At 64.2% G+C, this 55,477-nt stretch carries 53 protein-coding genes, 1 tRNA gene and 2 rRNA genes (2 of these 56 only partly in view); 30 read left to right on the forward strand and 26 right to left on the reverse strand.

Features of this window, described 5'->3' with window-relative positions; genetic code table 11:
• From ACOEQ1_RS02670 to ACOEQ1_RS02685, 4 genes are all read left to right on the forward strand, one after another.
• Positions 1-2,402: ribosomal RNA gene (locus ACOEQ1_RS02670) — 23S ribosomal RNA — on the forward strand; it begins 339 nt to the left of the window's first position.
• 211 nt (positions 2,403-2,613) lie between these two features.
• Positions 2,614-2,728 (forward strand): 5S ribosomal RNA (gene rrf, locus ACOEQ1_RS02675).
• 67 nt (positions 2,729-2,795) lie between these two features.
• A tRNA-Met gene (locus tag ACOEQ1_RS02680) sits at positions 2,796-2,872 on the forward strand.
• A 313-nt stretch (positions 2,873-3,185) separates the two neighbouring features.
• Positions 3,186-3,464 carry a hypothetical protein gene (locus ACOEQ1_RS02685; RefSeq protein ID WP_419757679.1) on the forward strand — a complete coding sequence of 93 codons (279 nt, stop codon included), beginning with the start codon at positions 3,186-3,188 and terminating at the stop codon, positions 3,462-3,464.
• A 105-nt stretch (positions 3,465-3,569) separates the two neighbouring features.
• Here ACOEQ1_RS02685 and ACOEQ1_RS02690 read toward each other — a convergent pair whose 3' ends face one another.
• Entirely contained in the window at positions 3,570-4,241 is a 672-nt protein-coding gene (locus tag ACOEQ1_RS02690) for a GntR family transcriptional regulator (protein WP_419757680.1), read from the reverse strand.
• Between the two features lie 270 nt (positions 4,242-4,511).
• Here ACOEQ1_RS02690 and ACOEQ1_RS02695 point away from each other — a divergent pair, with 270 nt between their 5' ends.
• The 10 genes from ACOEQ1_RS02695 to ACOEQ1_RS02740 all read left to right on the forward strand — a co-directional run bounded on the left by ACOEQ1_RS02695 (position 4,512) and on the right by ACOEQ1_RS02740 (position 13,639).
• Positions 4,512-5,516 carry an ABC transporter substrate-binding protein gene (locus ACOEQ1_RS02695; RefSeq protein ID WP_419757681.1) on the forward strand — a complete coding sequence of 335 codons (1,005 nt, stop codon included), beginning with the start codon at positions 4,512-4,514 and terminating at the stop codon, positions 5,514-5,516.
• Between the two features lie 2 nt (positions 5,517-5,518).
• Positions 5,519-6,310: an ABC transporter ATP-binding protein gene (locus ACOEQ1_RS02700; RefSeq protein ID WP_419757682.1), complete on the forward strand. Its 792-nt coding sequence runs from the start codon at positions 5,519-5,521 to the stop codon at positions 6,308-6,310.
• Positions 6,273-7,139, forward strand: coding sequence for an ABC transporter permease (locus tag ACOEQ1_RS02705; RefSeq protein WP_419757683.1), 867 nt, complete (start codon positions 6,273-6,275; stop codon positions 7,137-7,139). Before ACOEQ1_RS02700 ends, ACOEQ1_RS02705 begins: the two co-directional genes overlap by 38 nt.
• Before the next feature lie 21 nt (positions 7,140-7,160).
• Positions 7,161-8,072 carry an acetamidase/formamidase family protein gene (locus ACOEQ1_RS02710; RefSeq protein WP_419757684.1) on the forward strand — a complete coding sequence of 304 codons (912 nt, stop codon included), beginning with the start codon at positions 7,161-7,163 and terminating at the stop codon, positions 8,070-8,072.
• 193 nt (positions 8,073-8,265) lie between these two features.
• Complete coding sequence (locus tag ACOEQ1_RS02715) at positions 8,266-8,433, forward strand: hypothetical protein (RefSeq protein WP_419757685.1); 168 nt, start codon at positions 8,266-8,268, stop codon at positions 8,431-8,433.
• A gap of 114 nt (positions 8,434-8,547) precedes the next feature.
• The gene (locus tag ACOEQ1_RS02720) at positions 8,548-9,684 is read left to right on the forward strand and encodes a dATP pyrophosphohydrolase (RefSeq protein WP_419757686.1); all 1,137 of its coding nucleotides are present in this window, start codon (positions 8,548-8,550) and stop codon (positions 9,682-9,684) included.
• Between the two features lie 35 nt (positions 9,685-9,719).
• A complete protein-coding gene (locus ACOEQ1_RS02725; RefSeq protein WP_419757687.1) occupies positions 9,720-10,706 on the forward strand; it encodes a glycosyltransferase in 987 nt (328 codons plus the stop codon).
• 147 nt (positions 10,707-10,853) lie between these two features.
• On the forward strand, positions 10,854-11,999 hold the full coding sequence (locus ACOEQ1_RS02730) for an inositol-3-phosphate synthase (protein WP_419757688.1): 1,146 nt from the start codon (positions 10,854-10,856) through the stop codon (positions 11,997-11,999).
• Positions 11,996-12,712, forward strand: a complete 717-nt coding sequence (locus ACOEQ1_RS02735) for an NTP transferase domain-containing protein (RefSeq protein WP_419757689.1) — start codon at positions 11,996-11,998, stop codon at positions 12,710-12,712. The genes ACOEQ1_RS02730 and ACOEQ1_RS02735 overlap by 4 nt, the downstream gene beginning before the upstream one ends.
• A gap of 27 nt (positions 12,713-12,739) precedes the next feature.
• Positions 12,740-13,639 (forward strand): CDP-alcohol phosphatidyltransferase family protein, encoded by a 900-nt coding sequence (locus tag ACOEQ1_RS02740; RefSeq protein ID WP_419757690.1) that lies wholly within the window; start codon positions 12,740-12,742, stop codon positions 13,637-13,639.
• Between the two features lie 4 nt (positions 13,640-13,643).
• Here the strand turns inward: ACOEQ1_RS02740 and lptG are convergent, their stop codons facing one another.
• Complete coding sequence (gene lptG / locus ACOEQ1_RS02745) at positions 13,644-14,759, reverse strand: LPS export ABC transporter permease LptG (protein ID WP_419757691.1); 1,116 nt, start codon at positions 14,757-14,759, stop codon at positions 13,644-13,646.
• On the reverse strand, positions 14,756-15,844 hold the full coding sequence (gene lptF, locus ACOEQ1_RS02750) for an LPS export ABC transporter permease LptF (protein WP_419757692.1): 1,089 nt from the start codon (positions 15,842-15,844) through the stop codon (positions 14,756-14,758). Before lptF ends, lptG begins: the two co-directional genes overlap by 4 nt.
• 254 nt (positions 15,845-16,098) lie before the next feature.
• Between lptF and ACOEQ1_RS02755 the strand changes: the two genes are divergently transcribed.
• Together ACOEQ1_RS02755 and ACOEQ1_RS02760 are read left to right on the forward strand one after the other, a co-directional pair.
• Positions 16,099-17,364, forward strand: a complete 1,266-nt coding sequence (locus ACOEQ1_RS02755) for a glycosyltransferase family 4 protein (protein WP_419757693.1) — start codon at positions 16,099-16,101, stop codon at positions 17,362-17,364.
• Positions 17,357-18,793, forward strand: a complete 1,437-nt coding sequence (locus ACOEQ1_RS02760; protein WP_419757694.1) for an oligosaccharide flippase family protein — start codon at positions 17,357-17,359, stop codon at positions 18,791-18,793. The genes ACOEQ1_RS02755 and ACOEQ1_RS02760 overlap by 8 nt, the downstream gene beginning before the upstream one ends.
• A 3-nt stretch (positions 18,794-18,796) precedes the next feature.
• Here ACOEQ1_RS02760 and ACOEQ1_RS02765 read toward each other — a convergent pair whose 3' ends face one another.
• The 3 genes from ACOEQ1_RS02765 to ACOEQ1_RS02775 form a co-directional block, all read right to left on the reverse strand.
• The gene (locus tag ACOEQ1_RS02765; RefSeq protein ID WP_419758627.1) at positions 18,797-19,747 is read right to left on the reverse strand and encodes a radical SAM protein; all 951 of its coding nucleotides are present in this window, start codon (positions 19,745-19,747) and stop codon (positions 18,797-18,799) included.
• Positions 19,748-19,862: 115 nt separating this feature from the next.
• A complete protein-coding gene (locus tag ACOEQ1_RS02770; RefSeq protein WP_419757695.1) occupies positions 19,863-20,678 on the reverse strand; it encodes a hypothetical protein in 816 nt (271 codons plus the stop codon).
• On the reverse strand, positions 20,653-21,777 hold the full coding sequence (locus ACOEQ1_RS02775) for a glycosyltransferase (protein ID WP_419757696.1): 1,125 nt from the start codon (positions 21,775-21,777) through the stop codon (positions 20,653-20,655). The genes ACOEQ1_RS02770 and ACOEQ1_RS02775 overlap by 26 nt, the downstream gene beginning before the upstream one ends.
• A gap of 379 nt (positions 21,778-22,156) precedes the next feature.
• Here ACOEQ1_RS02775 and ACOEQ1_RS02780 point away from each other — a divergent pair, with 379 nt between their 5' ends.
• The 4 genes from ACOEQ1_RS02780 to spt all read left to right on the forward strand — a co-directional run bounded on the left by ACOEQ1_RS02780 (position 22,157) and on the right by spt (position 26,661).
• Positions 22,157-23,902 (forward strand): fatty acyl-AMP ligase, encoded by a 1,746-nt coding sequence (locus ACOEQ1_RS02780; RefSeq protein ID WP_419757697.1) that lies wholly within the window; start codon positions 22,157-22,159, stop codon positions 23,900-23,902.
• A gap of 97 nt (positions 23,903-23,999) precedes the next feature.
• Positions 24,000-24,938 carry an NAD-dependent epimerase/dehydratase family protein gene (locus ACOEQ1_RS02785; RefSeq protein ID WP_419757698.1) on the forward strand — a complete coding sequence of 313 codons (939 nt, stop codon included), beginning with the start codon at positions 24,000-24,002 and terminating at the stop codon, positions 24,936-24,938.
• A 66-nt stretch (positions 24,939-25,004) separates the two neighbouring features.
• Complete coding sequence (locus tag ACOEQ1_RS02790) at positions 25,005-25,256, forward strand: acyl carrier protein (protein WP_419757699.1); 252 nt, start codon at positions 25,005-25,007, stop codon at positions 25,254-25,256.
• A gap of 163 nt (positions 25,257-25,419) precedes the next feature.
• Entirely contained in the window at positions 25,420-26,661 is a 1,242-nt protein-coding gene (gene spt, locus ACOEQ1_RS02795) for a serine palmitoyltransferase (RefSeq protein ID WP_419757700.1), read from the forward strand.
• Between the two features lie 53 nt (positions 26,662-26,714).
• On the opposite strand, the gene ACOEQ1_RS02800 is transcribed toward spt, so the two are convergent.
• The 4 genes from ACOEQ1_RS02800 to ACOEQ1_RS02815 are packed head-to-tail and all read right to left on the reverse strand — an operon-like array spanning position 26,715 to position 30,163.
• Positions 26,715-27,980 carry an ABC transporter substrate-binding protein gene (locus tag ACOEQ1_RS02800; protein ID WP_419757701.1) on the reverse strand — a complete coding sequence of 422 codons (1,266 nt, stop codon included), beginning with the start codon at positions 27,978-27,980 and terminating at the stop codon, positions 26,715-26,717.
• Positions 27,981-28,007: 27 nt separating this feature from the next.
• Entirely contained in the window at positions 28,008-29,060 is a 1,053-nt protein-coding gene (locus ACOEQ1_RS02805; protein WP_419757702.1) for an aldo/keto reductase, read from the reverse strand.
• A 6-nt stretch (positions 29,061-29,066) separates the two neighbouring features.
• On the reverse strand, positions 29,067-29,417 hold the full coding sequence (locus tag ACOEQ1_RS02810) for a TIGR04076 family protein (RefSeq protein WP_419757703.1): 351 nt from the start codon (positions 29,415-29,417) through the stop codon (positions 29,067-29,069).
• Positions 29,414-30,163 carry a GntR family transcriptional regulator gene (locus ACOEQ1_RS02815; protein ID WP_419757704.1) on the reverse strand — a complete coding sequence of 250 codons (750 nt, stop codon included), beginning with the start codon at positions 30,161-30,163 and terminating at the stop codon, positions 29,414-29,416. The genes ACOEQ1_RS02810 and ACOEQ1_RS02815 overlap by 4 nt, the downstream gene beginning before the upstream one ends.
• A 184-nt stretch (positions 30,164-30,347) precedes the next feature.
• Here ACOEQ1_RS02815 and ACOEQ1_RS02820 point away from each other — a divergent pair, with 184 nt between their 5' ends.
• Genes ACOEQ1_RS02820 through ACOEQ1_RS02840 form a run of 5 tightly spaced genes read left to right on the forward strand, consistent with a single transcriptional unit; the run spans position 30,348 to position 35,234 of the window.
• Positions 30,348-31,139 carry an ABC transporter ATP-binding protein gene (locus ACOEQ1_RS02820; RefSeq protein ID WP_419757705.1) on the forward strand — a complete coding sequence of 264 codons (792 nt, stop codon included), beginning with the start codon at positions 30,348-30,350 and terminating at the stop codon, positions 31,137-31,139.
• Positions 31,136-31,882, forward strand: a complete 747-nt coding sequence (locus ACOEQ1_RS02825; protein WP_419757706.1) for an ABC transporter ATP-binding protein — start codon at positions 31,136-31,138, stop codon at positions 31,880-31,882. Before ACOEQ1_RS02820 ends, ACOEQ1_RS02825 begins: the two co-directional genes overlap by 4 nt.
• The gene (locus ACOEQ1_RS02830; protein ID WP_419757707.1) at positions 31,879-32,790 is read left to right on the forward strand and encodes a branched-chain amino acid ABC transporter permease; all 912 of its coding nucleotides are present in this window, start codon (positions 31,879-31,881) and stop codon (positions 32,788-32,790) included. Before ACOEQ1_RS02825 ends, ACOEQ1_RS02830 begins: the two co-directional genes overlap by 4 nt.
• Positions 32,787-33,764 (forward strand): branched-chain amino acid ABC transporter permease, encoded by a 978-nt coding sequence (locus ACOEQ1_RS02835; protein ID WP_419757708.1) that lies wholly within the window; start codon positions 32,787-32,789, stop codon positions 33,762-33,764. The genes ACOEQ1_RS02830 and ACOEQ1_RS02835 overlap by 4 nt, the downstream gene beginning before the upstream one ends.
• Before the next feature lie 3 nt (positions 33,765-33,767).
• Positions 33,768-35,234 carry an aldo/keto reductase gene (locus ACOEQ1_RS02840; protein WP_419757709.1) on the forward strand — a complete coding sequence of 489 codons (1,467 nt, stop codon included), beginning with the start codon at positions 33,768-33,770 and terminating at the stop codon, positions 35,232-35,234.
• Between the two features lie 25 nt (positions 35,235-35,259).
• On the opposite strand, the gene ACOEQ1_RS02845 is transcribed toward ACOEQ1_RS02840, so the two are convergent.
• Genes ACOEQ1_RS02845 through ACOEQ1_RS02855 form a run of 3 tightly spaced genes read right to left on the reverse strand, consistent with a single transcriptional unit; the run spans position 35,260 to position 38,284 of the window.
• Positions 35,260-35,907, reverse strand: coding sequence for a ThuA domain-containing protein (locus ACOEQ1_RS02845; RefSeq protein ID WP_419757710.1), 648 nt, complete (start codon positions 35,905-35,907; stop codon positions 35,260-35,262).
• A 20-nt stretch (positions 35,908-35,927) separates the two neighbouring features.
• Entirely contained in the window at positions 35,928-37,013 is a 1,086-nt protein-coding gene (locus ACOEQ1_RS02850) for a Gfo/Idh/MocA family protein (RefSeq protein WP_419757711.1), read from the reverse strand.
• 41 nt (positions 37,014-37,054) lie between these two features.
• Entirely contained in the window at positions 37,055-38,284 is a 1,230-nt protein-coding gene (locus ACOEQ1_RS02855) for an ROK family protein (RefSeq protein ID WP_419757712.1), read from the reverse strand.
• Between the two features lie 171 nt (positions 38,285-38,455).
• On the opposite strand from ACOEQ1_RS02855, the gene ACOEQ1_RS02860 reads away from it, so the two are divergent.
• From ACOEQ1_RS02860 to ACOEQ1_RS02870, 3 genes are read left to right on the forward strand one after another with little or no spacing between them, the layout of a single operon-like run.
• A complete protein-coding gene (locus ACOEQ1_RS02860) occupies positions 38,456-39,718 on the forward strand; it encodes an extracellular solute-binding protein (protein ID WP_419757713.1) in 1,263 nt (420 codons plus the stop codon).
• 30 nt (positions 39,719-39,748) lie between these two features.
• Complete coding sequence (locus tag ACOEQ1_RS02865) at positions 39,749-40,639, forward strand: carbohydrate ABC transporter permease (protein ID WP_419757714.1); 891 nt, start codon at positions 39,749-39,751, stop codon at positions 40,637-40,639.
• Complete coding sequence (locus ACOEQ1_RS02870; RefSeq protein ID WP_419757715.1) at positions 40,632-41,543, forward strand: carbohydrate ABC transporter permease; 912 nt, start codon at positions 40,632-40,634, stop codon at positions 41,541-41,543. The genes ACOEQ1_RS02865 and ACOEQ1_RS02870 overlap by 8 nt, the downstream gene beginning before the upstream one ends.
• Before the next feature lie 6 nt (positions 41,544-41,549).
• Here the strand turns inward: ACOEQ1_RS02870 and ACOEQ1_RS02875 are convergent, their stop codons facing one another.
• From ACOEQ1_RS02875 to ACOEQ1_RS02930, 12 genes are read right to left on the reverse strand one after another with little or no spacing between them, the layout of a single operon-like run.
• The gene (locus ACOEQ1_RS02875) at positions 41,550-41,897 is read right to left on the reverse strand and encodes a DUF4174 domain-containing protein (protein WP_419757716.1); all 348 of its coding nucleotides are present in this window, start codon (positions 41,895-41,897) and stop codon (positions 41,550-41,552) included.
• Positions 41,898-41,930: 33 nt separating this feature from the next.
• A complete protein-coding gene (locus tag ACOEQ1_RS02880; RefSeq protein ID WP_419757717.1) occupies positions 41,931-43,394 on the reverse strand; it encodes a protein adenylyltransferase SelO in 1,464 nt (487 codons plus the stop codon).
• Positions 43,395-43,426: 32 nt separating this feature from the next.
• Positions 43,427-44,275: a class I SAM-dependent methyltransferase gene (locus ACOEQ1_RS02885; RefSeq protein ID WP_419757718.1), complete on the reverse strand. Its 849-nt coding sequence runs from the start codon at positions 44,273-44,275 to the stop codon at positions 43,427-43,429.
• 45 nt (positions 44,276-44,320) lie between these two features.
• The gene (locus ACOEQ1_RS02890) at positions 44,321-44,740 is read right to left on the reverse strand and encodes a cupin domain-containing protein (protein WP_419757719.1); all 420 of its coding nucleotides are present in this window, start codon (positions 44,738-44,740) and stop codon (positions 44,321-44,323) included.
• Complete coding sequence (locus ACOEQ1_RS02895; RefSeq protein WP_419757720.1) at positions 44,737-46,410, reverse strand: CocE/NonD family hydrolase; 1,674 nt, start codon at positions 46,408-46,410, stop codon at positions 44,737-44,739. Before ACOEQ1_RS02895 ends, ACOEQ1_RS02890 begins: the two co-directional genes overlap by 4 nt.
• A complete protein-coding gene (locus tag ACOEQ1_RS02900; protein ID WP_419757721.1) occupies positions 46,411-47,421 on the reverse strand; it encodes an LLM class flavin-dependent oxidoreductase in 1,011 nt (336 codons plus the stop codon).
• On the reverse strand, positions 47,418-48,173 hold the full coding sequence (locus tag ACOEQ1_RS02905; RefSeq protein ID WP_419757722.1) for an ABC transporter permease: 756 nt from the start codon (positions 48,171-48,173) through the stop codon (positions 47,418-47,420). The genes ACOEQ1_RS02900 and ACOEQ1_RS02905 overlap by 4 nt, the downstream gene beginning before the upstream one ends.
• Positions 48,170-48,940 carry an ABC transporter permease gene (locus tag ACOEQ1_RS02910; RefSeq protein ID WP_419757723.1) on the reverse strand — a complete coding sequence of 257 codons (771 nt, stop codon included), beginning with the start codon at positions 48,938-48,940 and terminating at the stop codon, positions 48,170-48,172. Before ACOEQ1_RS02910 ends, ACOEQ1_RS02905 begins: the two co-directional genes overlap by 4 nt.
• Complete coding sequence (locus ACOEQ1_RS02915) at positions 48,937-50,328, reverse strand: amidohydrolase family protein (RefSeq protein WP_419757724.1); 1,392 nt, start codon at positions 50,326-50,328, stop codon at positions 48,937-48,939. The genes ACOEQ1_RS02910 and ACOEQ1_RS02915 overlap by 4 nt, the downstream gene beginning before the upstream one ends.
• 14 nt (positions 50,329-50,342) lie before the next feature.
• A complete protein-coding gene (locus tag ACOEQ1_RS02920; protein ID WP_419757725.1) occupies positions 50,343-51,356 on the reverse strand; it encodes an ABC transporter substrate-binding protein in 1,014 nt (337 codons plus the stop codon).
• A 27-nt stretch (positions 51,357-51,383) separates the two neighbouring features.
• Positions 51,384-52,214 carry an ABC transporter ATP-binding protein gene (locus tag ACOEQ1_RS02925; RefSeq protein ID WP_419757726.1) on the reverse strand — a complete coding sequence of 277 codons (831 nt, stop codon included), beginning with the start codon at positions 52,212-52,214 and terminating at the stop codon, positions 51,384-51,386.
• Positions 52,215-52,222: 8 nt separating this feature from the next.
• Positions 52,223-52,732 (reverse strand): ureidoglycolate lyase, encoded by a 510-nt coding sequence (locus ACOEQ1_RS02930; protein WP_419757727.1) that lies wholly within the window; start codon positions 52,730-52,732, stop codon positions 52,223-52,225.
• A 164-nt stretch (positions 52,733-52,896) separates the two neighbouring features.
• On the opposite strand from ACOEQ1_RS02930, the gene ACOEQ1_RS02935 reads away from it, so the two are divergent.
• Positions 52,897-53,736: a creatininase family protein gene (locus tag ACOEQ1_RS02935; RefSeq protein ID WP_419757728.1), complete on the forward strand. Its 840-nt coding sequence runs from the start codon at positions 52,897-52,899 to the stop codon at positions 53,734-53,736.
• Between the two features lie 222 nt (positions 53,737-53,958).
• On the opposite strand, the gene ACOEQ1_RS02940 is transcribed toward ACOEQ1_RS02935, so the two are convergent.
• Entirely contained in the window at positions 53,959-54,291 is a 333-nt protein-coding gene (locus tag ACOEQ1_RS02940) for a hypothetical protein (protein ID WP_419757729.1), read from the reverse strand.
• A 207-nt stretch (positions 54,292-54,498) separates the two neighbouring features.
• Here ACOEQ1_RS02940 and ACOEQ1_RS02945 point away from each other — a divergent pair, with 207 nt between their 5' ends.
• Positions 54,499-55,477 carry the 5' portion of a Rieske 2Fe-2S domain-containing protein gene (locus tag ACOEQ1_RS02945; RefSeq protein WP_419757730.1) on the forward strand. It continues 41 nt past the right edge of the window, so only the first 979 of its 1,020 coding nucleotides appear in the window; it begins with the start codon at positions 54,499-54,501; its stop codon lies off the right edge, out of view.

The following is a 55,477-nucleotide window of genomic DNA, read 5'->3' on the forward strand; positions in this document are numbered from 1 at the left end:
TTGGATGAGGTCCTTGAGTAAGGCGGGACACGTGAAATCCTGTCTGAACATGGGGGGACCACCCTCCAAGCCTAAATACTCCCTGGTGACCGATAGTGAACAAGTACCGTGAGGGAAAGGTGAAAAGCACCCCGATGAGGGGAGTGAAATAGACCTGAAACCGGACGCCTACAAGCAGTCGGAGCCGCAACTGCGGTGACGGCGTACCTTTTGTATAATGGGTCAGCGAGTTTCTGTTTGCAGCAAGCTTAAGCCGGTAGGTGTAGGCGTAGCGAAAGCGAGTCTGAATAGGGCGCAGAGTTGCAGGTAGAAGACCCGAAACCGAGTGATCTAGCCATGGCCAGGCTGAAGGTGCGGTAACACGCACTGGAGGGCCGAACCCACGCCTGTTGAAAAAGTCGGGGATGAGCTGTGGCTAGGGGTGAAAGGCCAATCAAACTCGGAGATAGCTGGTTCTCCGCGAAATCTATTGAGGTAGATCGTCGGGTGTTTACCCTGGGGGGTAGAGCACTGGATGGGCTAGGGGGGCCCAAAGCCTTACCAAACCTAACCAAACTCCGAATACCCAGAAGTATAGCCCGGCAGACAGACCATGGGTGCTAAGGTCCGTGGTCGAGAGGGAAACAGCCCAGACCGCCAGCTAAGGTCCCCAAGTTGTGGCTAAGTGGGAAAGGATGTGGGAATTCCAAAACAACCAGGAGGTTGGCTTAGAAGCAGCCATCCTTTAAAGAAAGCGTAATAGCTCACTGGTCTATTAGAAATCCTGCGCCGAAAATGTAACGGGGCTCAAGCCACACACCGAAGCTGCGGGTGTAGAGTGATCTACGCGGTAGCGGAGCGTTCCGTAGGCCTGCGAAGGGAGATGGGGTGACCCCTCCTGGAGGTATCGGAAGTGCGAATGCTGACATGAGTAGCGACAAACAGAGCGAGAAACTCTGTCGCCGAAAGTCCAAGGGTTCCTGCGCAAGGTTAATCCGCGCAGGGTGAGCCGGCCCCTAAGGCGAGGGCGAAAGCCGTAGTCGATGGAAACCAGGTGAATATTCCTGGGCCTGCTAGAAGTGACGAATGCGAAGTGTTGTCGGGGCTTAACGGATTGTCCCGGCTTTCTGATCATTCCAGGAAATAGCTCTAGCATATAGACCGTACCCGAAACCGACACAGGTGGACTGGTAGAGAATACCAAGGCGCTTGAGAGAACCATATCGAAGGAACTAGGCAAATTGCTCGCGTAACTTCGGGATAAGCGAGACCCGTTTGTGGGCAACCATGGGCGGGTGGCACAGAGCAGGGGGTAGCGACTGTTTAGTAAAAACACAGGGCTCTGCGAAATCGAGAGATGACGTATAGGGTCTGACGCCTGCCCGGTGCCGGAAGGTTAAGAGGAGGTGTGCAAGCACTGAATTGAAGCCCCGGTAAACGGCGGCCGTAACTATAACGGTCCTAAGGTAGCGAAATTCCTTGTCGGGTAAGTTCCGACCTGCACGAATGGCGTAACGACTTCCCCACTGTCTCCGGTATGGGCTCAGCGAAATTGAATTCCCCGTGAAGATGCGGGGTACCCGCGGTCAGACGGAAAGACCCTATGAACCTTTACTGCAGCTTTGCAGTGGCATCAGGGGAGCACTGTGTAGGATAGGTGGGAGGCTTTGAAGCCTGGGCGCTAGCTCGGGTGGAGCCATCCTTGAAATACCACCCTGGGCGCTTCTGATGTCTAACTGAGACCGGTCATCCCGGTCCAGGACCCTGCATGGTGGGCAGTTTGACTGGGGCGGTCGCCTCCCAAAGTGTAACGGAGGCGCGCGATGGTGGGCTCAGGCCGGTCGGACATCGGCTGCTGAGTGCAATGGCATAAGCCCGCCTGACTGCGAGAGCGACAGCTCGAGCAGAGACGAAAGTCGGCCATAGTGATCCGGTGGTCCCGCGTGGAAGGGCCATCGCTCAACGGATAAAAGGTACTCTAGGGATAACAGGCTGATCTCCCCCAAGAGTCCACATCGACGGGGAGGTTTGGCACCTCGATGTCGGCTCATCACATCCTGGGGCTGGAGCAGGTCCCAAGGGTTCGGCTGTTCGCCGATTAAAGTGGTACGTGAGCTGGGTTTAGAACGTCGTGAGACAGTTCGGTCCCTATCTGCCGTGGGTGAAGGAGACTTGAGAGGATTTGTCCCTAGTACGAGAGGACCGGGATGAACATACCTCTGGTGTACCGGTTGTCGCGCCAGCGGCACCGCCGGGTAGCTAAGTATGGACGGGATAACCGCTGAAAGCATCTAAGCGGGAAACCCACCTCAAAACGAGGTCTCCCTGAGGGTCGTGGTAGACCACCACGTCGATAGGCCGGGTGTGAAAACGGGGCAACCCGCTCAGCTAACCGGTCCTAATCACCCGATAGAGCTCTCAAACTACACCATCCTGCACAGCAATCATCCAACCATAACCACATCCAATGCCCCTAACCGGGTGCCACCAAACGCACATCCATTCTCTTCTTCCTTCATCATTCATCGGCAACTGGGGCTGGATTGGCGGCCAGTTGACGATGAACAGAGGATCAAACCCCGTCACATCTCACTCCTCGCCCGAGGCAACTCAGGCCTAGGGTGGGTTGGACGACCTGGTGGCCATAGCGGGGAGCCTACACCCGATCCCATCCCGAACTCGGCCGTGAAAAACCCCAGCGCCCATGGTACTGCGTCCTAAGACGCGGGAGAGTAGGTCGCCGCCAGGCCTTCCAACCTACCCAACGAGCCGCACCGACCGCACCGCAGTCGTCACGCTCCCAAATCCATCACCCCCGCGGGGTGGAGCAGCCCGGTAGCTCGTCAGGCTCATAACCTGAAGGTCACAGGTTCAAATCCTGTCCCCGCAACCAAATTAAAATGAATGAAACGTCATCCAAGGAGATGAGCGCAATCAGCGCTTTTCCCGGATTATTGTAGAAGTCCTCCATCCAGACAACGCAGTCGCTGAGTTCATCGAGGCGCCACTATGGCGCCACCCGCGCCGCGGTTGTCGACTTGCCGCTTCCCTGCGCCCCCGGCAGCCCGATACGGATGAGGCGCCCCCAGTTCCAGCCTGTTCAACTATATCTCGCTTCCAAACACTGCATCGCCTAGCTCTGCGGGAGACGAGGTGGTGGCCCGTTTAAGCCGGGCGAGCCATCGGTCAGGATGATGGAGGTATTCATGAGCTACGACACGATGAGGGGCGGTGTGCTCGGCATCCCGCCCTGGAGAGGCTCGAGCATCGTCTACGACCGCGCCTGGATGATCTTGGAGCACCTTCGAGGGAACGGCTACGGGACCGGTCGAAATCCGGTCTACAAGGAGACGAGGCGGGTGGAACAGGACATGGCGACACTCATCTCCGCACTTGAGCAGGGTCATGAAGCCACTGTGCGGGAGCAGGTTCAGCACAACCTCCGTTTTCTCTCGGCGCAGCAGTTGGCGGCGACCAGCCGCTGAGGCCGTTCCGCTGACGGTCGAAAGAACCGCCCTCTCTGCGGCATCGGGCTGGTGGTGTAGCAAGCGCCGGCCGATGAGTTGCAGGAGACGTTCTCTCGCCGCCTGTCATGCGGTCTTGTCGAGCAGCACGTCCCTGATTTCGACGTCTCGCTCGATTGCAAGCAGTGTCTGCTCGAGATGCGCCGCGGTCTTCGCACCGAGCTCCTTCTCTTTCCCCGACCGGTAGAGCTGCAACAGCTGCGCGTGATCCCGGTTGTTGGACGTCATCAGCTCCGGCGTGGCGTGCATCGACAGCGTGACATAGGAGCCGGCGGCGTCCGCCAGGCCCGCAACCATGCGCGCCAGACGGCCGTCAGGGGCCGGCGCATGCAGAGCCTGGTGAAAGGACACATTCAGCGTCGCCCACCGCTCCGGATCCGGCTCATCGCACAGCTGCAGATGGATGGCCTCCGCCGCGTCAAGATGCGCTGGAGTGGCCATGCGGAGCGCGCGTATCGCGAGCATTGGTTCAAGCACGATGCGCAACTCGTAAAGTTCCCGCACATCCGCAAGCGTCAAGCTGCGAACGAGGACACCGCGATGTGTGTCGAGCCCGATGAGGCCTTCGGCCAGCAAGTCGCGGAAGGCCTCGCGCACTGGAGTGGTGCTCACGCCAAGCTGAGCGGCAACCTCCTCCTGCCGTAGCCGGGCACCGGCCATGTGCTCTCCCCTCAGGATCTTCGCCCTCAACACGCCAACAACATACTGCCGCGCGGTTTCAGGCCGCTTCTTATTCATAGTCTTCTATCCCTGTCTTCGCCGTGCCGCTCCGGGCCTGATAGCGCGTTACCGGCCTCATCTTCCAGAGACCGCAAGCGCCAATAGATATTGTGCACAATGCACAATATACGCGCAGCACTATGCCGACCGGCGAGGCCGTCACCGGCTCAGACCAACAAAAGCTCGACGGATCAAATGGTTACGTAAACCACAGGGGCGCTCCACCGACCGCGTGGGGTGGCACGCGGATTGCGATGGTAGCCACACAACCATGGTGGAGAGACATCGATGAGCAATTTACTGCCCCGGGCGCTTTCACGCCGGACCACATTGAAATTGGCGGGTGCCACAACACTGACGGCGCTTGCCGCTCCGCGAATCGCACGCGCCGCCGTGACCGAGGTCGCGTTCGTCGAGGCGGTCCATAACCTCGGCTATATCGATCTCTACGTGGGTCAACATGCGGGCTACTTCGAGAAGGCGGGCATCCACCTGAACGTGTCCGCTGCCGGCGGTGACACCCAGGCCTTCGCGGCCGTGCTCGGGCAGTCCGCGCTCTTCGGCATTGGCGACCCGACGATGGTGCCGATCTCGGTCGAGAAAGGTGGGCCAGGCAAGGTTGTCGGCAGCGTCGTGCAACGCGCGCAGTATTTCGGCGTCTCGAAGACATTGAAGCCCATCACGGATCCGAGGCAGTTTAAGGGCCTGCGCATCGTCACCTCGCCTGACCCGAACACAAACTACAGCGTGACCAAGCGCCTGCTGACCCAGGCCGGACTGGTCATCGGGCACGATGTGTTCATCCTGCAGGTGAGCCCGGGAACGGAGATCGGTGCGATGCTCGCGGGTCAGGCCGACGTGGCAATCGCGTACGAGCCCGGCGTCGCCGAAGCGGAAGCGCAAGGGGCCAAGATCATCTTCGACTTCTCGAACGCGATCGGTCCTTTCTGCAACACCGGCATCATGGTCCTCAATGACACCATCACCTCGAAGCCGGAGATCATCCAGGCTCTTTGCGATGGCTTCCAGCAGGCCATGCATCGCACCTACAACGATCCGGCGTATGCGAAGATGGTCGCGCAGAAAGAGTTTCCGCAGTTGTCTCAGGCAGTGACGGACAGCGCCATCGACAGCGAGCTGAAGTACCGCATTCCGTCTCAGTCGGTTGTGGTCGACCGCGCGCAGTGGGCGAACCTCATCAAGATGCAGGTCTATTTGAAGAACATCAAAGGAACCACGACCTTCGACCAGATCGTCGACAACACCTTCGCCGACAAGGCGGCCGCAGTCTGACGATGCAGCGGATGCGCCAGGGGCGGGCGGATGTTCCGCTCCAGGCCGAGGATCTCGGTAAGAGCTTTGTGTCGGAACAGGGCGAGGAACTGGAGATCATCCGGTCGCTCTCTTTCGCCCTTGGGCGAGGCGAGATCGTCAGCCTGGTCGGGCCGTCGGGCTGCGGTAAAACGACGCTTCTGAATCTTCTGTGCCGTCTGCTCGAACCGAGTCACGGCGCCGTTTTCTGGATGGGCGAGGAGCTTGCCACCGTACCTCCAGGCATCGGCTACATGCTGCAGAAGGACTTGCTGCTGCCATGGCGGACGGCCATGCAGAATGTGATGCTCGGCCTGCAGGTGAAGGGCGGCCCCAAGGCTCGGCAACAGGCGAGGGCGAGCGAGCTTCTGGACCAGCTCGGCCTCAACGGCTTTGCCGACCATTACCCGTCGACCCTGTCGGGCGGCATGCGCCAGCGTGTCGCCTTGGCAAGGACTTTGGCGCCGGAGCCCGAAGTTCTGCTGTTCGACGAACCGTTCTCCGCTCTCGACTTTCAGACGAAAATTCTGATCGAGCGGGATACTCTTAGACTTGTGCGCGAATTGCAGCGCTCGCTGCTGCTGATTACCCACGATGTGGAGGAGGCCGTCAGCCTCTCCGACAGGGTGATCGTTCTGTCGCGGCGGCCCTGCACCATCGTGTCCGAGCATCGCATCGAGCTTGCGGGTGATCGCAGCAATCTGATCGCGCTTCGGGAAAGCAAGGGATTTGCCCATTATGTCCGACAGATCTGGACCGAACTTGATATCCGATGAGTTGGCGCTGGCAGCGCCCGGCGTGACGCGGCAAGCCAGACGCGCGGCGACCGTTCGCCGCCGCCGTGGCCGCCACCTGCGGGTCCTGGCGTGTCAGATATTGTGCTTCGTTCTGTTCGTCGCCGTGTGGCAGTGGCAGACGATGACCGGTCACATCAGTGCGTTCCTTTACGGCTCACCGTCGGGAATAGCGACGGCCCTGATCGGCACGATCAAGGATGGCTCCCTCTGGACCGACCTCGCGGCGACGGCGCTTGAAACTTTAGCGGGATTCGCGCTCGGCAACGTCATCGGCACGACGCTCGGGCTATCGCTCTGGTATTCGCGTTTTGTGTCTCAGGTTCTGCAGCCCTTCATTCTGGCGTTGGGGTCGATCCCGATCATCGCGCTGGCGCCTATCACGATCATCTGGTTCGGGACCGGCTTCGCCTCGAAGGTTGCCATGTCTACGCTGTCGGTCGTCGTTGTCTCCGTCATCATCGCCTATAAGGGGGCGCTTGGGGTCGACCCTGACCAGATCAACCTGATGCTCTCGCTGCGCGCACGCCGGCCGCAGATCTTTCGCTTGTTGGTCGTCCCGGCTTCGATGACCGACATCTTCGCGGGCTTGAAGCTTACGGTCGGGTTCGCGCTTGTCGGTGCGATCGTCGGCGAATTCATGTCCTCGACGAACGGTCTCGGTCATGAGATCTTCAAGTCGGGAAGTCTCTACGCGATCTCTTCCGTTTTCGCCGAACTTGTGGTGACGGTCATTCTGGCCTTGGTTCTTTCTGGGATCGTCACGCGGGTTGAGCGTCTGCTCCTCCCCTGGCGCCACGATCTCTCCTAGCTCGAGCAAATGAGGAAAACTATGTCCAGGACTATCAAGAAGGACGGAAACCTGAAGTACGCCCTTGCCAGCAAGGAGCCTTGCATCGAGACCATCCGGCCGGGCGAGGTCATCGAGATCGAGTGCGAGATCAATTGCAACGCGGGTGTGATCGAATCACTAGACTCGAAGATAACGCCCGAGAAGGTGAGGTTCCCGTTCGTCAATCCTGCCACTGGCCCGCTCTTTGTCGAAGGCGCCCGGCCCGGCCACGTGCTTGCCGTCACTATCCACAAGATGGATCTGGACGAGATAGGCTACACCGCGCTGTTTCCCGGGAGCGGCATGTTTCCCGACTGGGTCAGGCGAAAGGAGTTCGGGCACCACACGCGCGCGATGCGTGTGGCCGACGGATTTGTGCATTGGAGCGACACCAGGAAGCTGCCGATCAAACCCATGGTCGGGGTGCTCGGGGTGGCGCCGATCCATGGCGGCGTGCTGACTGTCGATAACGGCGTCCATGGCGGCAATCTCGACGTGCAGGAGATCGGGCCCGGCAGCACGATCACCTTCGATATCCATCAGGAAGGCGCGGGCCTCTATGTTGGCGACTGTCATGCCCTGCAGGGTGACGGCGAATGCGTCGGCATGGGCGCCACCGAAATCGGCGCGCGAGTGACCTTCAGCGTGGAACTGCGTGAGAAGCCAGCCCGCATGACGTGGCCGCGGATCGAGACGGCAACGCATATCGCGACGCTCGGCTGCGCCAGGCCGCTCGAGGATGCTATGCGGATCGCGTTCGAGGAGATGGTCTATTGGCTGGCCGACGAGCACGGCTTTACCGAGGCGGAGGCCTATCTGTTCCTCGGCCAGATCGCGGAGGCACGGTGCACGCAGGTCGTCAACCCGAAGTACACCTACATCTGCAAAGTCGCCAAAGACCTACTGGGCTGACCTTTACCGCCCGCCGAAGTAAAGTTGCATAACAGCAACAAAACTGGACGCTAGTTCGCGCCAGCCGCTGCAGGTCATGGCAGGGGCGCTCGCCCTGCCGCCGGCCAGAACCACGCCAGGGCTGGCCATGACAAGCCGTAACCACTTTCCCCTTGCGTCCCTTTGCGCCCCAGGTCACACAGAGGCGTCGATTATGAGCAGCGCACTCAACCCGGCTGGAACTTGCCTGCGAGCGGGCCGCAGGGCCGGTGGCGGGCCACGGATCACGCATGTGCTCGATCAGGTGCGGGAGTATGACCGGCTGTGGGTGCAGGATGAGCGTTCGGCTGGTTTTCTACGTCGGGAGGCTGACGCTGTCTGATCCGAGGCTCCCCGGCGTTCCAGGATGTTTGGTCCGCGACTGCCTGCTGCTCGCTCCGGTTTCAGCTCCAATTGCCGCATCATCCACGCCCGGTTTCGCCCCAGGCTCAGGCGCATGAGCGCAGGGCAGGGCGAGGTTGAGCTTATCCCGGTGCGGAGCCGGGGCGAGATGCGGCGCTTCATCTCCCTGCCCGACCGGATTTCCCGCCAGGACCCGGTCTATGTGCCGCCTTTGCACTCCGAACAGGAACAGATCCTGTCGACCCGCAAGAACCCCTATTTCCTCCACGCCGAAGCCCAATACTGGCTGGCGCGGCGGGGCGGGCGGGATGTTGGACGCATCAGTGCCCAGCGCGACCAGCAGATCACCGAACCGGTCGGCCATTTCGGCATGCTGGCGGCCGAGGATGACCCCGCGATCTTCGACGCCCTTCTCCGGGCAGCGGAAGCCTGGCATCGCGAACGCGGGATGGCCCGCATCAGCGGCCCCTACAACCTGTCGCTGAATGAGACGGCGGGCGTGCTCGTGGAAGGGTTTGACACCCCGCCCATGCTGCTGATGACCCATGACCCCCGCTATGTCGGTCCGCGCCTTGAAGCGGCCGGTTATGCCAAAGAGAAAGACATCCTCGCCTATCTCTACGATGCCGGCACGCCGCTGCCGCAGAGCATCGAACGTCTGCTGAAGCGCCCTCTGCCGCCGGGATTGACGATCCGGCCGCTCGACCTCTCCCGCTACAACGAGGAGGTCAGGACCGTCAGCGAACTGTTCAACGACGCCTGGGTCAGCAACTGGGGCTTCGTGCCGCTGACCGAGGTGGAAACCACCGAGATGGCCAAGCAGCTTCGCATGCTGCTGAACGAGAAGCTGATCTGGTTCGCCGAGTATGAGGGCAGGTCGATCGGCTTCATCGTCTGCCTGCCGAACGTGAACGAGGCCATCCGGGACCTGAAAGGCAGCCTCTTGCCTTTCGGTTGGGCCAAGCTGCTGTGGCGGCTCAAGGTCGCGGGCCTGAAGTCGGCGCGCGTGCCGTTGATGGGAATCCGCCGCGGTTTCCACCAGGGGCTGATCGGCAGCCTCATCCCGTTCCTGCTGATCGACGCCGTGCGGCGGGAGGGGCTGAAGCTTGGCTTCCGGGCGGTCGAGCTCTCCTGGATCCTGGAGGACAACGCTCCGATGCGGCGGATCAACGAGGTCATCGGCAGCACGCCATACAAAACCTATCGCCTATACAGCAAGACGCTGGCCTGACCGGCCTGAGGGCCAGCTCCGCCGAAGGCTCCCGCATGGCCATCCCCGCCGTTGCGCACTTCTGCTGGATCGGGCCGCGCCTCTCCTGGGCCTCAGTCTTCGCCCTGATCTCGGCTGCCGAATGCGGTGACATGACGGATGTGATCCTGCATCACACGGACGGGCTGGAGGATGGCCCGGAACTTCGCGCCGTGAGACAAGCCAGAGGCGTTACTCTCGTCCGCATCGATCCGATGGATGTGCTGAGGCGGGCAGGGGAGGTTCTGGGCCTCGGCGCTGGCGAGCAACTGGTGGAGATGTACAGCCGGCTCCGTCGGGCGGTGGTCAGGAGCGATATCCTGCGCGCGGCGATCCTTCTGACCGATGGCGGAGTGTATCTCGACCTCGATACGATCACCATCCGGTCGTTGAGGCCGCTGTTGAATGCGTCGTTCTTCCTGGGGCTGGAGTATGTGGTCTGGCCGGTCGCCGCGCGCCGACACCGCAATCCGGCGAGATGGCTCCGCCAGATCGGCCTCGATCTCACCCGCAAGCTCCTGCGGGCGGCGCCGGGTGGCTGGAGGGGGTTCCGGCTCGTCCAAGGGCTCTACTTCCAGAACGTGAATAACGCGGTCATGGGGGCCGAGGCCGGCGCGCCGCTGCTGGCAGCCTATCTTCGTGCCATGCTGGCGGTGCCTACGGCACGCCAGGCCCTGCCGTATGCGCTAGGGCCGGACTTGCTCCAGACTATGATCGGGGACGCGACCGAAGGAAGCCTCGTCATCCATCCGCCGGAAGTCTTCTCGCCGCTGCCTCCGGAGATTTCGGAACACTGGTTCCGTCTCGGGCCTGTTGGACCGGTCGAGGCCGTCCTCTCGAATGACACGCGCATCGCTCACTGGTACGCGTCCGTTCGAACGGATGCGCTGGTGACGCATATCAGCCCTGCTTACGTTCAGAAAAATCGGCACCGCCAACTATACAGCAAGCTGGTGCATGCCAGCATCGGTCATCTGCGACACGTCTTTCCCCCTTCTGACTAGGTGATGACGCTCTCGCAGCTATTGCAACTTTGCCATAAAAGTTACATCCGCAGGCATCGTCTGCGCCGATCGCTGGTGTCAGCGCACACGAACTGGGCCAACCTCATCACCGACCAGCTTCAAGCGGCACTTAGAATAAGGTAGTTCATGATGTCCTCCGGCGACATCCGCATTGCGATTGCGGGCATAGGTAACTGCGCGAGTGCGCTGATCCAGGGCATCCACTACTACTCTCCGGAGCGGTGTCGGGAAGGCGTCGCCAGCCTGATGCATACGGAGCTCGGCGGCTACTACCCGCACGACATCCGCGTTGTCGCGGCGTTCGACGTGGATGCGCGCAAGGTGGGGCAGGATCTCAGCCGCGCCATCTTTGCGAAGCCGAACTGCACGACCGTGTTCAAAAGCGACATACCCTTGAGCGGCGTGATGGTGCGAATGGGTCCCGTGCTGGATGGCATTTCCGAGCACATGGCAACCTATGCCGATGACCGCACCTTCATCCGGGCTTCGGTCCGCGAGCCCACCAAAGACGAAGTCGTGGACGAACTGCGCCGCTCGGGCGCGGAAATCCTCCTGAACTACATGCCGGTGGGGTCCGAGCAGGCCGCCCGCTTCTATGCGGAGTGTGCGCTGGAAGCCGGGATCGCCTTCATCAACAACATGCCGGTCTTCATCGCCAGCGACCCGGCTTTCGCCGCGCGGTTCAAGGCGCGCAACCTGCCGATCATCGGTGATGACATCAAGTCCCAGCTCGGCGCCACCATCGTCCACCGCGTGCTGACCGATCTTTTCGTCAAGCGCGGCACGAAGCTCCTGCGCACCTACCAGCTCAACACCGGCGGCAACACCGACTTCCTCAACATGAAGAACCAGAGCCGTCTCGTCTCGAAGAAGACGTCCAAGACCGAAGCGGTCCAGGCCGTGACTGCGAAGCGCATGGCCGACGAGAACATCCATGTAGGCCCGAGCGACTACGTGCCGTGGCAGAACGACAACAAGATCGCCTTCATCCGTCTTGAGGGCCAGAACTTCGGCGACGTCCCGATGAACGTCGAGGTCCGGCTTTCGGTTGAGGATTCACCGAACTCCGCGGGTGTGGTCATCGACATGATCCGTTGCTGCAAACTGGCGCTGGAGAGCGGCATTGGCGGCGTCTTGGAGGCGCCATGCGCCTACTTCTGCAAGCACCCGCCCGTGCAGTACAACGATGACGTGGCATTCGGCATGATCGAGGAGTTCATCCGTAACACTGTCGCCGCACCCCGTGCCGTGAAGGTTCTTGCCCCATCATGAAGGGGCTGATCGTGGCGGCCGGGCAGGGCGTCCGGCTCCGGGCCAAGGGCGATCTCAAGCCGCTGATCCCGATCAAAGGGATCCCGCTGATCGAACGCGTGATCGAGGGCGCGCGGGAAGGCGGGATCGACGAGTTCTTTGTCGTCAGCGGCTATCGCGGCGATGAGCTCCGTGCAGCGCTGAATGCCCTGGCGGAGCGGGAGGACATCCGGATCACGCACGTCATCAACCGGGATTGGAACCGCGCGAACGGGCACTCCGTCCTCATGGCGAAGCAGTTCCTCGACGAGCCCTTCGTGCTGATGATGTGCGACCATCTGCTGGACCCCGACATCATTCGCAGCCTCATCGGCGCCTCCCACGAGCCCGGCACCGTCACTCTCGCGGTGGATTTCAATCTGGACAGTCCCTTGAACGATCCGGATGACGTGACGCGGGTTAAAAGCCAGGACGGCCTCATCCAGCATATCGGCAAGGTGATCCGCGACTTCGACTCCTTCGACACCGGCGTCTTTCTGTGCACCCCGATCATCTTCGAGGCGCTGGAGGCGAGCCAGGCGAACGGGGACGACAGCATCTCGGGCGCCATGAACGTGCTGGCTGCGTGGAAAAAGGCGCATATCTTCGACATCCGGGACCGCGTGTGGGTCGATGTGGATGACCCGGCAGCCTACGAAAAGGCGGAGCAGCTGCTGGAGTCCGGGCGCCTCTGATGCCCGGCAGTTTCTAGGTCATATGCAGTGACGGCGAACGACGAGCCGATACGGCGGACCTCCGAGATCGAGGAAGCCTCCAATCGCTGGTTGATCCATCCGGCATCGCGGAGCCTGCTGCCATGGTTCGTCGCATGGCGCATCTCTCCCAACGTCGTCTCGCTCTCCGGGATGGCTTGCGGCCTGCTCGCGGGCTTGGCCTACTCCCACGTCCCGTCTCGGCTCTGGATTGTGCCGGGTTTCCTGCTGATGCTGGCGTGGCATGTGCTGGATGGTGCGGATGGGCAGCTCGCCCGTCTCACTCACGCGCAATCCGAGCTTGGTCGCGTGCTCGACGGCATCTGCGATTACGTCACGTTCATCGCCGTATATCTGGGTCTGGCCCTTGCTCTGGCGCCTCGCGATGGGGATTGCGTATGGGTGGTGGTCGCGCTCGCGGGTGCTTGCCACGCGGTGCAGGCCGCGGCCTATGAGGCTCAACGCCAACTCTATGATGTCTGGGGGTGGGGGCGCGGTTCGCGCCAGCTTCAGGCAGTCGCGGCTGACGCGCCAGATACGGCGTGGGGCAGCCTGCACCGGATCTATGGCCGGATGCAGATGCTTGTGCTCGGCAATTCGCTCGAACTCGATGCCCGCCTCAGCGACCTGCTGCAGGCTGCGCCCAACCGGTCCGGGGCGTTGCATGCGCGATACCGCGAAACCTTCGCGCCGAGCGTTCGCCGCTGGGGCCTGATGTGTTCCAACTACCGCACCGCGGGCATCTTCCTCTTTTCGATGGCGGGGATTCCGCTCGGCTATTTTCTCACCGAGATCGTGCTTCTCACCCTCGTCTGCGTCTGGCTGATCCGCCTGCAAAACCAACGCGTCGCCAGTTTTCTGCGCGATGTGGCGCGTGAGGGCGTCCTGGATGAGGCGAGCCCGCGCTAGAGCGTCAGGCGCGACGGAACAGGCTGGTGGCCAGAAGCATCAGCAGAACGGACGGCGTCAGCGCCGCCACGGCGGGGTTGAGATCCAGCACCAGATTCAGGTTCCCCGCGATCTCCTGCGCCAGCGAGCACACCATCCCGAAGCCGGCCCCTATCGCGAGCTGGGCGCCGGCATTCTGCGTTCGCGACGGGCTGAAGACGAAGATAAACGAGATGAATACCATCGCAAGCATGGACAGAGGCACGTCGACCTTCATCCAGAATTCCTGCTGGTATTGAAGCGCCTGCAGATGCCGCTGCTGCAGGCTGCGGATGTAATGGTATAGCCCGATCGGCGGCATGCTGTCCGGAGGGAGACGCAGCAGCTCCGTCTGGCGCAACGAGAGGAACGGCTGCCAGTCGAGCTTGGCCAGCCGTTGGGTCTGAAACGCACCGCCGATCAGGCGTTTGCGGAGGACGTTCACCAGCAGCCATCGTCCATCAGGACGAAGGTCGGCCCGCTCGGCATTCAGATACTCCGCGAGCGTTCCGTCCGAGTTGAACTCATAGATGTCGATGTCGGTGGGTATGTCGCGCCGTTCGAAGTGCTCGACATGCAGGTACTGACGGTCGCCATAGGCCCAGAACTCGTCCGCGCTCCGCAGAGAGGTGTAGAGGGCAGCGCTACGCTCCTGCTGGGCGAATTGCTGCGAAATCGGAATGCCATACTGGGCGAGGAGGAACAGCAGCAGCGCGATCGGGATCGTCAACCGGATCGCGACGCCGCCGATCCGAAATTCCGACATGCCCGCAGCGCGAAGCGCCGTCAGTTCCGAATGCCGCGCCAGACCTCCGAGGGCGAGCAGGCAACCGATGAGCATCGCCGCGGGTGTCACCTGCAACAAGCGGTAGGGCATCGTGCAGAGAGTATAGAGCGCGGCGTCGGCGACGCTGTAATGGCCTTCTCCCACCGAGGCGAGCTGTTCGACGAATTCCAGCAGGCTGAACAGTGCCGTCATTGCACACGCGACCAGGCAGCAGGCCCGCAGAATGATCCGCCCGATGTAGCGGTCCGCGGTGGTGATCGCCAGAAATCCGAGGACGCGCGTCAGGATACGGAGTGGCAGGGGCCGCCGGCTCATGCTGGTCGCGGTCCATGCATGAGCGCGATGAGAGGCTTGACGAGCGTGCTGAGCAGGAACAGCGCCAGCAGCCCGGGCACCCACCAGATCCCCGGCACGCTCGGCACCACCCCATGCTGCACCCAGGTACGAGCCGACGTGAACAGCAGGTAGTAGGCGAAGTAGGCCAGGATGGCTGTGCCGAACCTCGCGTAACGGCTCTGGCGCGGCCGGCTGACACTCATCGGGATGCCCAGCAGGCCGAGCAGGATGGTGGAAACCGGCGTGGAGAGGCGCCACTGCAGCTCTGCGATATCAGCCGGTCCGGTGGAGCCAAGCAATTTCCTGCTTGGAGTAGCGACCGCGCTGTAATCCGCGCCCGGTCCGCGATCCGTGTTGGGGTTCAAAATCAGGTCTCCAGCATCGACCACCTGATCGGTTGTCTTCCCGTCACGTGCGATGTCGTAAACATGGGCATCCAGGAGATGCACCTGAGATACGCCACTTTGCCAGCCTCCCTGCAGCGGGTTGGCCAAGCGGGCAGAGATGATCTGCGTGTAGTCCTCGTGCCGGATCTGCACGAACACATCCTGTGCCGGTGCGCCAGGGCTGTCGCGCCGCGCGAAGAAGATCACCCGCTGGCCATGCTGGCCGACATAGAAGGTATCGGGCTCCATCGCATCGGTATGGAGCGTCACCGCCGCATAGCCGGCCATCTCGTGCAGCCGGGCGTAGGCCCAGGGTCGTCCGAAGAAGGACAGCACGCCGACCGCCAGAGCCAGCATGACGCTGACGTTGACGATGCTACCGAATATTTTCCACGGCGGTATGGTCAGGGCGAGCATGGCGGTGACTTCGGAATCGCCGTTCATCCTGCCGAGCGCCAGGACCACCGCTATGTAAAGGGCAATCGGGATGAGCACCTCCAGCGAGATCAACAACTTGAGGCCCACGAGTTCGGCAATGCTGCTCGCGGAGAGCAGGCCGCTCGCCGCATCCGACAGCAAGTCCGCGGTGCTGTAGGTCGCGAACAGGACGATCAGGATGAGCAGAACACGGACGAAAGGGGCCGTGATCTCCCGGATCAGGTAGCGGCCGATGATCAAAGCGCTTGGCCGTTCTGTCGCGGTTTGCCCGCGCCGGACATCCCGGCGCCGCCTCTAAGCGAAGTCACCGTAACGATTGCTCCAATGTCGAGCGGTTGAGCGCCGGTTTATCCCCGATGCCGGGGCCTTGACCAGCACCGACGCCGGAACCCAATCGGCCGAGCCCGTTCGAGACCAGCAGCCGGTGGCGGAGCGGCCCCGATGTTCGACAGACCCTCACTGCTGTACAAGGCCGCCGTGCCAGACGGAATGCCATGAAGATCCTGTTCGCCTTCGAGAACGCGCTGCCCAGTGCCGAAGCGGATGCAGAGGTGTTCCTGGCGACGGCACAGGCCCTGCTGCCCTACACCGCGCAGGCCTGGCTGCATATTCCGGCGCCCGATCCCGCCTCCCTGGCGGCGGCCGAGCGCCTCGGTGGCGCCACGATCCTGCCCGCCTGGGCGCCTCGCGGGCCGGCAGCCCTGCGCCATCTGCTTTGCGGGCTGACCATCGTCTGCCGCCGCGCCTTCCGCGAAGCAGATCTCGTCTACACCCGCAACCTCTGGGTCGCCTGGATGTCGTTGATCTTCGGCCAACGGGTGGCCTTCGACCACTACCGGCCCTGGCCAGACCAGATTCCGCCGTTGCAGCGGTGGCTCTATCAGCTTTTCTCGCACCCCCGCCTGATCGTGAACATTTGCCACTCCGACTACACGCGCCAGGCTTATCTGCGGTTGGGCATCGAAGCGGCCAAGCTGCATCGGGTGCTGAACGGGTTCGAACCCCGGCGCCTGGATGCTGCCGTGGCCCCAGCCTTGGCCCCAGCCTTGGCCAAGAGCGGCCTCGGCTTGGATGTCGCACGGAAAACCATCGTCTATACCGGCCGCGTCAACCACAAGAAGGGTCTGGCGGTGGTGGTGCAGGCGGCGAAGCGCCTGCCGGACCTGGAGTTCTTGCTCGTTGGATCCAAGGGCGAAGGCCCCATCGAGGCCCTGGCGCGGGACGTGCCGAACATCAGGATGGTCCCCTTTCAGCCGCCTGCGGCTCTCGTCCAATACCTCTACGCCGCCGACGTGCTGATAATCCCGCCTTCGCTGGAGCCGCTGGGGCAGTTCGGCTCGACGGTGCTGCCCCTGAAGCTGTTCTTCTATCTGGCTGCCGGCCGGCCAATCCTGGCCGGCGACACGCCCGATGTCCGGGAAGTGCTTCGTCACGACGAAAATGCCTGGCTGTGTCCGCCGGACAACGTGGAAGCCCTCGTCACCGGCCTCCTTCGGCTGACCGAGGATGCTGATCTCACGGAGCGCCTGGCCGCCACGGCGCAGGCCGATAGCGCCGATCTGACCTGGTCCGCGCGTGCCGGACGGATCTCCGCAATTCTGACCAATCGTCTGCAAGCGCCCCGCACGGCGCCAGCGCCATGGGGCAGAGCCCAAGGCGCGCGTTGGCGGCGGCTCTCCTGGCGCTGGCTTCGCCATCTGCGTCGCAGCCGGTTCTGGGTGTTGCCGTTGGAAGAGCTGACCGACGACCGCCGTGGATAGCCACAAGCGTCATCTGACCCGCGGGTTCAACTGGCTCGGCGGCGCCACCATCGTCGCCAAAGCCGTGGACTTCTCCACCATCCTGGTTGTGTTGCTGTTCCTGACCAAGGAGCAAGTCGGCATCGGCTCCCTCGTCGTCTCCTTCGCCATGATCGTGGAGGCCTTCGACGGGCTGGGCACGGGTGACGCCCTTGTGCAGGCGGTATCGGTCTCTCGCCTCCAACTCGACACCCTGTTCTGGTTTATCCTGGGCTTCGGGGTGCTGGTGGCGGGGCTTACCCTTCTGGCGGCGCCCTTGATCGCGGCCCTCTACGGCCATGCCGCCATCGTCGCGTATCTCGGGGTGGTCGCGCTGAAGCAGCCGCTCGTGGCGATGGCCGTGATCCCGCTGGCTCTGCTCAACCGGGGCCTGCACTACAATCGGATTGCCTTCGTGAATGTCGGCGCCACCCTGGCCGGAGCATTGACGCGGCTGGCGCTTGCCTTCGGCGGAGCGGGCGCCTGGGTGCTGGTCGCAGGCTATACGGCGAGCGGGTTGTATCTGCTGCTCGGAGCCCTGATCGCTCAGCCATTCGTCCCAGGCTTCCGCTACCAGTTTGCGGCCATCCGGCCGCTCCTGCGCTTCGGCCTGCGCGCAGCAAGCTCCAATCTCTCCGAACAGGTGTTCAAGAACGTCGACTACCTGCTGGTGGGGTGGTTCTACGGCGCGGCGCCGCTCGCGACCTATCGCGTCGCCTTCGATACCGCGATGGAGCCGGCGACGGCGATCAGCACGGTGATCCGGCGCACCGCGCTGCCGGTCTTCGCGCGCTCCGCGGCGGTGCCGGGAGAGTTCTCTGCGGCCCTGGTGTGGGCGCTGCAGCGGCTGCTTCGCCTGGCGGCTCCCCTCATGCTCGTTCTGCTGCTGATCGCCCCACCGCTGACCGGGCTGATCCATGACCCCCACGGCCGGAGCTACGCCTCCGCCGCGTTGCCGATGCAGCTGCTGGCGGTGGCGGCACTGCTGCGGGTGACAGGCGAGCTGCTCTTCCCGGTGCTGCTGGCGGCGGGGCGGCCAGGGGCCGCGGCCCGGCTATCCGGCGGTATCCTGATGGTGCTGACCGTGGCGATCGCAGCGGTGGGATACGGCCTGCCGGAGCGTGTCGGCATTGTCGCAGTCGCAGGGTGCTGGCTAGGGATCTACCCGTTCGTGCTGGTCTGGGGCGCCACCATGCTGAGACGGGAATGGGGCGTTCCGCTTGGGGAACTCGCGCAGGTTCTGGTGGAGACCGCCGTCAGCCTCGCCGCCACGGCCGGTTTGGTGGCTCTCGCTGATGCGCTCGCCGGAAAGCCGGGCTCCTGGCTGCGGATCGTGATCGTGCTTCTGGCGACGGCGCTCGTGCAGAGCGGCCTCTACCTCCGAGGACGACGGCGCCTCAGCCCAGCCTGACACTTATTCGGCAGCAACCGCGTGTGCTGGCTCTGCGGGCTTCTGGCCGCCGCGGTAGCGGTCGAACATGCTCATCTGATGTACGCAGCCCAGGGTGCAGGTGGGACTGCAACCTTTCTCGGTATGAAACTCTCGCCGAAGATCATCACGCGTATAGTCTGCCAGCGGGATGCCGGGGTAGCCGCGCTGCTGCGAGCACCAGTGAACCAGCCCGTCTTCTGTCACATAGAGGTAGCGTGCGCCGGCGCGGCACTTCCAGTCATTGGGTTGCCCCTGCATCAGGTTCTTCTGAAACAGGCGATAGTTGAGCGTGTGCACGAGAGACGGCGAAATCTTGGTCACGTCGGCGTAAGCCTGCATCTGCGCCGGGCTTAGCGGCTTCAGCGTGCCGGTATGGTCGTGCAGAACGCCCACAGAATGCTGCAGGCCATATTTCGCCGCGGTTTCCGCGACCACGACCACGTCCCGTGTGCGCTCCTCACTGATGCCCAGCACAGAGTTGACGTTCACCTTGAAGCGGGCGAATTCGGCCAGAAGCGCCAGCTTGCGCTCGACCGAATGCAGGCTTTTCATCGATACCTCATCCGGCTCAAGATTATCGATGCTGATCTGCATGCCCTGCAGACCCGCCGCGTTGAGCCGCTCGATCCAGTCCTTGGTGAGTTTGAAGCCGTTCGTGATCATGGTCACGATCATTCCACGAGCGCGGGCAGCGGCGACGACCTGATCCAGCTGTGGATGCAGCAACGGCTCTCCACCCGTGAACGTGATGGACGCGGTCTTCAGGTCAGCCAAGTAGCCGACCCGCTCGAGCAGCGTCTCCAGCGGCACCGGGGGCGAGAAGTTGTCGTATTCGTTGCAGTATCCGCAGGCAAGGTTGCAGCGCCGCGTCACCACGACCTGGGCAAGCAGCGGATTGTAGCGCGAGCCGGCGGCGCGGCCCAAAAAGCGCATTCCGGACGCAACACCATCGAGCCGGGCGGAAAGGGAACTCTTCTGCATCAAAGCGATCGATCGACAGAAGATGCGGAAGGCGGAAGCATCGGATACATGCGCCCTCTTAGCACCGTCACCGGAAGGTTGGAACTCCAGCCAACCGTTGCGCTGCCCGGCGCCATGGAGGCGGCCACCAGCGCAGCCCCGCGACATCGAGCAGTTGCTCCCCGGATAGGCTCCGCCAATCTTCGGGCGCCGCTGTCGCGGGGCGCAGGTAGACCGTCTCCCGCGCGGGCCATCGATGCCAGTTTGTCCAGGTCCAGACGCCATGGCGGCGATACACGGCCATCAGCCGCCGCGCCAGATCGCGGTCGGTCGTCAGCGTGAAGCGCTGCGTCCAGACGGGAAGGCGGCCAATCTCCTGAGCCAGCGGCCAGCTCCGGCGATCGACGTAGTTCGAAAATCCAACAGTGTAGCCAAGCTCAGCCTGAAGCGAGAGGATGGCGCGGTGCAGCTGGATATGCTCGGGATGCCCATACTCGCCCCAAGGATTATGCGTGAAGACCACGCCATAGCCGGCCAGTATTGGCCGGAGCCCGGTGACGAGCCTGTCGAAATTGTCATCATAGCGCCGCGCCGCCTGTTCATCGCCGATGGCGATGCCGGTGGGCGTCAGCCGTGGCCGCGACAGATCGACCGCCAGGCGGCTTCCGCTCTCCGGAATGGCGAGGTTGATCAGACCCGGCAGAGGCAGCTCCGCGACCGCTCTCTGACGGCCCGCCGCGATTTTCGGCCGGCCGAACGGGTCACCGAAGGCGAAGACGATGCGGCTCGCCGCACTCAGCACTGAACTAAGCCAAAGGCATTCGTCATCCGGATGAGCCACCACCAGGGCTATCGGGCCAGGACAAAAAGCGCCCAGTTCAGCCTTCGCGGAGGACTGCGTCATACCAGTTCTCGAGGAGCGCGGTTTGGCGGCGCAGGTCAAAATGCTGCTCCACGTGCAGCCGGGCCGCAGCGCCCATGCGTTGCCGGAGCGCGGGATCGCTCAGCAGCAGGCGCATCCGTGCCGTGAGCGCGGGGGCATCGCGTTGTGGGACCAGAAAGCCCGTCTCGCCATCTACGACGCCCTCCGGAATGCCGCCGATGCGGGTTCCGATCGTCGGGAGGCCGGTAGCGGCCGCTTCCAGAAGCACCATGCCGAGCCCCTCTTCACGCCCCGTTTCGGTGCGAACGCTCGGCAGGACAAGGATGGCGGCGGCGCGCATTGCTGCGAGAACCTGCTCGTGCGGCAGAGCGCCCAGGAAGCGGATGCGCGCCGCTACTCCAAGTTTGCGACTTAAATCCTCCAACGTCGTCCTCAACGGCCCGTCCCCGATGATATCCAGCCGCAACCCGGGGTGGTCGACCAAATCGGCGAACGCGCGGATCAGGTATTCGGTGCCTTTCACCTCCACCAACCGCGCAACGTGAAGAACAGTGGGCGTTTCTTCGCCGGGCTCGCGGGCGCTGATCGTCTGGCAGTCGACGCCGATGTGGTGGACGTGGGTGCGAGACGCCGGGAATCCCATCGCCAGCACCCGGTCTCGGATGAAGGTCGAGGCGCAGAGAAACAAGGCGCCCTGCCGGGCCAGGCGGGCCCTGAACAGCGGATAGTTGGCCCAGGCCGGCGACCGCAGCAGGGCCGCCGTCGACAGTGTCGCGTCGAAGCCGTGGAAGGTGGTGACCAGCGGAATACCGAGTTGCCGCGCGAGCGGCAGCGCGTAGACGCCCTCCACGCCGAAATGTGCGTGGATCAGTGCTGGGCGGCGTAACCCGAGCAGGTGGCGGAAGGGGCGCGGCGTGCGGCTGAGCATCTGCCACAAGACGAGCGGCCAGCGCAGAGGCAGGTCCTCGAGCGCCAGCGATTCGGCGCCCTTCGGTGCGGGACCGTAGCGCAACCGCCCCATGTACAGCGGCCGGTAACGATGGAGTTGCTGCGCCTGCTGGGTGATGAAGGTCTCCGAGACCCGGAACAGGTTATGGCGGAAGATGATGACCTCGCGCACGCGCGCCCTATATTTGTGAGGATCGACAGGCGCTCTCGGCTTGTTCAGATCGGAGGAACCGTCGGACCCGCCCCTCGTGCAGCAGTTCCCCGCGCAATACCATCGATTTTGGCGCCAACGATACGCGGAAAGTACGATGTTGACTCTTGCGGGGATTGAGGATGTCGATGATACCGTACGCTCCTCGCGTTGATCGGAATTGACACTTGGTCAAGACAATGAGCGGCCATGCAACCAAGAATTCTTTCTTTTGAGATAACATGCTCTAAACCATCAGAGTGCGAGCGTTCAGCAGCCTTCAGATAGCGATCGTGCACTCGATGTCGCGCCGCCTGTCGGGGCGGCTCTAACTCGTCGCCCCAGGAATTGTTCCTCTCCCATGCAAACTCCCGCTGCGCCCACACCCTCTGATTCGGGTATTCCACGTCGTCTGGCTGATTTCCCCACCTTGGCAGATGCTTTGAACTACGCGGCCGAAGGTGACGCAGGATTCAATTTCTACTCCGGCCGAGGCGTATTGCAGGAGGCGCTCCCATTCCGGGATTTGCGGACGCAGGCACTGCGGCTGGCACGCCGCCTCTTGGCGCTGGGGCTTGAGGCAGGTGACCGGGTGGCGCTGATCGCCGAGAGCGACGGCGATTTTGTTCGGCTCTTCTGGGCCTGTCAGTATGCCGGCCTCGTCCCGGCCCCGCTGCCCCTGCCCACGGCGTTTTCCGGGCACGACACCTATACCGCGGATCTCAGGCGCATGATCGTCAGCGCGGGGGCGAGTGCCGCCTTTGCGCCCGAGGCGCTGCTCGCCTGGCTGCAAGAGGCGACGGCCGAGCTGGACCTGCGGGTGGTGGGCACCGCCGCGATGCTGACCGCGGACGACAGCGACCTGTCCTTGCCCGAGCCTGAACCCGATGGTCTGGCATACCTGCAATTTTCGTCCGGGAGCACGCGCTTCCCGATGGGCGTAGCCGTCAGTCAGCGCGCGGTGATGGCGAATGCCGGGGCAATCGGCCGCCACGGCCTCATGATCCGCGCCAACGATCGCGGCGTTTCCTGGCTTCCGCTCTATCACGACATGGGACTCGTCGGCTTCATGCTGACGCCGCTGGCCTGCCAGACGACCGTGGATTTGATGCCGACGCGGGAATTCGCGCGGCGGCCGCTGACCTGGCTGGACCTCATCAGCCGTAACCGTGGGACGCTCGCCTACAGCCCGTCGTTCGGATTCGAGCTCTGCACCCGCCGGGCGGCCAACAACCTCATGCCGCTCGACCTCGCCTCCTGGCGTGTGGCAGGCGTGGGCGGAGACATGATCCGGTCCCAGGTGCTGCGCGACTTCGCGAGCCGCTTTTCGGCCTCCGGTTTCCGCGCCGATGCCTTCGTGGCCAGTTACGGCATGGCGGAAGCCACCCTCGCCCTGAGCTTCGCGCCGCTCGCCGGCGGTATCCGCACGGACGTGGTCGCGCGCGGGCCGCTGGAACATCAGAACCTCGCCATCCCTCTGCGTGACGAGGAGGGCCAGGACGGCCGCGCCTTCGTCCGCTGCGGTCCCATCCTGCCGGGACACCAGATCGAGTTGCGCGACGAAAACGGAGTGGTTTTGCCCGAACGGCATGTCGGCATGGCCTTCGTCCGTGGCCCCAGCATCATGACCGGCTACCACGCCCTGCCCATGCATACCGCAAGCGTTCTATCCGCCGACGGCTGGCTCAACACCGGAGATTTGGGTTACCTGCTCGACGGCGAGATCGTGATCACCGGGCGGGCCAAGGACCTCATCATCGTCAACGGCCGAAATATCTGGCCTCAGGACCTCGAATGGGCCGCCGAAAACGGCGTGTCGGCGCTGCGGAGCCGCGACGTGGTTGTGGTTTCGGTGGACAGCGGGACGGTCGAGAAAGTTGTGGCATTGGTGCAGTGCCGCCTCAATGAGGCAAAGGCGCGCGAGGCGCTGCGTGCCGAGGTGGCCGCGTTGTTCCTGCGTAAGCACGGGGTCGAGGTTTCGGTCGTGCTCGTGCCGCCTCACAGCCTGCCGCACACCTCGTCCGGCAAGCTCAGCCGCGCCAGGGCCAAGCAGATGCTGCTCTCCGGCGCCTTCGACACGGCTCAGCCAATTTCCTCAGTGGCCTGAGGTGCACGGCGACCCAGGTCGCACCGGCACGGAGGAAGGTTTAGCGGTCTGGGACCGGCAGCGCGTTGATCAACATCGGGACAGCGCAGCGCTTCGCGTGGCCGTCACCGGGGCGACCGGGTTCCTTGGACGCCACCTTGTCCCGGCGCTCACTGCACGGGGCTTCAGGGTCCGTATCCTCGTGCGCGACAATAACCCCAGATCAGATTGGCAGACGCCGGCGGTCGAGACCGTCCCCGGCCAAATGGAGGATGCGGCGTCACTCGCCGCTCTCGTGGCAGACGCGGATGTCGTCATTCACATGGCTGGTTTGACGCGAGCACGGTCACGCCGGGAGTTTCTCGGCGTCAACGGTGACGGCGCACGGCGTCTTGGGGAGGCGGTTGCACGCCACGCGCCGGACGCTCATCTGATCGGCGTCTCCTCGCTCGCTGCTCGCGCCCCGCAGCTTTCCGCCTATGCGGAGAGCAAGCGGGCCGGGGAGCAGGCATTGGCCGCGACGTTTCCCGGCCGGCTCAGCATCCTGCGTCCGCCGGTGATCTACGGACCGTGGGATCGAGCAACCCTCGGCATCTTCCGTTTTGCAACGCTCCCCGTCGTTCCGGTTCCGGGCTCGCGATCGTCCCGGATCGCCATGATCCATGCCGCTGACGCCGCTGCCGCGATCGCAGCCCTGGCCGCCAGGGAGGACGCACCGGGCGGCTCGGTGTACGCGCTGGCCGATACCCGCCCTGATGGCTACGCGCCGCGCGAGATTTTGGCCGCGGCGGCTGAGGCTCTGGGCACGCGTCCCCGCTTCCTGCCGCTGCCGGACCCTCTGGTGCGCTTCAGCGGCCGGGCCGCAACCCTGTTAAACTCGTGGCGTGGGAGCCCCGCCATATTCAGCGCCGGGAAGGCGCGGGAGATCGTGCATCCCGACTGGGCCGTGACGCCGAGAGAACTCTTGCCCTCCGCCATCGCGGTTCCCTCCATCGGTCTCCGCGGTGGCTTCGCCTCAACCGTTGCATGGTATCGGCAGGAGGGGTGGCTTGCCTGACGGAGCATGGGATGGTTGTCATGCGTCGCGCCCTATGGGACCGCTAGCTGGAGTACAGGGAATTTCATGAGCATGGACCAGAATACCGTCACGCGGCTGGTGATAGACACGTTGGCCGCCAACCCGAAGGTGACCCATGCCATTAAAGGTACGACGGTCATCGTGGATGATCTCGGCCTCGATTCCCTTGCCGTCATGGATTTCGTCATGGAGATCGAGGACAAGCTGGATGTCTCTGTCCCCCTCGATCGGCTGACCGATATACGCACGGTTGATGACCTCGCACGGTGCCTGACCGAGCTCAAGAATTTACGCTAAGGTCGGAAAGTCTTGAACCGCGACAAGGCGTGGTTCACCGGGCAGCCCTTGAAGGATTTACCGCCATGCCGTCCCTTTCGACCCCAAGCTGCCGACTGGCACCCTGCATGCGGTGGTCCGTCCACCACGTAGCCGTCGCCTCGGGCAGAGGTTGCGCCTGAGCATGTCGATCCTCGCAAAGTTCGCCGCATTGAGCATTGCCCGGCAGCAGCTTGCCGAAGGGGGACGCGACCCGTTCGCCGTGCTCATCGAGCCCACCGAGTCGGCCACGGAAGGCTGGATCGAGGGCCGCCGCGTCCTGCTGTTCGGCACCAACAACTACCTTGGTCTCAGCCAGCATCCGGTCGCCCGCAAGGCTGCCGCCGACGCGGCGCTGCATGAAGGGTCCGGCACCACCGGATCACGCATCGCGAATGGCACCTCCGGCTCGCATCAGAAGTTGGAGGAAGAAGTCGCGGCCTTCTACGGCCGCCGGTCCTGCATGGTGTTCACCACCGGCTACCAAGCCAATCTGGGCATGCTGTCGGTGCTCGCGGGGAAGGACGATCACCTGCTGATCGATGCCGACAGTCATGCCAGCATCTATGACGGCAGCCGGCTAAGCCAGGCCCAGGTGATCCGCTTCCGCCACAACGACCCGGACGACCTCTATCGCCGCTTGCGTCGCCTCAAGGATTCGCCCGGGAGCCGGCTGGTGGTCGTCGAGGGCATCTATTCGATGTTGGGCGACAGCGCGCCATTGGCCGAAATTGCCGCCGTGAAGCGGGAGGAGGGGGCGACGCTGCTGGTGGATGAGGCCCACTCGCTCGGCGTGCTTGGCGCTCGAGGGCGCGGCCTTGCCGAGGCCGCCGGCGTAGAGCAGGACGCCGACTTCATCGTCGGCACGTTCTCCAAAAGCCTGGGAAGCGTCGGTGGCTATTGCGTCTCCGACTATGCCGGGTTCGACATCCTGCGAGTGGCCTGCAGACCGTACATGTTCACCGCCTCGATGCCACCGTCCGTCGTCGCTTCAGTCCGGGCCACCTTGAAGTTGCTGCAGTCGGCACCTGAGTTGCGCGACCGGTTATGGGCGAATGCACGGCAATTCCACGGTGCGTTATCGCAGGCCGGGTTCATCTTGGGACCCCAGGTGAGCCCGATCGTCTCGGTCGACATGCCCGATGTTTCCACAGCCGTCGCCTTCTGGAACATGTTGCTGGACCGTGGCGTCTACGTGAACCTGACCCTGCCACCGGCGACGCCGGACGGGCGCGCGCTGCTTCGCTCCAGTCTGACGGCGGCACACGAGCCCGCTCAGGTGGAGGCGGCGGCAGCGCATTTCATCGCCACCGCCGCTGCACTTGGGATCGATCCCGGTGGGACGAGCAAGCCGGCGCTCGTTGCGGAACGAGAGGTCTTCGCTTAGCGGCAGGCCCGCCCGAGGCGGCCGGCATTACTCCCAAGGCCGCGCGTCTCTGGCTACTTCGTCAGCGCGCTTTGAATCTTGCTCACATCTTCCGCGCTCATCTGGCCGATCGTCGTCACCACACCGTTCTGGATCCGCCAAAGGCGGAACGGGCCGGTGATGTCCCCGCACGTGTCGAAGTTGATCGGTCCGATGACGCCCTCGTAACGGATCGGCTTTCCTGCAGCGATCAGGGCGAGCGCCTTGGTGAACTCCTCTCGGCCGGCATAGATCGGTGCACCATCGGGCGCCACGATCTCTGGGATGGCTGCCTTGATCGCAGCCGGGTTGCCGTCGCCCGCCTTCGCGATGGCAAGTGCGACGACAGCCCCGGCATCGTATGAGCGATCCGCCGCTGGGGCATCCGGCGCTATGCCGCCGGAGAAGGCTTTGAAATTTCCATAGAAATATTTGGTCGATGCGGTTTCGGCGGTGCCCGATGACGTGCCGTAGGCATCGTTGAGGTATCTGGCCCCGACGGCCGCGATGAAGTCGGACGAGTTCATGCCGTCATTGAGCAAGAACTTCGCGGGCCCTCCGTCGGAGATCCAGGCTCGCGCGATCGTAGCGCCGTCAACCGGGTAGCTGATCAGATAGAGCGCGTCGGGGTCGCCCGCCATCGCGGCGCTTGCCTCCGCCGAGTAGCTCGACTGGTCCGGATTGTACGGCGTGATCGAGGTGATCGAACCACCAAGCGTCTTATAGGCGGCCGAAAACTGCTTAACCATATTCACGCCGAAATCATTGTTCACGTCGATGATCGCGATTTTCTTCAAGCCCTCGTCGATCGCGAATTTTGCTGCCGCCGTGCCCTGAAGGGCGTCGGAGGTAATCGTGCGGAAGAACACGCCGTTCGTTTTCCCGGCGTGGCAAAGTTGAGTGAGCGTTGGCGAGGACGAGGCCGGGGACACCTGAACGACGCCCGCTGGCGCCGTGACCGAGGTGAGGATCGGGATCGATTCCGAGGAGATGATGCCGCCGATGATGACGGGAACCTTCTTGATGTCGACGAGCTGAGTTGCCTGGTCCACCGCGACGTTGCCCTGGCTCTGGCTGTCTCGTGTGTCCGTCACCAAGTGGCAGCCATGGACGCCGCCGGCTTCGTTGAAGTCGCGAAATGCCATGGCGACCGCCTTCGCGCCCGCCTGACCATAGGCGCCGGCTGGTCCCGTCAGCGGCATCACCATGCCGACAGTGATTTCGCAGCCAGCGGCAGAGGCAGGCTTTGCCGCCAAACCTATCAGCCCGAGCGCGGCGGCGGCGACGAGTAGACCTTTCATCATGGTTCTCCGTAAGAGGCTGTCGGGTCAGGCAGTGCCCGTGCTGAGATTGTATTTCATGATCGAACCGTGGCGACCGGAGCGGTCGCGCTCCAGCGCATAGACATCGCCTGCAATCGGGATTGCCGCCGCGAGTACTTTGTCGATTTCTGAGGTCTCGTCTGCGGTCAGCACGATCTCCGTGATCTGCAGGTTGTCGGCAAGATGCGAACGATTGCGCGCACCGACGATGACAGCGGCGACACCGGGTTTTGCAAGCATCGCCGCGCTGGCGACGGTCGCTATATCCGAGTTGCGCCTGTCGGCCAGACGACGCAGTACGGATAGCAGCGCCTGAAACAAATCCCAACCACCGAAATCATCGATGATCAACTTGTATTTGACGAGCGAGCGGTTCTCCAAGGGCGCCTGAGGCTCCGGCTGGTCAAGCCATCTGTCGCTCAGGAAGCCGCCGGCCACCGTTCCGTAGCAGAGAAGCGCCACACCGTGTTTGGCAGCTGCTTCGACCATCGCGTTTTCCGGCCTGCGGTCGAGCAACGAATATTGCACCTGCATCGAGACGAGGGGGACGCCGCCGTTGACGATGGCGAGCATGTGCGAAGTGTCGAAGTTGGTGCCGCCGAGGTGCCGGATTTTGCCTGCGCGTCGCAATTCGTCCAGCCAGTGGACAGTGTCCAGCCAGCGCGGGGCGTCGTAGTCCCACCAATGAAACTGAACAAGGTCCAGCGCCTCGGCACGCAGCCGGTGCAGTGATCGATCGATGATGCGCTCGACATCAGCTTTGGTGATGCGAGGCAGGATATCGAGATCCGGCACGAACTTCGTATGGATTTTGATGCGGTCGAGCGCACTGGTGCCATACTCCGCGCCGTAGCGAAGGCGGAAGGCGCCGATCATCTCCTCGACGCCGGTGTAGATGTCGGCGCAATCGAACGTGGTTATGCCGGCTTCGGCAAACGCCATCATGTCGAGAACTGCCTCGGCCGGGCTGACATCGCCATGTCCGCCTGCCATCTGCCAGCCGCCGCGAATTATCCGCGAAATCTCGTGGTCAGACGCCAACTGTGTGCGGTGGATCATCGCTCTTCATAGATCGCAAAGGGGAGTGGCCGTGGTCTCGGCGTGGCTGAACCGTCGCCGTCCGGTGCGCGTTATCCTTAGCCGGGTCGAGCAGTTGGGATCGGGGCAGGCAATGTCGGCATCGGTGGTCATCCAGTCGTGGCGATGCGTCGTGCGCTGCTTGGCAGCGAGCAGCGGCAGCACCGATGCCAGGGAGTAGATGGAGAAACCCTGATCAGGCGGCAAGAACAACAATTCCCCGCGCAACTCGAAATAATCGCCCGGTTTGGCGCCGCAATAGATCGGACCGCCGGCGGGGGCGACCACCTCGACACGAAGATCATAGAGTTCGAAGCTATCGTCGGGTAATCCGGTCATGCTTCGGCGTCCTCATCGAGGTGCGCGCGGATCACGTTGAAGGACTGTGTGATGTCGCTGTTCAGAGCCTGAACGGCCGCTGACGTGTCTCTGCGTTCAAGCGCCTCGATCAGTGTCCAATGGTATTTGAAGGCGGGTTGGTCCGTTGCCTCATTATGCGTTTGGGCAGCGGCCCGGACATAGGGACCGGACTGTAGCCACAGGCTCTCCGCAACTGGAATGAGCACGGCTGACCCGGCCGCCTGATAGATGTGGAAATGGAAGGCATGATTGAGCCCGGCAGCAACATGCGCCCTGTTCGCAGCGCCGCCTGCGAATGCGGCCTCACATGCCGATGTGTGAGACCTCAAGACGGCGTAATCCGCATCTCCGAGATTTGGCAGCGCAAGTTCCACCAACTCTCCTTCGACCAGGCAACGGGCGCGGGTGAGGTCATCCAACCGTTCTCGGCTTATGAGGGGCACACGAACTGAGCGGTTCGGCATCGCCTCCAGCGCTTGCTCGGATACGAGACGCCCGATGCCCTCGCGTACCGGCATGGCGCTCGTCTGCAATCGTTGCGCCAGTTCGACGATACGCAGCACTTCCCCGGCTTCGAAGGCGCCATGCATCAGAGAGCGGCGCAATGCAGAATAGACGCGTTCCCGGAGAGTTTCGCGTCCGATCGATGCGAGGAAATCATGCCGCTCGACTTTCGGAGTATCAAGGACCGGCGCTTTAGCCGAGGCAAGGCTGTGCACGTTCATTCCGTCTTCACCGCACGAAGATGCTGGAGGCGAGTAGTGGTCATATTCGGATCTGGACGGCTTCGGAGTAGATATCGCTACCCCAATGCAATGCAACTCCCACTTGACTGGACCTTCTGGTCGAAGTCAATGTCTTTGATCAAACATCAAAAAGCTGCCCTGCAGACTAAAATATGGAGCTCTGATGCCGACGAAGGATGCTGGGGCGGACCGTCCGCCCTTCGTCGAGGCCCGGACGCTGGTCAAGCTGTTTGGAGGGATGCGGGTGGTCGACGGGGTGTCGATTTCGCTGGCGCACGGCGAGATGGTCGGTCTGATCGGGCCGAACGGCGCCGGGAAGACGACAATGTTCAATCTGCTCGCCGGCAGCCTCAAGCCTACCTCTGGCGAGATCCGGATCGACGGCGTGGATATTTCACGCGAAGGCCCGGACAAGCGGCTCATGCGCGGCCTTGGCCGGACGTTTCAGATCCCGCGGCCCTTCGGGGAGATGACCGTGCTGGAAAATGTGCTGACCGGGGCTCAAGGCCAAACAGGGGAAACCCATTGGATGAATTTCCTGCGGCCCGGCCGTGTCGCCGCGGAGGAGAAGGCAGCGGTGGAGAAGGCGCGGGGGCTGCTCGACTTTCTGCTCCTTGAGCGGCTGGCACTGGAGCCGGCAAGGGTGCTATCGGGCGGCCAGCGCAAACTCTTGGAACTCGCCCGCATCCTCATGGCCGATCCGCAGGCGATCCTGATCGACGAACCCGCCGCCGGCGTTAATCCGGCATTGCTGGAACTCATCATCGACAAGATCCGCGCGCTGCACGCGCAAGGCAAAACCATTCTGATCATAGAACATAACATGGAGATGGTGAACCGCCTCTGCGGCCGCGTCGTGGTCATGGCGGCGGGCAAGGTTCTGGCGCAGGGTAAGCCGGCTGACGTGGCGCGCGATCCTGCCGTCATCAATGCCTATCTCGGCGGCGCTGCGTGAGTGATGTCACCGTGTTGGCGACGCGCGGGCTTGTGTCGGGATACGAGCCCGATCTGCCGATTGTGCGAGGCGTCGATCTCGCCGTCCGGGCGGGCGAACTCCTCGCTGTGCTCGGGCCGAACGGCGCGGGCAAATCGACCCTCGTCAAGACCATCGCCGGCCTCGTGCCGGTACATTCGGGTAGTGTCTTTCTGGATGGCGCGGACATCACCGCTTCCCCCGCGCACCGCAAGGTCCGGCACGGTCTCGCGTTCGTGCCGCAAACGGAAAACATCTTCACCACGCTCTCGGTTCACGAGAACCTTCAGGTTGCCGCAAACATCCTTCCGAAGGACCAGCGCCGCAGCCGTATCGCCGCGCTCTACGCGATGTTCCCCGATCTTGGCGCTCGGCCGCGGCATCGCGCGGGACAGCTCTCGGGCGGCCAACGGCAGATGCTGGCTGTCGCACGCGCCCTGGTGGTCGAGCCGTCGGTGCTGATCCTCGACGAGCCTTCTGCAGGCCTCTCGCCCAAGATCGTGGCCGAGGTCTTCGCCCGGCTGCGCGCCATAAGCCTAGGTGGCGTCACGACAATTCTCGTGGAGCAGAACGTCAAGGCGGCGCTCGCGATCGCCGACCGCGCGATTATTCTGGTCGAGGGGCGTATCGCGCACGAGGGCGAGGCTGAAACCCTGGCCGAGGACCCCATTCTGGGCGAGCTTTATCTCGGCGCCCGCCACAGCCGTCACGCCGGCGCTGCATGAACCCGCAGATCCTGATCGACGGCCTCATCTCCGGCACGATCATCGGGCTCGGTGCGGTCGGGGTCACGCTGACCTATTCCATCCTGCGCTTCGCGAATTTCGCACATGGGGAGTTCATCTCCTGGGGCGCGTACTTCGCCTTCGCTGTCAGTGGTGCGCTGGGCTATTTCTTCGCAGGGCTCGAGACCCCGATCGGGCCGTTTTCCTTCGGTTGGTCGCTGCCGGTTGCGGCGATCGTGGCGGTCGCGCTCACCGCGGGGCTGGCGCTGCTGGTGGATGCCATCCTGTTCCGGCCGCTGCGCGCGCGGCGCGGCGCCGTCATCATTCTCGTGATGGCAAGCTTCGGTGCGGCGCTGGCCTTGCGCAACCTGCTCGAATTCATCTTCACCTCAAGTCCCGCCTACTACACCACGAACCTTCAGATCGCGATGCGGCTCGGCGGTGGCGTGCGCGCCACGCCAGATCAGCTGCTCTGCCTCGGCGTCGCGGCGGTGCTGGCGGGGGCCGTGCATCTGCTGATCACCCGCACCGGCATTGGCCGGTCGATGCGCGCCGTGAGCGAGAACCCGCTGCTCTCCGGCGTGGTCGGCATCGATGTGCGCGGCGTCGTGCGAACAGTGTGGGTTCTCGGCTCTGGGCTCGCCTGCATCGCCGGCATCATGGCCGGGCTCATCGTGCAAATCCGCCCGGAGATGGGGCTCGACCTGCTGCTGCCGCTGTTCGCAGCTGCCATCCTGGGCGGTATCGGCAGCGTTCCCGGTGCTATGCTGGCCGGGCTGATCGTCGGTCTTGCCGAGGCGCTCACTGTGCAGATCTGCGGCGCCGAGTGGCGGTCGGCGGTCGCCTTCGTCATCCTTGTCGCAATTTTGCTCCTGCGTCCGCAGGGCCTGTTCGGACGCGCCGAATGATCCTGCATCTGTTCAGCTACGGCGCCTTTTTCATGACGGTCGCGCTGACCTACGCCGTCATCTGCCTTGGGCTGAATGTCCAGTGGGGGCAGACCGGTCTCTTCAACGTCGGCGTCTCCGGCTTCGTGGGCGTCGGCGCCTATGTCTCGGCCCTGCTCACGACACCGCATTCGCCCGATCATCTCGGCGGCTTCGGCCTTCCAATCCTGGTTGGCTGGGCCGGGGGCGGGTTGGCCGCAGGACTTGCCACCCTGTTCGTCGGTGGGCTCACGCTGAGGCTCCGGGCGGATTACCTGGCGATCGCGACCTTCGGCTTCGCGGTGGTGGTTCAGCTCTGCCTGCTCAATCTCCAGCCGATAACGGGTGGTCCGTTCGGCATCGCCTTCATCCCGCGCCCGTTCGGCGGCTCGGCGCATGATCCTCTGCTGTTCGGCGCGCTCAACCTCGCCGTCATGCTCGTGGTCGTTCTGCTCCTCTACCTGGCGCTTGAGCGGCTGGGGCGCAGCCCCTGGGGCCGGGTGTTGCGCGCCATCCGCGAGGACGAGACGGCGGCGCTGGCGCTCGGCAAGAACGCGCGGCGGTTCCGGTTACAGGCATTCGCGATCGGCGGCGCCATCATGGGGCTGGGCGGCGCGGCACAGGCGCACTTCATCGGCTTCATCACGCCCGACAACTACCTGCCGATGCTGACCTTCCAGGTGTGGGTCATGCTGATCGTCGGCGGGTCCGGCAATAACCGGGGCGCCATCCTCGGCGCTGTCGTTGTCTGGGGCCTCTGGGCGATCTCCGCCAGCATCATTGCCGCCCTCGTGCCGGCAGAGCAGCAGGCCCGCGCGGCCTCGCTCCAGATCGTCATGATCGGCGTCGCCTTGTGCGCCATCCTGCTGCTGCGGCCGCGTGGCATCCTGGGCGAAGTGACGATCGTCTCCCGCCATATCCTCGGCGTTCGCGCCGCTCCCACCACACTGGAGTGACGCATGCCGAACCCGGTTGATCTTATCCGGCTCCCCAATGGCCTCAGTCTCAACAGGCTCATCTGCGGTCTCTGGCAGATCGCCGATATCGAGAAGGGCGGCCAAACGCTCGACATCGACCGCGCCGCCGGAGCGCTCGACGATTATGTCGCGGCCGGGTTCGAGACCTTCGACATGGCAGACCACTACGGCAGCGCCGAGCTGATCATGGGGCGGCTGCTGACGCGGCATGCCGGCCAGGACCGGCGACCGCTCGCCTTCACCAAATGGTGCCCGCCGCCCGGCCCGATGACTGCCGACATCGTCCGTGCGGGGGTGCAGGCGCGGCTGGATCGCCTCGGGGTGGCGCGCGTCGACCTCCTGCAATTCCACTGGTGGAGCTTCGAGCATCCGGCCTGGCTCGATGCCCTGCACGAGATGGAGGCGCTGCGCCGGGAGGGGCTGATCGGCGCCATCGGCGTCACCAATTTCGACGCCGCTCATCTGGAGCTGGCGCTCGCCGACGGTATTCCGCTCGCGACCAACCAGATTTCGTTTTCGTTGCTGGACCGGCGCGCCGCCGGCCTTCTGACCGAACTCTGCGCGCGGACCGGCGTCCGGCTTCTGGCCTATGGCACGCTCTGCGGCGGGTTTCTGTCCGAGACGTGGCTCGGGCGGCCGGAGCCCTCGGCGATGCCGGATTGGAGCCGCGCCAAGTACAAGCGCTTTATCGACGCCGCCGGCGGTTGGGAGGCGTTCCAGGCCATCCTCGCGGCGGCCGCAGAGATCGCCCGCAAGCACGGCGTCTCGGTCGCCAATGTGGCGACGCGCTGGGTGCTGGACCAGCCGGCGGTGGCGGCCGCCATCATCGGCGCCCGCGTGACGGAGAGAGAGCACCGACGCGACAATGCCCAGGTCTTCTCGTTGGTCCTCGACGCCGAGGACCGTGCTCGGCTTGACGGCGCCATGACCGCGGCGAAGCCGATCCCCGGCGACTGCGGGGACGAATACCGCCGTCCCCCCTTTCTTACAGCCTCCGGCGATCTCAGCCACCACCTCGCGGCCATCCCTTCCGCCTATGCGGCCGAGGCCGTTCCGGGGAGGCCTGGCCGGTTGCGGGTCCGGTCAGGCAGTGTGTGGGAGCCGCTGGCCGGCTATAGCCGCGCCGTGCGCGTGGGTGGCCGCATCTGCGTCTCCGGCACCACCGCGACCCATGGCGCCGACCGCTGCGTCGCGCCCGGCAACGCAGGCGCCCAGGCTACCTACATCCTGGACAAGATTGCCGCGTCCATCGCCGCGCTCGGCGGCACGATGGAGGATGTGATCCGCACGCGCATCTATCTGCGGGACGCTGCAGCCTGGGAACCGGTCTCTCGCGCGCACGGCAGGACCTTCGGCGACATCCTGCCCGCCAACACATTGCTCGGAGCGGGCACGCTGATCGGCGACTACGAGGTGGAGATCGAGGCGGAGGCCGAGGTCACCGTCTAAGGGCAGCCTCGCCCCGAAGTTTCGCCTACGCGCGCGCCGCCCAAAGAAGACCGCGGCGGAAGAGCTCGCGCATCTCCGGCACTGCAAACTCCTGTGCCACATGCCCGAGCGACGAGTAGAACACGCGCCCCTCGCCATGCCGCCGCTTCCACGCCACCGGCATCACCACCCCGTCGATCCAGGGTGCATGATCGCCGGTGAAACGCGTCGTTGCCAGCACCTCGTTCGAAGGGTCGACATGCATGTAATACTGCTCGGAGCGGTAGGGAAACGATTGCGGCAGGCCGGTCACGATCGGGTCCTCGGGCTTGGTGATCTCCACCGTGTAATCGATGACGTTGCCAGGATGCGCGACCCACTGGCCGCCCACCATGAACTGATAGTCCACCGCCTCGCGGAAGGCATCGCCCATGCCGCCGTGATAACCGGCAAGCCCGACGCCCCCGCGCACCGCCCGCGTCAGGTTGTCGAGCTCCTCCTTTTCGATCTTCGACATCGTGAAGATCGGCACGATCACGCTGAGATCGGCGATCCCGGGATCGGCGAAAGCCTCAGTCGTGTTCTCGAGATATACCTTGAACCCTGCCTCTTCCAGCATCCCCGCGACAACCTTGGCACCCTGCTCCGGCTCGTGTCCGGCCCAGCCGCCCCATACGATCAATGCTTCCCGCATCGCACCCTCCCGTTTGTTGTTCACAAGCCGCCGATGGACAGCGGCGCCGGCCGCTCCGGCCGGCTCTCGATCGTCACGAACGCACCCGCCCTGGATGACCGGTCAAATACCTCCATCACCTCCAGCACATGGAAGGCGAGGTCGCCGCTCGCCCGATGCGGGCGGCTCTCGCGGATCGCATGCGCCATGTCGGCAACGCCGATGATGCGATAGTTGCCGTCCGCATAGGCGTGATCGGTGGCCACCGGCTGCCACTCCCCGCCCGGCTCCGCGTGTTCGATCTGGCCGCCAAAGAAGTTGGGGTCCGGCACGATCAGCGCGCCGTCGGTGCCGTAAAGCTCCAGCGGAAGGTGGCGATGCTTCGGGACATCGAAACTCATCGCGATCGAGACGATTGCGCCCGAAGCAAACCGCAAGGTGCCGGCGACATGCGTCGTCACCTCCACCGGAATGGTCGTGCCTGCCAATGGTTGGCTGGTGACGGTGCGGGTTTGGCGGGTCATCGATGTCATGCCCGAGACAGCCGCGACCGGCCCCAGCAGGTTGACGAGGTCGGTGATGTAGTACGGCCCCATGTCGAGCATCGGGCCGCCGCCCTCGGCGTAGTAGAAGGCGGGCGCCGGATGCCAGCGTTCATGCCCGGGGCACATGAAAAACGCTGTGCCGCCGACAGGCGTGCCGATTGCGCCGGCATCGACCAAAGCGCGGCAGGTCTGGTGCGCCCCGCCAAGGAACGTGTCCGGTGCGCATCCCACCCGCAGGCCGCGCGCGGCGGCGGCGGCGAGCAGCGGACGCGCCTCGGCCGTCGTGATGCCCAGCGGCTTTTCCGAATGGACATGCTTTCCAGCGGCAATGACCGACATCCCAACCTCGACATGCACCTTGGGAATGGTGAGGTTGACCACGATCTCGATGCCCGGGTCGGCGAGCATCGCGTCGACGCTCATCGGCTGCAGCCCGAATTCGGCGGCACGCCGCGCGGCGGCCTCCGGATTTGCATCGGCCAGTCCCCGAATGTCGAGGATAGGGAAGCTTTTCGCCGCCTTGAGATAGGCGGGGCTGATGGTGCCGCAGCCGATTATGCCGATGCCCACAGTGTTCTGCATGACGATGGTTCTTCCTTGTCCCTTGGCCAAACCGCTTGGCGCTACCGGGCGCGTGCGGGGCCCGTTGTGTTCCATGGCGCGCCGTAAAGATCGCGGAGCGTGAGAGCCGCAGCCCCGCGCGCCCATGAGTCTTCGCTCCAGCGGTGCACGGCGAGTTCCGGCACCGGCGCGTAGCCTTGCGGAAGCAAGCGGGTGACGGCGGCCCGCAGCGCTTCGAGCAGCGCCCCGCCGGCGCCGATGGCCTCGCCCGCCAGCACCACCATGCGCGGCGCGAAAAGCGACACGAGATTTGCAATGGCGAAGCCCAAAGCTTCGCCTGCGGCTTGCAGGATGGCGATGACCCGCGGATCGCCCGCCTGCGCTGCGGCGACCACGGCAGCCATGCCGCGCCCCGCCCGGAAGATGGCGCCATGCTCTGCGCCGTTCATCACCGCCTGCGCCTGGGCAAGTATTGCGGCTTCGGATGCGATGGCTCCAAGGCGCGTCTGGCGGGCTTCGCCGCCCGGCCCGCCGACCAACAGTCCGCCCAGATCAGGCGCGAGCCCATCAGCACCGCGGAAGAGCTCTCCGTGATACATGATGCCGAGGCCGAGTGCGTGTTCCAGGCTGATGACGAGGAAGTCCGCCATGCCTCGCGCCTCGCCGAACCAGCTCTCCGCCATGGTGACGAGGTTGACATCGCTCTCGATTACCGTCGGCACCCGGAGACGCTGTTCCACTGCGGCCGCAAAGGATACATCGGTCTCGCCGAAGATCGGGCTCGACTGGCAGATACCTGTGGCGCGCTCGATCCGGCCCGGCAGGCCGACGCAGAGGCCGGCCACCTTCTCCATTCCAAGGCCCGCGTCGGCGACGCAACGTTGCACGCCATCCTCGACCAGGTCGGCGATGACCGAGACCGGCTGCCGGCTGATGCGGATGGGCAACGTCAGGGTCGCCTGAGGGGTGGCGCAGAAGTCTGTTGTGGCCACGGTGATGTGGTCCGGCGTGAGTTTGACGCCCACGACGAAGGCGGCTTGCGGATTGAGTTCCAAGAGCACGCGTGGCCGGCCGCGTGCCAGATCGGAACCGCTGTCGCGCAGGCCGCCGAGGGCGCGCGGGATGACGAGGCCATCCTCCAGCAAGGCAGCGGTGATCGACGAAACAGTCGTTGCGCTGAGCTGCGTCAGATCGCAGATTTCTACACGGGCGATCGGGCCTTCGCGCCGGATTGCATCCATGACGTGGAAGCGGTTGATCGCGCGCATCAGTTCGGGATCGGCGGTTTTCATCGTGACCCGTATTAAGTCTTGTCGAGGATAGCCCTGTCAACGGCGCGACGACGGTCAATCCTTTGTGTGCGCCATCGATAAGCTTGACAGCCCAGGCCGCGATGCGCAGAGTTTGTGCGCGTCACAAAAAAAGAGCGCGCCGCGCGCCTTATCTCCAAAGGGGGGATCGTCATGCTCAGGATCATGATCGGGGCAGTTTCACTGGCCGGACTGCTTGCGGCGTCGCCCATGGCAGCAGAGGCCAATACGGTCATCCGCCTCGTCCATGTCGAGACTAATCCAACAGAAATCGCGCTGTGGAACCAGATAGCCAGCGACTACGAGAAGCTGCATCCGGATGTTACAGTCCAGTTCCAGTATCTGGAGAACGAGGCTTACAAGGCCAAGTTGCCGACAATGCTGCAGAGCAGAGACCGGCCCGCTGTCATTTACAGCTGGGGTGGCGGCGTCATGCGCGCACAAATCGATGCGGGCTATATTCGCCCGTTGGGCCCCACCGGTCAGGCGCTGATGGCGAAGATGAACTCCGCGGATGCCCAGGTGTATGAGGTGAACGGGAAAGACTATGGCCTTCCGTTCCTGACGAGCGACGTGCCCTTCTTCTACAACAAGGCGTTGTTCGCCAAGGCGGGCGTCGATGCCACGCAGATCAAGACCTGGGATGATTTCCTGGCGGCGGTAAAGAAACTCAAGGCCGCCGGCATCACGCCGATTGCCGTCGGCGCAGGCGAGAAGTGGCCGATGCACTTCTACTGGTCCTATCTCGCGATGCGGGAAGGCGGCACCGGCATCGTGCAGCAGGCGGAAGGCGGCAAGGACGGCGGCTTCGCCAGCCCGCCGTTCGTGGAGGCCGGCGAGCGGCTGCAGCAGTTGGCGGCGCTGCACCCATTCCAGGATGGCTATGTCGGCACGCTCGCGTTGCAGGCAGCCGGCATGTTCGGCGATGGCAAGGCCGCCATGGAGCTTATGGGCAACTGGATGTTGAGCACGCAGGCAACCAGCGCCACGAACGGCAAGGGGCAGCCTGACTCCAACATCGGCGTCTTCGGTTTTCCGACGATCGCGGGCACGCCCGGCCCTGAAACGGATCAACTCGGCGGCGTCAACGGTTGGCTGATCACCAAGAACGCGCCGCCGCAGACCGAGGATTTCCTCGCCTTCTTCTTTCAGCCGAAATATCAGGAGCAGGCGGCGGCGGAAGGCGACTATATCCCCGCGCTCAGTGGCATGACCGGGTACATCAAGGACCCGATCATCCGGCAGATCGCGATCGCGGTGCAGAACGCAACCGAGCTGCAGATCTTCTTCGATCAGGAACTCGGGCCATCGGTCGGGCGCGTGGTCAACGATGTGTCGGTGGCTGTCGCCGCAGGCCAGATGACGCCGAAGGCTGCGGCGCGCCAGGTGGAGGACGCATCGGAGGATGCCGAGTGACGATAAACGCGCTGTGACGAGGGGAGCCGCATGTCTGGCCTAGCGCGCCCGGCGCGGCGGGATGGGGGCGCCCTCGTAACGGCGCTCATCTTCGTGCCGCCGGCGGTGCTGCTGTTCAGCATCTTCGTCATCCTGCCGCTCGGGCAGGCCGCCTGGTTCAGCCTGTTCAAATGGAATGGCCTTGGCTGGCCGACGCTCTTTATCGGCCTCAAGAACTACAGCCGTCTGCTCAACAACTCCGACTTCCAGACGGCCTTCGTCAACAACCTGCTCATCATTATCTTCTCGATTGCGATCCAGTTGCCTCTTGGTCTCGGCATGGCGCTGCTTCTGGCGCGCCGGGCCTGGGGATCAGTCACCTTCCGGCTTATCTTCTTCCTGCCTTACGTGCTCGCGGATGTTGCCGCGGGACTGATCTTTCGCTTCATCTTCGACGGCAACTACGGTCCGGTTTCGGCCGTGGTGCAGGCCTTCGGCGGGCAGCCGCTGTTCATGCTGGCGGCGCCCAACCTTGCATTCACGGCGCTCATCATCGTGGTGGTGTGGAAGTATTTCGGCTTCCACATGATGCTGTACATCGCCGGGCTGCAGGGCATCGACCGGCAGCTTTACGAGGCGGCGGAGATGGACGGCGCCAGCGCCTTCCAGCGCTTCCGCTCGATCACCATTCCGCAGCTGGCGCCGATGCTGAAGCTTTCGGTGTTCTTCTCGGTCATCGGGGCCTTGCAGCTCTTCGACATGGTGATACCGCTGACCGGAGGCGGGCCGTTCGAACAGACCAACACCATGGTTTCCTTCATGTACAACTTCGGCATCACCCGCATGCGCGTGGGCTATGGCTCCGCGGTCGGGGTCATGCTGTTCCTCGTCTGCGTGACGTTCGCACTTTTCTACCAGCGGTTCCTGATGCGCAATGAGTGATCTCCCGATCGTCAAACGTGAGGCGAGCCTGCAACGCACGGTGGTCCAAGCCAGCGACGTGCGGCAGCGATCGCACCGGCGGCAGACGAACATCTATGCCATCTGGCGCCTTGCGGTTCTCATAGTCGTGGCCGGGGTCGTGTTGCTGCCACTCACGGCGACGGTGCTCGGAGGCTTCAAGGATCTGGGCGAGCTACGCACCAACCCGCTTGGTCTGCCGCGGGTCTGGCTTTGGGGCAACTACTGGGACATCCTCGATAGCCGCCGCTACTGGCGGGTGCTCGGCAACTCACTTTTTATCGCGAGCTTCACGGTGGCGCTGACTGTCGCGCTGTCGGCCACTGCCGCTTTCGCGTTCGCCCATCTGCGCTTCTTTGGACGGCGGTTCCTGTTCAACTATCTGGTGCTCGGGCTGATGTTTCCTGCCGCCGCCGCCATTCTACCGCTCTTCATCCGTGTGCGGCAGCTGGGCCTTGTGGACACGCCTTGGGGCGTCATCCTGCCGCAGGTGGCCTTCGGCCTCGCCATGGGCGTGCTCCTGATGCGCAATGCCTATCGCCAGTTGCCGACTGAGCTTCTTGATGCGGCCCTCGTCGACGGCTGTGGTTACATGCGCTACTTCGCCCACATAACGCTGCCGCTGTCCCGGCCAATTCTCTCAACGGTCGGTATCATTGCTTTCGTCGGTAGCTGGAACAACTACCTCGTGCCGCTGATCATGCTCGACACGAACAGCCTCTACCCCTGGCCGCTCGGACTGATGGATTACGAGGGTCAGTACTCGACCAATTGGCAACTGGTGCTGGCCTTCATCACGCTGACGATCCTGCCGGCGGTCATCATGTTCGTGATCGCGCAGAAGTATATCGTCGAGGGTCTGACCGCCGGTGCTGTAAAGGGTTGAGAGCCGCTACTTCTGACGCCTCATCTCTTCCTGACGCATCGGCATGGTGTCGATCAAAGCCGAAATCTCAGAAGCGGCTACGGGCTGTCCACGACGCAACTTCACACCGCCATCCTTGCCGACAAGGATCACTTCGAACGTCGTGCGCGGACCCACGCCCAGATCGTCCCTGAGACGCGCGGCCTCAGGGGTGAGATTTTGCACGACAACGTCGCGCGACCGCAATCCGGCCTCGTCCTGCTTCAGCATCGCGTTCTCTTGCACGGCAAGCGGATCATTCAGTTCCGCCACTACCGCCACCAATCGGTGAGGCGACTGTGCGGCCGCTGTTGAGGTGGTGATAATCAGGGCCATCAAAGCCATTCTCGGTGCCGCCTGCACCGAGACCTACGTTCCGCAGAACGTCTGCAGCACCCGTTCCTCGGGCGTCGGCGGCAGCGTGTAACGTTCGCGCCCCGGCTGCTGCTCGTAAGGCTGCGCCAGCACCTCGAGGAACTCCTCGAACGGGCCGAAATCTTCCGCCGACACCGCCGCCTGAATGACCTGCTCCACAATGTGATTCCGCGGGATGTACACGGGATTGACCGCTCGCATGGCCGCCCGGTTCGCGATCGGCGAGCTTCCTTCCGCCGCCAGATGCCTGTGCCAGCGCTCCATCCACCCGGCAAAGGCGGCCGTGTCCTTGAACAGAACGCGCGCGGCCTCGTCGTCCGCCTCCGACAGGGACCGGAACGTCAGGGTGAAGTCGGCTCCGTTGTCCGCCATGACACGCAGCAGATCATGAGCCAGCGCGGTATCGGCCTCGTCATTGCCAACCACCCCGATCTTCCGGCGCAAGCCTGCATCGTAAGCTGCCTGAAATCTTGGAGCGAACGCGGCGAGCGACTCTTTCGCCTCGGCGATCGCCGCGTCATCATTCTCGCCCAGCAAAGGCAAAAGCGCCTCAGCCAGCCGCGAGAGGTTCCAGAAGGCGATGTTGGGCTGGTTCCCGTAAGCGTAGCGGCCCTGGTAATCGATTGAGCTGAAAACGGCCCGCGTATCGTACGCATCCATGAAGGCGCAGGGGCCGAAGTCGATGGTCTCGCCGGAGATGGCCGTGTTGTCGGTGTTCATCACGCCGTGGATGAAGCCGATCAGCAGCCATTGTGCGACGAGATCGGCCTGTCGGGCGACCACTCCGTCGAGCAGCGCGCGATAGGGTTGCGCGGTCTCCGCGGCCTGCGGGTAGTGCCGGGCGATGGCGTAGTCGGCAAGAAGCCGCACAGCCTCCACATCGCCCTGCGCCGCAAAATATTGGAACGTGCCGACGCGGATGTGGCTCGCCGCGACCCGCGTGAAGATCGCGCCGGGCACCATCGTTTCCCGCGGCACCATCTCGCCGGTCATGACCGCCGCCAGAGCGCGCGTCGTCGGCAAGCCGAGGGCCGCCATGGCTTCGCTCAGCAGGTATTCCCGCAAGACCGGCCCGAGCGCCGCGCGTCCGTCGCCACGCCTTGAAAAGGGGGTAGGCCCAGACCCCTTGAGCTGGATGTCCCGCCGGATCCCGTCACGCCCGACCACCTCGCCGAGCAGGATGGCGCGCCCATCGCCCAATTGCGGTGAGAAGCCGCCAAACTGATGCCCGGCATAGGCTTGGGCGATCGGGCCGGACCCGTCCGCGAGCGCGTTGCCGCTGAAGATGGCCAAGCCCTCTGCGCTTTCCAAAGAGGCAGGATCGATACCCAGGCTCTCTGCCAGCGGCCTGTTCACGCGAATGAGGCGCGGACCCGGGACCGGCGTCGGCTTCAGCCGCGCAAAGAAGCGCTCTGGCAGGCGCGCATAGGTGTTGTCGAACGGGATACGCACCGGCATGGGCTGAGCTCCAGGAACGGGCGCCAATTGTCTCAGGTGGCGGCCGCGCTCACGATCCAGACGGCGGCCGGCATCAAAACGCCCATGGGGGAGAGATAGGCGGCCAGAGCCTCCCTCACAACGCCCAGGACCTCGTCGGCGCGGTCGGGGTTCTCCCGCAACGCGGCGCCCAAAGGCCCGATGCGGCGGCAGAGCGCTACCGTCTCTTCCAATCCGCCGCTGCCGACCCGCGCGTCGAAGGGCGTAATCGATATGGCGCTGAAACCGGCCTCATCCAGAATAGCCCGGACATGTGAAGGATCGGCGAAGGCGAAGGGGCCGGTGGTTGAAGGTTCGGCGGCCGGCTGAGGCGGCAGCAGCGGCCGGGCGGCTTCCAGCGGCACAGACATCCACGGGTTTTCGTCGAGCGGCCGCCAGCAGACGAAGGCGAGACGGCCACCCGGCTTGAGAGCGTGACGGATGTTGGTAAAGGCTGCGACCGGATCGCTGAAGAACATGACCCCGAAGCGGGAGAACGCACCGTCGAAGGCTGCCTGTCCGAGGTCATCGATCTGGGCGTCGGCTTGCCTGAAGACAGGTGCATGGGCACTGAACGACGGTGACCGGTCCTTCGCCACCGTCAGCATCGGTTGCGAGATGTCGACGCCGACAACCGCGCCGGACGGCCTTACCCGCTCTGCGAGGGCGAAGCTCGTGTGACCGCAGCCGCAGCCGATGTCGAGAATATGCTCGCCGGGCGAAGGCGCGAGGACACGTATCCCTTCCGCGCCCAGCGGCTCCAGCTGGAGATCGAGTTGCGCCTGGAACGCCGCCCAGGTTTGTCCCGCGGTCGCGTTCCAGTAGTCGATTTGGGCTGCGTTGCCGGCTTGGTTCATGCTCATGCCCGGCATCCTGGCACAGAGGGCACTAGTTTACGATGCCAGCGCCTAACCCCCAAGAACCGCATGATCTTCTGCGTCAAGCTCGACAGGCTGGCCGCTGCGGATCAGCTCGGCGAAGCCCTCGTTCGGCGTCATCACCGTCAGGCAGTAGAGCTTCTTCGTGCCGGTGTTGTGGACGATGTGCTCGTTCCCGGGATGCAGCAGCAGCGCGTCGCCCTTCCTGAGCGGCGTCTCCGCCGCGCCGCAGCGCGCGATGCCCTCGCCGGAGAGGACATAGAAGAACTCGTCCGCGTCGCTATGGGTGTTGGGCGGCGTCGCACCGCCGGGGGTAAAGATCTCAACGACGAAGACGTTGCGGATGCCGTCCTTCTCCGGATCGAAGAGCACCGCGAAGTAGTTCGTGTCCGTCGGTGCGATGCGGAAAGCCTTGGCCGTCGAGGCGGCCTCCTTGCCGAAACCGATCATGGTTCGCTCCGTGTTGGCGACGATGTCGCGATGGGCAGGATGAGCCGCGAGGGTGTGTCGGCCCCGCTGAGGATACTCAGCGTGATGACCTGGCAATCGGCTGCCCGCGTCTCGATGAGGCGCGTGCCCGTGCCAGGGTTGACGGGATGCGCCGGGAAGCTTGCGCCCGCGAGGCTCAGCCGCAGCGCCGAACCGGCGGCGATCGTCGCGCAGATTGCGCGGAGGGAGATGCGCAGCGGCAGCGCCTCGCCCGGTGCCACGCGGCGGTAGCCTTGGGTGAGCACGATCGCTCGTCCCTCGGCCGTGACCTCGGAGAGGACGGCCGAGAGGTCGAAACTCGCGGCATCCGTCTCCACCCAGAGGTCGAGGTCGACCCGCCCGACCAGCAGCAAGTCGTCGGTGAGGGGCGTCGAGGTGTAGCAGGCGATGTCGGCGCGGGCGTCGAGCGCGGTGCGGTCCTGCCGCCCCATCGGGGCGGCATCATGGCCGCCGAGAGAAGGAACCGGCCGCCAAGGGTCATGCACCACCTGATCGCTTGAGGCGTTTCCGATGGTTTCCTGAAGAATGCCATCCGTCACGGTCGGCGCGGCGAGGCCCTCGCTCCCGAGGTATAAGGTTCGCGTCTCCGAGGGCCAGACGGTGAACTCCCGCCAGAGCTTCGCCCCTACGTCAAAAAGTTCCAGACCGGTGCTGAGTGCGCCGCCGCCTCCGGAACCCTTCAGGAATCCATCAAACCAGCGGAGTTGCAGCCGGTCGATCTGCGCATCGGCCTCGGGGCCCATGTCGCCGCCGGACATCCGCCCCCATGGCAGATGCGGCCACGGCCCGACAACCAGACGCTGCGGCTGGTCCGAGGCGGCGCGGGCGGCAGCGAAGGCATCGAGCGTGCCCATGAGCATGGTGTCGTACCAGCCGCCGATGTGGAGCATCGGCACGTCCATCCGCTGCCCGGCCAGGGCGGCGCGCGGCGCTATGGCACGCCAGTAGGGCGCGTCGTGGCGGTCGTTCTCCACCCAGTCGGTGTAGTGGCCGTAGGCTCGGTAGCGTCGCAGCACGTCGGGGAAGGCAGGCGTCTCGTCGTGCAATGGCAGCGCACGGGCGGCCCGTGACAACGCGAGAACGGCTTCATGATCCTTCTCGAAGCCGGCTCGGATGGCGGCCATCTGGATGCCCCAGCCGATGCTGTCCGCCAGCCGCAAGGCGCCGCCCTCATAGGCCCAGTCTCCATAGATGTCCCAGCCGACCATGACCGGCGCCAGCGCGCCCAGTGCTGGTAGAGGGGGCGCCGGCGCGCCGCCCGCCAGCGCCAGCAGTTGCGTCATGCCCTGATACGAGAAGCCATACATGCCAACGCGGCCCGTCGAGCCCGGCAGCGTGGCTGCCCAGGCGATGGCATCGGCGCCGTCCTCACGCTCGGTCTCGAAGGCGCGGAAGGTGCCCTCAGACGAGCCGGTGCCGCGCACGTCCTGAATGGCGATGATGTAGCCTTGGGCCGCGTACCAGCGCGGATGCGCGAACACGACGGTCGAGGCGATCCGACGGCCGTAGGGCTGGCGCATGAGGAGCACCGGGTAGGGGCCGCCGTCCGCGGGGCGATAGAGGTCGGCGTCCAGCCGCACACCGTCGCGGGTCGTCATGGAGACCGTCTCGGGACCTGCGACGCGCAGCATTCAGACCTCCACCAGCGCCGGAAAGCGCAGCTTTGGCCGCACCTCCGCCGTAAACAGAGCAAGCGACCGGTTGACCGCTTCGGGCGCCATACCGGGCAACTGTGGCATGATGTCGAGCCGGTCGATGCCCGTCATTGCGATGTGGTCGTTCAGCGCGGCGGCCACGAAATCAGGCGTGCCGGCGAAGACATCAAGCTGACGACGACGTTCGGCGGGCGTGGGCGCGGTGGGCGGCAGCAGCCCATCCGCCACCGCCTGCGCATGGTAGTTCTTGTAGGCGAAGTTGCTGAAATAGATCTCGGTCGCCTCGGCACAGTCCGCCTCGGCCTCGGCCATGGTCTGCGCGACAAAGGCGATGCGCGCGCCGCGAACCTCGCCACGTCCGCCCTCCGCCCGATACCGCCGAACATACTCCGCCTGACGCAGACTGATCTCGGCTTGGCCGATGACAAGGTTGAGGCCATGCTCGGCGGCGAAGGCGAGCGTCGGCGCATCCCGCGACGCGACCCAGATTTTCTCCACGACCTCCGGGCAGGGCTCAAGCGAGAAGGGCAACTCGCCGCGCAGTGTTGCGATGATCTCCGCCAGCAGCGCCCGGTAGCGCGTCGCCTTCTCGGCACGAGTCTCGGGAGAGCCGGGCAGCGTCAGCCCCTGGCCGAGACCGAACTCCACGCGTTCCGGCGCCAGGAGCGACAGCATCGCCATCTCCTCGGCCGAGCGGCGGCCAGAGTTGGTCGAGAGGATCTTCACGCCTGTCCCGACCGCGATCCGGCTCGTCAGGCCCGCGACATGGGCGAGGAAAACCTCGGCCGCCGGCACACGCCCATGGAACGTGCCGGGGAGGCCCGGGAGTACGTGGTGCTCGCCGATCCAGACAGAGGCGAACCCCTGCGCCTCGGCATGGCGGATGATGTCGATGGCCGTCGTGATGGCCTCGCGGTCGGACATCCCGACCGTTGCCCACATCTGGTTGAAGATGCCGATCCGTGTCGAGGAAGGTGGCGGGCTCATGCAAGGCGGCCCGTCTGGCGCGCCCAGGGCATCGCCCAGCGCTCGATCAGCACCACGAGCCCCACCAGCGCCATGCTGGAGAGCGTGCCGATGATCACCGCCGCCCAGACCTCGGCGTTGCGATACTGCGAACTCATGAACACGATGAGGTAGCCGAGGCCGCGATCCGCCGCCACCCACTCGGCCACGATAGCGGCGACGAAACAACTGCAGGCGGAGAACTTCAGCGCCGTGAAGATGTAGGGGAGCGCTGCCGGCAGCCGCACCATCCATAAGCGCTGGAAGGCGCTGGCGGAGAGGCTGTGCAGCAACTCGCCCACCTCGGCATCGGCACTTCGCAGCCCGCGCATGCCGTTCACCAGCATCGGGAAGAAAACAAGGAAGATGGCGACCAGGATCTTCGGCTCCATCCCGTTGCCGAAGCCGATGATGAGCGCCGGCGTCACCGCGACGATGGGGATCGACTGTGCGGCCATCGCGAGCGGGAGCACGGACCGCCGGCTCGTCGGCGAGCCCACGAACAGGATGGCGAGCAACAGCCCGATAGTGTTGCCGATGACAAGTCCCGCAATGGCCTCGGTCGCGGTGACGCCGGCATTGTAGGCGAGCGTCCCCGCGTCGCTCCAGAACACGCCTGCCACGTCGATGGGCGAGGGCAGCACCAGCGGGTCGATCCAGCCGAGCGCCGTGACCGCGAACCAGATGGCCAGCACAACGGCGAAAACGGCGACGGGTCCGAGGATGCGAATCATGATGCGGTCTCGCGCGGCACCCAGGGCGTCGCCCACCGCTCGGCGAGCGTCACCAGCCCCACCAGCATCAGCGTGAGCACGCCCGTCACGACGACCGCCGCCCACAGCGTGGGGATTTTGAAATACTGGCCCGAGATCACGATGAGATAGCCGAGCCCCACGTTCGAGCCGATCCATTCGCCGACGATCGCGGTGATGAAGGCAGCCGAGGCGCTGACCTTGAGCGCCGCGAACATGTAGGGCAGGGCAGCCGGTAGCTCGATCATCCTCAACCGTTGCGCGCCCGTCGCCGAGAGGCTGTGCAGGAGTTCGTGGTAGCCGACATCGGCCTCGCGCAGGCCACGCGTCATGTTGATGAGCATCGGGAAGAAGGCGGCGACGGAGACGACGGTGAGGATCGACGGCAACCCGCGCCCGATTAGGAGCACGATGAGCGGCGTGATGGCGGCGATGGGCACGGCCTGGCTCGCGAGCGCCAACGGAAAGAAGCACTGCCGCAGCCAGCGCGAAGAGGCGAGCAGGATCGCCGCGCCGACGCCGAGCAGGCTGCCGATGGCGAAGCCGCCGACCGCTTCCATCGTCGTCGCCGCGCCGTGGCGCAGCAGTTCCGAGGCGTTGGAGCTGAGCGCCTCCAGCAGCGCAAGCGGCGCTGGCAGGAGATAGTTCGGGATGAGACCGTGAGCGCTCATCCAGGCCCACACCGCGATGATCGCGACGACGAGCACGCCGGGCGGCAGCAGCACGGAGAAGGCGTTCTGACGTGTCATGTCGCGGTCGACCGCCAGGGGCGACGGCCAAAGTGCGCGGTGTTGGCGCGTTGCGTCAGGCTGTCGGCGGCGCGGCGTGACCGCGCCATGACGGCGGCCTCGTCCACCGTCGTGATGCGGCCGTCTCGCATGACGACGACGCCGTCGATAAGGACCGTCGTCACCTCATGACCGAGCGCCGAATACACCAGCGCGGAGACCGGATGATGAACCGGCGCCATGGCGGGGCCGCTGGTGTCGATGACCGCGATGTCGGCTTTCTTGCCGACTTCGATGGAGCCGATCTCGTGGTCGAGGCCGATGGCGCGGGCGCCGTCGATCGTCGCCATCTCGAGCGCCTTCTCGGCGGTGATGATGGTTGGGTCGCGGTGGAAGCCCTTCTGGATGAGGGCCGCGAACTTCATCGCCTGGAACAGGCTGTGGTTGTTGCTGCTTGCCGGCCCGTCGGAACCCAGCCCCACCGTCACGCCGGCGGCGAGCATCTCGGGGATCGGCGGCAGCCCGGAGGCGAGGTACATGTTGCTGCACGGATTGTGGGATACGCGGGTGTCGTGATGGCGCAACAGCCCGATGTCCCGCGTCGCGCATTGCACGCAATGGACGGCCAGCACGTCCGGCCCGAGGAACCCGATCTCGCTGAGAAATTCCGTGTCCGTGCAGTGAAACCGTGACTGGGACTGCTCGATCTCGAAGTTGGTTTCCGCCACGTGGATGGTGATGAAGGCGTGTTCCTCATCGGCGAGCGCCCGGGTGCGCCGCAGCGTCGCCTCGTCGAGCGCCCAGATCATGCTCGGGGCGAGCCCCACCTGCACCCGTCCACCCAGCCGGTTATGGCTGCGCATCAGCGCCTGAGCATCGGCGAGCGCCGCGTCCGGCGCTTCGATGAGGGCCACCGGGATGTCGAACTCCGCGCCCGCGGTGATGAAGCCGCGGCAGACGCGCCCGCGGATGCCCGTGGCCTCGAAGGCGTCGATGACCGGTTGCGTCAGGCCCGGCCGGGGATGCGCATACATGAAATCGACCAGCGAGGTGACGCCGGAACGGATGCTCTCGACGCAGCCATGCAGCGCGGCGGCGGCCACGTCCTCCTGCGTGAGTTCGACGGCGGAGGGGCCGGTCATGCAGGTGAACCAGTCGCGCAGCACACGGTCGTCGCCCAAACCCTTGAGCAGCGTCTGGAACAAATGCGTATGCGTGTTCACCATGCCGGGGATGATGATCTGTCCCCGGCAGTCGATGACCTCGGCCATAGGGTTGGCCGTGCAAAGCTGGGCGCGGCTGCCGATGGCCGCGATGCGGTCGCCCTCGATCAGGATGCTGGCCTCATCCAGCACATCCCGTCGCGGGTTCATCGTGACGACCCAGCCGTCCGCCAAAATGATGCTCATCGCGGCAGATCGCCTCAGAACTTCGGCATGTTGGCTTGTTCAAGGATGGAGGTGGTGAGGATCGGCGCGGTGGGGATGACGGTGGAGGTGACGCCAGCCGCTTTCAGGTTCGCCGCCGTCTCGTCCCAGATGGAAGGATCAAGCCAGAGGATGCCCTTCTCGGCCGTCAGCGGGCTTTTCATGTAGTTCACCTGCTGCTGCGCCTGGAAAATCTGCTGCGTACGGTCGAGCCCATCGACGAAGTGGCCGTCTATGATGAAGTTCGCAGCTGCCTTCGGGTCCTTATAGAAGCTGACCCAGCCCTGCGCTGTCGCGTGGAGGAACTTCACGAGCGTCGCCTGATTGGCGGGCTTGTCGAAGTAGCTCTCCTTCACGAAGAAGGAATCCGCCTGGGCATTGAGACCGTATTTGCCGAGCGGCAGCACCGTGGTCGGGATGCCCGCCTGCTGCACGAGCAGCGGTTCGTTGAAGGCGAAGGTCGTGATCTCGCAAGCGATGCGGCCGGCGATGAGCAGCGACACATCATTGGGCCCGATCGTCGTCGTCTTTACATCATCGGCGGGCACGTTGTTCTTGGCGAGGAAGAGCTTGTAGTAGGGCTGGGCGTTGACCTTCACGCCGACCGTCTTGCCTTTAAGATCGGCGGGGACGGTGACGCCGCTATCCTTGCGGCAGGTCATGGCAATGGGCTGCGTCTGGAACTGTCCTGCGAAAACCTTGAACTTCTCGCCCTGGCCAACGCCCGCGAGGATCGCCTCCGGATTGTCGATACCGATGGTGGCGATCCCGGCGGCCACCATCTGCACCTGATCGACGCCCTGGCCCGCTGGGGTGAGCGTCACGTTGAGCCCGGCTGCCTTGTAGTAGCCGGCATGCAACGCATACTCCGGTCCATACATCTCGACATCCGGGATGTAGCCGAGCACCACGGACAGCTTGGTCATACCGGCGGCGTCGGCCTTCCCCGCCAGGCCGAGCATGGCGGCACCGGCCAGCAGCGAAGTCATCCATCGACTACGAGAGAGCATCCAAGTTTCCTTATGAAAAAGCTGAAGCTATTCCGCCATGCTGTGGCCGAGCGCGTGTCGCACCTCGGCTTCCAGCCGGCCAAAGCGTGGATCGTCCCGCATCTCGGGCGTACGGTGATGGCCAAACCCGACATCGATGCGCTGGGTTATCCGCCCCGGACGCGGTGACATGACAACCACAGTGTCGGAGAGGATGATAGCCTCGCTGATGGAGTGCGTGACGAGCAGCAGCGTCGCCTTCGTCTCCTCCAGGATGCGCAGCAGCTCAAAATTGAGCCGGTCGCGGGTGAGTTCGTCGAGCGCGCCGAAAGGCTCGTCCATGAAGAGGTAGGCGGGCTTGAGCGTCAACGCCCGCGCGATCGCCGCCCGCTGCCGCATGCCGCCGGAAAGCTCGGACGGATAGGCGCGCTCGAAGCCGCGGAGACCGACCATCTCGATGGCCTCCTCGGCGCGGCGGCGGCGCTCGGCACGATCCACGCGCGCGACCTCAAGCCCCAGCTCGACGTTGCCGAGCAGGCGGCGCCAGGGGAGCATCACCGCGCTCTGTGAGACGAGGGCGAAGCGCCGGCCAGCGCGCGCCTGTGCCGGCGTCATGCCGCCGAGGAGTGCCGAGCCGCCGGTGGGCTTCACGATGTCCGACAGGATGCGCAGCAGCGTCGACTTGCCGCAGCCCGAGGCGCCGATGAGCGACACCCAGGAGCCGCCGGGGATGTCGAGGTCGCAGCCGGAGAGTGCTGTGACGGTCTGGTTGCCGCGGCGATAGACCATCTCGACGTTCCGAATCGAGAGACCTTGTGCATGTCCGGGAGGCGCGGCGCGGGCGAGTGAGCCCGCCGACGCTGAATCAGCGATGGGCATAGACAGGCTCATGCAGTCGGACGAAGCATGAAGGTGAGGCCAAAGCTGGCGGCAAGATCGCAGGTATGGTGGTCGGCGTCGTTGGTATCCTCGAGCTCGAGGTTGAAGAAGTTCATCGTCGCCGTCTCGAAATACGGGCCGGCGTGCCAGGTGCCGCGACTGAGCAGCACGCCGACGCCGCCGGGGACCGTGAAGGCGCGGATGGCCTGGGGGTCCGGCGCAGTTGCGGCCGCATCGGGCGGCGCGACGGCCAGCAGCCAGCTTTCGCCTCCGGCAGAGGCCAGCACCTGCGTCGCCGCGCTGTGGCGGGTGATGCGGGAGACCTCGAGGCCGCGATTTGCGAGCGCCATGATGTAGAAGCGCGGTCGGCCACCGCTGAGATCGAGCGCACCATCGACCGAGGGAGTGGGCGCACCATCCGGCGTCGGCTCTACCACGAACCCAAAAGCCGCAAAACTTGCCGAAGTTATAGGCAAGGCGGGCAAGGCTTGTGCAATAGGCGATACTGTATCAGCCATGGCGTCCTCTGAGAAAGCCACAAACGCGGCAACGGCCGGCATCGTCGGCCAGGATGGCCAAAATTGGAACAATCTTTTTTGGCGCGATGCTCTGTTTGAAAGGCAGCGGCCAGAAGACAGAAAGGATCGTATGGAGGTGCGGTCAACTGAGGGGGCCGAGCGCCATGGACCAGACTACCCGGAGCGGACCATCGTCACACTGGTGGTGGGACCTCACCACCCGGGAGTTCGCGCAACTCGACATGCGGGAAATCGTCGCCATCCTGCCCGTGGGCGCGGTGGAGCAGCATGGACCGCATCTGCCGGTTCGGGTGGATGCCGCGATCAACGCCGGCATCCTGGAGCGTGCGGTCGCGCTGATGCCGCCCGGCCTCCCCGCGCTGGTGATGCCGGCGCTGCCCATTGGTAAATCAAACGAACACCTCGCTTTTCCCGGCACGCTCAGCCTGCCCTATGAGCTGCTGGCGCGGCTGTGGTTCGAGGTCGCGAAGAGCGCCTGGCGAGCGGGCGTGAGGAAGATCATCCTGTTCAACTCGCATGGCGGGCAGCCCCAGGTGATGGAGATCGTCTGCCGCGAGTTGCGCGTGGAGCTCGGTATGTTTGCGGTGGGGGCGAGTTGGTTCCGCACCATCGACAGCAGCGACCTCTACAGCCCGGGCGAGCTCAGGCACGGCATCCATGGCGGTGAAGCGGAAACTTCGGTGATGCTGCACCTCCACCCTGATCTTGTGGCGATGGAGCACGCGGCGGATTTTGTGCCGCGTTCGGTGGAGATGGAGCGGGACTACGCATTATTGACGCCGGAGGGTGGGATCGGCTTCGGCTGGCAGGCGCAGGACCTGCACCCCGCGGGCGCCTGCGGAAACGCGGCAGCGGCGGATGCCGCACGTGGAGCGGAGCAGGTCGAGCGGGCGGCGCGGGCTCTGCTTGGACTGATCGATGAGGTGCGATCATATCCGATGGAAGCCGTGACGGCGAGGACAGTGTTCGACGCGGGGGCGTGACGGGGGGCGTGGAGTCCCGGTGGTGCAATGTCATCCAAACACCACGCATATTTCCGGGTGCCATTCCGCTAGAATCCGTCGATGACGCTGACTGCAGGACCGGCTAAACCGTGGAGGGCATTTACACGCACGGCTTCAAGTTGGACAGTGACGCGCCCGGATCATCCGATCTACCGGAAAACGATCCGAGGCGGCGTAATGGCATGAGCCAGGAGGATGTGCTCAGGCTGGGGAGAGCGTCCGCGCCTCGCTGACGACGTGATAGAACCGCCCCTCGAAAAGCTGCATCACCTTGAGGGTGGCATCGTGCGATTCTGGACGGATGGGCGAGGCGAGGCAGTCGTCTATCGCGGCTTGGTCTGGAAAGTCCATCTCGAGGATCATGGCGACCGGCTGCGCGTCTTTGTCCGAGGAACGGATGCGCTGCACACGCACTGCAGTGACATGCGGGAAGCGACGCCAAAGCGGCTCGAGTTCCTCCTGCACGCGGCGAAAGAATTCGTCCTCTTGGCCAGGTCTGACATTACCCTCGTAGATCGCGGTGCGGGTCAGCATGATGCGGCTCCTCGAGATAAGTGTCTACTGTACAAAGAGGAGTCCGAGCCCGAACATGCCAATGAAGATGGCGTGACCAGGGCGCCGCCATCGTGCTCCGCCGATCGTCGCCACGGTCGCCGGCTTGATCTAATCAATGCTGTTCCCGGAGGGTCGTTTCATATCTTATGCTTCGGTTCAAGCCGTCTATGTCCGGGAACAACGCGCATGTTGACCACGAAGCAGAAGACCCTGCGGCATTTCTGGTATCCGACGCTGCGCGTGGAGGAGGTGACGGCTGGCCCCAAGCCGTTTCGACTGATGGGCGAGGATATCGTGCTGTTCCTGGCCGAGGATGGAACGCCTGCCGCGCTCGAGGATCGCTGTTGTCACCGCACGGCGAAGCTCTCCAAGGGCTGGTGCGACGAGGGCCGCATCGTCTGCGGTTATCACGGCTGGACCTACCGGGCCGACGGCCTCCTGGTGCGCATTCCGCAGTTTGATCCGGAGCAGCCCTTCCCGCAGCATCGAGTGAAGTCGTACCATGCGGCGGCACGTTACGGCTACGTCTGGGTAGCGCTTGAGGAGCCATTGGCGCCGGTCTTCGACATCCCCGAGGATACCGACCCAGGCTTCCGTCGCATCTTTCAGTTCTACGAAAGTTGGAACACGGCGCCGCTGCGGCTGATGGAGAATTCCTTCGACAATGCGCATTTCGCCTTCGTCCATCAGGCGACCTTCGGAGATGTAAAGCAACCGAAGCCGAAAAGCTACGCGATCGAGGAGACCGATTACGGTTTCAAGGCGACTACGGTTGTGGACATCCTCAACCCGCCTGCGGCTCATGCGGTGACGGGGACGACCGAGCCGACGACGACGCGGAGCATGGTCAACCATTGGTATCTGCCCTTCGCCCGACGGATGGACATGACCTATCCGAGCGGCATCCGCCATATCATCATCAACGTCGCGACGCCGGTGGAGGATGGCGAGATCAAGCTGGTGCAGCTTCTGTATCGCAACGACGCCGAGGCTGATTGCTCCACCGAGAAGCTCATCGCCTGGGACGCGACGATCGTGCGCGAGGATAAAGACGTATTGGAATCGACCAGCCCAGATGCAATCCTCGACGTGCAACGGCGGATCGAGGCGCATATGCCGTCCGACCGGCCAGGGCTCATCATGCGTAAGCGGCTGCTGGAGCTGC

Source organism: Acidisoma sp. (assembly GCF_965199065.1).
Taxonomy (GTDB): Bacteria; Pseudomonadota; Alphaproteobacteria; order Acetobacterales; family Acetobacteraceae; genus Acidisoma.

Excerpts from the sequence above, each read along its gene's own strand:
- ACOEQ1_RS02940 (WP_419757729.1), bottom strand. The coding sequence starts at position 54,291 with ATGCTGACCCGCACCGCGATCTACGAGGGTAATGTCAGACCTGGCCAA.
- ACOEQ1_RS02800 (WP_419757701.1), bottom strand. The coding sequence starts at position 27,980 with ATGAAAGGTCTACTCGTCGCCGCCGCCGCGCTCGGGCTGATAGGTTTG.
- lptG (WP_419757691.1), bottom strand. The coding sequence starts at position 14,759 with ATGAGCCGGCGGCCCCTGCCACTCCGTATCCTGACGCGCGTCCTCGGA.
- ACOEQ1_RS02690 (WP_419757680.1), bottom strand. The coding sequence starts at position 4,241 with ATGAATAAGAAGCGGCCTGAAACCGCGCGGCAGTATGTTGTTGGCGTG.
- ACOEQ1_RS02700 (WP_419757682.1), top strand. The coding sequence starts at position 5,519 with ATGCAGCGGATGCGCCAGGGGCGGGCGGATGTTCCGCTCCAGGCCGAG.
- ACOEQ1_RS02820 (WP_419757705.1), top strand. The coding sequence starts at position 30,348 with ATGCCGACGAAGGATGCTGGGGCGGACCGTCCGCCCTTCGTCGAGGCC.
- ACOEQ1_RS02890 (WP_419757719.1), bottom strand. The coding sequence starts at position 44,740 with ATGATCGGTTTCGGCAAGGAGGCCGCCTCGACGGCCAAGGCTTTCCGC.
- ACOEQ1_RS02715 (WP_419757685.1), top strand. The coding sequence starts at position 8,266 with ATGAGCAGCGCACTCAACCCGGCTGGAACTTGCCTGCGAGCGGGCCGC.
- ACOEQ1_RS02815 (WP_419757704.1), bottom strand. The coding sequence starts at position 30,163 with ATGAACGTGCACAGCCTTGCCTCGGCTAAAGCGCCGGTCCTTGATACT.
- ACOEQ1_RS02835 (WP_419757708.1), top strand. The coding sequence starts at position 32,787 with ATGATCCTGCATCTGTTCAGCTACGGCGCCTTTTTCATGACGGTCGCG.
- ACOEQ1_RS02920 (WP_419757725.1), bottom strand. The coding sequence starts at position 51,356 with ATGCTCTCTCGTAGTCGATGGATGACTTCGCTGCTGGCCGGTGCCGCC.
- spt (WP_419757700.1), top strand. The coding sequence starts at position 25,420 with ATGTCGATCCTCGCAAAGTTCGCCGCATTGAGCATTGCCCGGCAGCAG.
- ACOEQ1_RS02935 (WP_419757728.1), top strand. The coding sequence starts at position 52,897 with ATGGACCAGACTACCCGGAGCGGACCATCGTCACACTGGTGGTGGGAC.
- ACOEQ1_RS02755 (WP_419757693.1), top strand. The coding sequence starts at position 16,099 with ATGAAGATCCTGTTCGCCTTCGAGAACGCGCTGCCCAGTGCCGAAGCG.
- ACOEQ1_RS02875 (WP_419757716.1), bottom strand. The coding sequence starts at position 41,897 with ATGGCCCTGATTATCACCACCTCAACAGCGGCCGCACAGTCGCCTCAC.
- ACOEQ1_RS02725 (WP_419757687.1), top strand. The coding sequence starts at position 9,720 with ATGGCCATCCCCGCCGTTGCGCACTTCTGCTGGATCGGGCCGCGCCTC.
- ACOEQ1_RS02805 (WP_419757702.1), bottom strand. The coding sequence starts at position 29,060 with ATGATCCACCGCACACAGTTGGCGTCTGACCACGAGATTTCGCGGATA.
- ACOEQ1_RS02910 (WP_419757723.1), bottom strand. The coding sequence starts at position 48,940 with ATGACACGTCAGAACGCCTTCTCCGTGCTGCTGCCGCCCGGCGTGCTC.
- ACOEQ1_RS02880 (WP_419757717.1), bottom strand. The coding sequence starts at position 43,394 with ATGCCGGTGCGTATCCCGTTCGACAACACCTATGCGCGCCTGCCAGAG.
- ACOEQ1_RS02885 (WP_419757718.1), bottom strand. The coding sequence starts at position 44,275 with ATGAGCATGAACCAAGCCGGCAACGCAGCCCAAATCGACTACTGGAAC.
- ACOEQ1_RS02730 (WP_419757688.1), top strand. The coding sequence starts at position 10,854 with ATGATGTCCTCCGGCGACATCCGCATTGCGATTGCGGGCATAGGTAAC.
- ACOEQ1_RS02850 (WP_419757711.1), bottom strand. The coding sequence starts at position 37,013 with ATGCAGAACACTGTGGGCATCGGCATAATCGGCTGCGGCACCATCAGC.
- ACOEQ1_RS02790 (WP_419757699.1), top strand. The coding sequence starts at position 25,005 with ATGAGCATGGACCAGAATACCGTCACGCGGCTGGTGATAGACACGTTG.
- ACOEQ1_RS02840 (WP_419757709.1), top strand. The coding sequence starts at position 33,768 with ATGCCGAACCCGGTTGATCTTATCCGGCTCCCCAATGGCCTCAGTCTC.
- ACOEQ1_RS02915 (WP_419757724.1), bottom strand. The coding sequence starts at position 50,328 with ATGAGCATCATTTTGGCGGACGGCTGGGTCGTCACGATGAACCCGCGA.
- ACOEQ1_RS02865 (WP_419757714.1), top strand. The coding sequence starts at position 39,749 with ATGTCTGGCCTAGCGCGCCCGGCGCGGCGGGATGGGGGCGCCCTCGTA.
- ACOEQ1_RS02900 (WP_419757721.1), bottom strand. The coding sequence starts at position 47,421 with ATGAGCCCGCCACCTTCCTCGACACGGATCGGCATCTTCAACCAGATG.
- ACOEQ1_RS02895 (WP_419757720.1), bottom strand. The coding sequence starts at position 46,410 with ATGCTGCGCGTCGCAGGTCCCGAGACGGTCTCCATGACGACCCGCGAC.
- ACOEQ1_RS02765 (WP_419758627.1), bottom strand. The coding sequence starts at position 19,747 with ATGCGCTTTTTGGGCCGCGCCGCCGGCTCGCGCTACAATCCGCTGCTT.
- ACOEQ1_RS02855 (WP_419757712.1), bottom strand. The coding sequence starts at position 38,284 with ATGAAAACCGCCGATCCCGAACTGATGCGCGCGATCAACCGCTTCCAC.
- ACOEQ1_RS02705 (WP_419757683.1), top strand. The coding sequence starts at position 6,273 with ATGTCCGACAGATCTGGACCGAACTTGATATCCGATGAGTTGGCGCTG.
- ACOEQ1_RS02780 (WP_419757697.1), top strand. The coding sequence starts at position 22,157 with ATGCAAACTCCCGCTGCGCCCACACCCTCTGATTCGGGTATTCCACGT.
- ACOEQ1_RS02720 (WP_419757686.1), top strand. The coding sequence starts at position 8,548 with ATGAGCGCAGGGCAGGGCGAGGTTGAGCTTATCCCGGTGCGGAGCCGG.
- ACOEQ1_RS02770 (WP_419757695.1), bottom strand. The coding sequence starts at position 20,678 with ATGACGCAGTCCTCCGCGAAGGCTGAACTGGGCGCTTTTTGTCCTGGC.
- ACOEQ1_RS02695 (WP_419757681.1), top strand. The coding sequence starts at position 4,512 with ATGAGCAATTTACTGCCCCGGGCGCTTTCACGCCGGACCACATTGAAA.
- ACOEQ1_RS02845 (WP_419757710.1), bottom strand. The coding sequence starts at position 35,907 with ATGCGGGAAGCATTGATCGTATGGGGCGGCTGGGCCGGACACGAGCCG.
- ACOEQ1_RS02870 (WP_419757715.1), top strand. The coding sequence starts at position 40,632 with ATGAGTGATCTCCCGATCGTCAAACGTGAGGCGAGCCTGCAACGCACG.
- ACOEQ1_RS02925 (WP_419757726.1), bottom strand. The coding sequence starts at position 52,214 with ATGCCCATCGCTGATTCAGCGTCGGCGGGCTCACTCGCCCGCGCCGCG.
- ACOEQ1_RS02830 (WP_419757707.1), top strand. The coding sequence starts at position 31,879 with ATGAACCCGCAGATCCTGATCGACGGCCTCATCTCCGGCACGATCATC.
- ACOEQ1_RS02905 (WP_419757722.1), bottom strand. The coding sequence starts at position 48,173 with ATGATTCGCATCCTCGGACCCGTCGCCGTTTTCGCCGTTGTGCTGGCC.
- ACOEQ1_RS02860 (WP_419757713.1), top strand. The coding sequence starts at position 38,456 with ATGCTCAGGATCATGATCGGGGCAGTTTCACTGGCCGGACTGCTTGCG.
- ACOEQ1_RS02810 (WP_419757703.1), bottom strand. The coding sequence starts at position 29,417 with ATGACCGGATTACCCGACGATAGCTTCGAACTCTATGATCTTCGTGTC.
- ACOEQ1_RS02685 (WP_419757679.1), top strand. The coding sequence starts at position 3,186 with ATGAGCTACGACACGATGAGGGGCGGTGTGCTCGGCATCCCGCCCTGG.
- ACOEQ1_RS02930 (WP_419757727.1), bottom strand. The coding sequence starts at position 52,732 with ATGGCTGATACAGTATCGCCTATTGCACAAGCCTTGCCCGCCTTGCCT.
- ACOEQ1_RS02710 (WP_419757684.1), top strand. The coding sequence starts at position 7,161 with ATGTCCAGGACTATCAAGAAGGACGGAAACCTGAAGTACGCCCTTGCC.
- ACOEQ1_RS02735 (WP_419757689.1), top strand. The coding sequence starts at position 11,996 with ATGAAGGGGCTGATCGTGGCGGCCGGGCAGGGCGTCCGGCTCCGGGCC.